The organism is Saccharopolyspora sp. NPDC003752, assembly GCF_053605825.1.
Map to the genome: position 1 here is coordinate 1 of NZ_JBSGJZ010000019.1, position 57,671 is coordinate 57,671.

General features: G+C 71.0%; 45 protein-coding genes and 1 pseudogene. 18 read left to right on the forward strand and 28 right to left on the reverse strand.

The window, feature by feature from the left end:
- Window positions 1–221: 221 nt before the first annotated feature.
- A complete protein-coding gene (locus ACWEV3_RS23845; protein ID WP_452616045.1) occupies window positions 222–2,045 on the forward strand; it encodes an alpha/beta fold hydrolase in 1,824 nt (607 codons plus the stop codon).
- An 86-nt stretch (window positions 2,046–2,131) separates the two neighbouring features.
- Here ACWEV3_RS23845 and ACWEV3_RS23850 read toward each other — a convergent pair whose 3' ends face one another.
- From ACWEV3_RS23850 to ACWEV3_RS23860, 3 genes are read right to left on the reverse strand one after another with little or no spacing between them, the layout of a single operon-like run.
- On the reverse strand, window positions 2,132–2,971 hold the full coding sequence (locus tag ACWEV3_RS23850) for a carbohydrate ABC transporter permease (RefSeq protein ID WP_452616046.1): 840 nt from the start codon (window positions 2,969–2,971) through the stop codon (window positions 2,132–2,134).
- Window positions 2,971–3,804: a carbohydrate ABC transporter permease gene (locus ACWEV3_RS23855; RefSeq protein WP_452616047.1), complete on the reverse strand. Its 834-nt coding sequence runs from the start codon at window positions 3,802–3,804 to the stop codon at window positions 2,971–2,973. The genes ACWEV3_RS23850 and ACWEV3_RS23855 overlap by 1 nt, the downstream gene beginning before the upstream one ends.
- A gap of 32 nt (window positions 3,805–3,836) precedes the next feature.
- Entirely contained in the window at window positions 3,837–5,177 is a 1,341-nt protein-coding gene (locus ACWEV3_RS23860; protein WP_452616048.1) for an extracellular solute-binding protein, read from the reverse strand.
- 119 nt (window positions 5,178–5,296) lie between these two features.
- Between ACWEV3_RS23860 and ACWEV3_RS23865 the strand changes: the two genes are divergently transcribed.
- On the forward strand, window positions 5,297–6,514 hold the full coding sequence (locus ACWEV3_RS23865; RefSeq protein WP_452616049.1) for an ROK family transcriptional regulator: 1,218 nt from the start codon (window positions 5,297–5,299) through the stop codon (window positions 6,512–6,514).
- 167 nt (window positions 6,515–6,681) lie between these two features.
- Here ACWEV3_RS23865 and ACWEV3_RS23870 read toward each other — a convergent pair whose 3' ends face one another.
- The 6 genes and pseudogenes from ACWEV3_RS23870 to ACWEV3_RS23895 all read right to left on the reverse strand — a co-directional run bounded on the left by ACWEV3_RS23870 (window position 6,682) and on the right by ACWEV3_RS23895 (window position 15,851).
- Entirely contained in the window at window positions 6,682–11,535 is a 4,854-nt protein-coding gene (locus tag ACWEV3_RS23870; RefSeq protein ID WP_452616050.1) for a DUF6531 domain-containing protein, read from the reverse strand.
- A gap of 45 nt (window positions 11,536–11,580) precedes the next feature.
- On the reverse strand, window positions 11,581–12,183 hold the full coding sequence (locus ACWEV3_RS23875) for a YbaB/EbfC family nucleoid-associated protein (protein WP_452616051.1): 603 nt from the start codon (window positions 12,181–12,183) through the stop codon (window positions 11,581–11,583).
- A gap of 538 nt (window positions 12,184–12,721) precedes the next feature.
- Window positions 12,722–13,006: pseudogene (locus tag ACWEV3_RS23880) on the reverse strand (type VII secretion target); the annotation flags it as partial.
- A gap of 19 nt (window positions 13,007–13,025) precedes the next feature.
- Window positions 13,026–13,787: an ESX secretion-associated protein EspG gene (locus tag ACWEV3_RS23885; RefSeq protein WP_452616052.1), complete on the reverse strand. Its 762-nt coding sequence runs from the start codon at window positions 13,785–13,787 to the stop codon at window positions 13,026–13,028.
- Window positions 13,787–15,394, reverse strand: a complete 1,608-nt coding sequence (locus ACWEV3_RS23890; RefSeq protein WP_452616053.1) for a PPE domain-containing protein — start codon at window positions 15,392–15,394, stop codon at window positions 13,787–13,789. The genes ACWEV3_RS23885 and ACWEV3_RS23890 overlap by 1 nt, the downstream gene beginning before the upstream one ends.
- Before the next feature lie 55 nt (window positions 15,395–15,449).
- Complete coding sequence (locus ACWEV3_RS23895) at window positions 15,450–15,851, reverse strand: hypothetical protein (RefSeq protein ID WP_452616054.1); 402 nt, start codon at window positions 15,849–15,851, stop codon at window positions 15,450–15,452.
- 172 nt (window positions 15,852–16,023) lie between these two features.
- On the opposite strand from ACWEV3_RS23895, the gene ACWEV3_RS23900 reads away from it, so the two are divergent.
- Window positions 16,024–18,099, forward strand: a complete 2,076-nt coding sequence (locus ACWEV3_RS23900; RefSeq protein WP_452616055.1) for a BTAD domain-containing putative transcriptional regulator — start codon at window positions 16,024–16,026, stop codon at window positions 18,097–18,099.
- A gap of 44 nt (window positions 18,100–18,143) precedes the next feature.
- On the opposite strand, the gene ACWEV3_RS23905 is transcribed toward ACWEV3_RS23900, so the two are convergent.
- The 5 genes from ACWEV3_RS23905 to ACWEV3_RS23925 all read right to left on the reverse strand — a co-directional run bounded on the left by ACWEV3_RS23905 (window position 18,144) and on the right by ACWEV3_RS23925 (window position 24,586).
- Window positions 18,144–19,001 (reverse strand): SGNH/GDSL hydrolase family protein, encoded by an 858-nt coding sequence (locus tag ACWEV3_RS23905; RefSeq protein ID WP_452616056.1) that lies wholly within the window; start codon window positions 18,999–19,001, stop codon window positions 18,144–18,146.
- Between the two features lie 375 nt (window positions 19,002–19,376).
- Window positions 19,377–21,701 carry an oxidoreductase gene (locus ACWEV3_RS23910; protein ID WP_452616057.1) on the reverse strand — a complete coding sequence of 775 codons (2,325 nt, stop codon included), beginning with the start codon at window positions 21,699–21,701 and terminating at the stop codon, window positions 19,377–19,379.
- A 188-nt stretch (window positions 21,702–21,889) separates the two neighbouring features.
- Window positions 21,890–22,654, reverse strand: a complete 765-nt coding sequence (locus tag ACWEV3_RS23915; protein ID WP_452616058.1) for an amino acid ABC transporter ATP-binding protein — start codon at window positions 22,652–22,654, stop codon at window positions 21,890–21,892.
- A complete protein-coding gene (locus ACWEV3_RS23920; RefSeq protein WP_452616059.1) occupies window positions 22,651–23,484 on the reverse strand; it encodes an amino acid ABC transporter permease in 834 nt (277 codons plus the stop codon). Before ACWEV3_RS23920 ends, ACWEV3_RS23915 begins: the two co-directional genes overlap by 4 nt.
- 313 nt (window positions 23,485–23,797) lie before the next feature.
- The gene (locus ACWEV3_RS23925; RefSeq protein ID WP_452616060.1) at window positions 23,798–24,586 is read right to left on the reverse strand and encodes an ABC transporter substrate-binding protein; all 789 of its coding nucleotides are present in this window, start codon (window positions 24,584–24,586) and stop codon (window positions 23,798–23,800) included.
- Between the two features lie 482 nt (window positions 24,587–25,068).
- On the opposite strand from ACWEV3_RS23925, the gene ACWEV3_RS23930 reads away from it, so the two are divergent.
- On the forward strand, window positions 25,069–25,848 hold the full coding sequence (locus ACWEV3_RS23930) for an endonuclease/exonuclease/phosphatase family protein (protein WP_452616061.1): 780 nt from the start codon (window positions 25,069–25,071) through the stop codon (window positions 25,846–25,848).
- 56 nt (window positions 25,849–25,904) lie between these two features.
- On the opposite strand, the gene ACWEV3_RS23935 is transcribed toward ACWEV3_RS23930, so the two are convergent.
- The 4 genes from ACWEV3_RS23935 to ACWEV3_RS23950 all read right to left on the reverse strand — a co-directional run bounded on the left by ACWEV3_RS23935 (window position 25,905) and on the right by ACWEV3_RS23950 (window position 30,965).
- A complete protein-coding gene (locus ACWEV3_RS23935; protein WP_452616062.1) occupies window positions 25,905–27,971 on the reverse strand; it encodes a VanW family protein in 2,067 nt (688 codons plus the stop codon).
- A gap of 81 nt (window positions 27,972–28,052) precedes the next feature.
- On the reverse strand, window positions 28,053–28,373 hold the full coding sequence (locus ACWEV3_RS23940) for a GroES family chaperonin (protein ID WP_093260968.1): 321 nt from the start codon (window positions 28,371–28,373) through the stop codon (window positions 28,053–28,055).
- A 238-nt stretch (window positions 28,374–28,611) separates the two neighbouring features.
- Window positions 28,612–30,465 (reverse strand): NHL domain-containing thioredoxin family protein, encoded by a 1,854-nt coding sequence (locus tag ACWEV3_RS23945; protein ID WP_452616063.1) that lies wholly within the window; start codon window positions 30,463–30,465, stop codon window positions 28,612–28,614.
- 80 nt (window positions 30,466–30,545) lie between these two features.
- The gene (locus tag ACWEV3_RS23950) at window positions 30,546–30,965 is read right to left on the reverse strand and encodes a hypothetical protein (RefSeq protein WP_452616064.1); all 420 of its coding nucleotides are present in this window, start codon (window positions 30,963–30,965) and stop codon (window positions 30,546–30,548) included.
- 624 nt (window positions 30,966–31,589) lie between these two features.
- On the opposite strand from ACWEV3_RS23950, the gene ACWEV3_RS23955 reads away from it, so the two are divergent.
- A complete protein-coding gene (locus ACWEV3_RS23955) occupies window positions 31,590–31,946 on the forward strand; it encodes a hypothetical protein (RefSeq protein WP_452616065.1) in 357 nt (118 codons plus the stop codon).
- Here the strand turns inward: ACWEV3_RS23955 and ACWEV3_RS23960 are convergent.
- A complete protein-coding gene (locus ACWEV3_RS23960) occupies window positions 31,933–33,123 on the reverse strand; it encodes an AAA family ATPase (protein ID WP_452616066.1) in 1,191 nt (396 codons plus the stop codon). The two genes, ACWEV3_RS23955 and ACWEV3_RS23960, sit on opposite strands and share 14 nt — an antisense overlap.
- A gap of 195 nt (window positions 33,124–33,318) precedes the next feature.
- Between ACWEV3_RS23960 and ACWEV3_RS23965 the strand changes: the two genes are divergently transcribed.
- The gene (locus tag ACWEV3_RS23965) at window positions 33,319–34,647 is read left to right on the forward strand and encodes a CoA transferase (protein WP_452616067.1); all 1,329 of its coding nucleotides are present in this window, start codon (window positions 33,319–33,321) and stop codon (window positions 34,645–34,647) included.
- Between the two features lie 76 nt (window positions 34,648–34,723).
- Here the strand turns inward: ACWEV3_RS23965 and ACWEV3_RS23970 are convergent, their stop codons facing one another.
- On the reverse strand, window positions 34,724–36,001 hold the full coding sequence (locus ACWEV3_RS23970) for an acetyl-CoA C-acetyltransferase (protein ID WP_452616068.1): 1,278 nt from the start codon (window positions 35,999–36,001) through the stop codon (window positions 34,724–34,726).
- 105 nt (window positions 36,002–36,106) lie between these two features.
- Between ACWEV3_RS23970 and ACWEV3_RS23975 the strand changes: the two genes are divergently transcribed.
- Together ACWEV3_RS23975 and ACWEV3_RS23980 are read left to right on the forward strand one after the other, a co-directional pair.
- Window positions 36,107–37,444 carry a 3-oxoacyl-ACP reductase gene (locus ACWEV3_RS23975; RefSeq protein ID WP_452616069.1) on the forward strand — a complete coding sequence of 446 codons (1,338 nt, stop codon included), beginning with the start codon at window positions 36,107–36,109 and terminating at the stop codon, window positions 37,442–37,444.
- A gap of 33 nt (window positions 37,445–37,477) precedes the next feature.
- On the forward strand, window positions 37,478–38,608 hold the full coding sequence (locus ACWEV3_RS23980; RefSeq protein WP_452616070.1) for a MaoC/PaaZ C-terminal domain-containing protein: 1,131 nt from the start codon (window positions 37,478–37,480) through the stop codon (window positions 38,606–38,608).
- 172 nt (window positions 38,609–38,780) lie between these two features.
- On the opposite strand, the gene ACWEV3_RS23985 is transcribed toward ACWEV3_RS23980, so the two are convergent.
- Window positions 38,781–39,434: a TetR/AcrR family transcriptional regulator gene (locus tag ACWEV3_RS23985; RefSeq protein WP_452616071.1), complete on the reverse strand. Its 654-nt coding sequence runs from the start codon at window positions 39,432–39,434 to the stop codon at window positions 38,781–38,783.
- Between the two features lie 121 nt (window positions 39,435–39,555).
- Here ACWEV3_RS23985 and ACWEV3_RS23990 point away from each other — a divergent pair, with 121 nt between their 5' ends.
- From ACWEV3_RS23990 to ACWEV3_RS24010, 5 genes are all read left to right on the forward strand, one after another.
- The gene (locus tag ACWEV3_RS23990; protein ID WP_452616072.1) at window positions 39,556–40,110 is read left to right on the forward strand and encodes an SCP2 sterol-binding domain-containing protein; all 555 of its coding nucleotides are present in this window, start codon (window positions 39,556–39,558) and stop codon (window positions 40,108–40,110) included.
- 245 nt (window positions 40,111–40,355) lie between these two features.
- Window positions 40,356–41,564 carry an acyl-CoA dehydrogenase family protein gene (locus ACWEV3_RS23995; protein WP_358391143.1) on the forward strand — a complete coding sequence of 403 codons (1,209 nt, stop codon included), beginning with the start codon at window positions 40,356–40,358 and terminating at the stop codon, window positions 41,562–41,564.
- Between the two features lie 85 nt (window positions 41,565–41,649).
- Complete coding sequence (locus ACWEV3_RS24000; protein WP_452616073.1) at window positions 41,650–42,219, forward strand: hypothetical protein; 570 nt, start codon at window positions 41,650–41,652, stop codon at window positions 42,217–42,219.
- A 359-nt stretch (window positions 42,220–42,578) separates the two neighbouring features.
- Window positions 42,579–42,818: a hypothetical protein gene (locus tag ACWEV3_RS24005; protein ID WP_452616074.1), complete on the forward strand. Its 240-nt coding sequence runs from the start codon at window positions 42,579–42,581 to the stop codon at window positions 42,816–42,818.
- A gap of 106 nt (window positions 42,819–42,924) precedes the next feature.
- Window positions 42,925–43,395 (forward strand): pyridoxamine 5'-phosphate oxidase family protein, encoded by a 471-nt coding sequence (locus ACWEV3_RS24010; protein ID WP_452616075.1) that lies wholly within the window; start codon window positions 42,925–42,927, stop codon window positions 43,393–43,395.
- Between the two features lie 51 nt (window positions 43,396–43,446).
- Here the strand turns inward: ACWEV3_RS24010 and ACWEV3_RS24015 are convergent, their stop codons facing one another.
- From ACWEV3_RS24015 to pdhA, 3 genes are all read right to left on the reverse strand, one after another.
- Window positions 43,447–44,769 carry a dihydrolipoamide acetyltransferase family protein gene (locus ACWEV3_RS24015; protein ID WP_452616076.1) on the reverse strand — a complete coding sequence of 441 codons (1,323 nt, stop codon included), beginning with the start codon at window positions 44,767–44,769 and terminating at the stop codon, window positions 43,447–43,449.
- A gap of 233 nt (window positions 44,770–45,002) precedes the next feature.
- Window positions 45,003–46,019, reverse strand: a complete 1,017-nt coding sequence (locus ACWEV3_RS24020) for an alpha-ketoacid dehydrogenase subunit beta (protein ID WP_452616077.1) — start codon at window positions 46,017–46,019, stop codon at window positions 45,003–45,005.
- Entirely contained in the window at window positions 46,019–47,236 is a 1,218-nt protein-coding gene (gene pdhA, locus ACWEV3_RS24025) for a pyruvate dehydrogenase (acetyl-transferring) E1 component subunit alpha (RefSeq protein WP_452616078.1), read from the reverse strand. Before pdhA ends, ACWEV3_RS24020 begins: the two co-directional genes overlap by 1 nt.
- Window positions 47,237–47,589: 353 nt before the next feature.
- On the opposite strand from pdhA, the gene ACWEV3_RS24030 reads away from it, so the two are divergent.
- The 5 genes from ACWEV3_RS24030 (at window position 47,590) to ACWEV3_RS24050 (ending at window position 52,219) form a co-directional block, all read left to right on the forward strand.
- Window positions 47,590–48,249, forward strand: a complete 660-nt coding sequence (locus tag ACWEV3_RS24030; RefSeq protein WP_452616079.1) for a GOLPH3/VPS74 family protein — start codon at window positions 47,590–47,592, stop codon at window positions 48,247–48,249.
- Window positions 48,250–48,350: 101 nt separating this feature from the next.
- The gene (locus tag ACWEV3_RS24035) at window positions 48,351–49,001 is read left to right on the forward strand and encodes a GOLPH3/VPS74 family protein (RefSeq protein WP_452616080.1); all 651 of its coding nucleotides are present in this window, start codon (window positions 48,351–48,353) and stop codon (window positions 48,999–49,001) included.
- 156 nt (window positions 49,002–49,157) lie between these two features.
- Complete coding sequence (locus ACWEV3_RS24040) at window positions 49,158–50,573, forward strand: M20/M25/M40 family metallo-hydrolase (protein WP_452616081.1); 1,416 nt, start codon at window positions 49,158–49,160, stop codon at window positions 50,571–50,573.
- A 204-nt stretch (window positions 50,574–50,777) separates the two neighbouring features.
- A complete protein-coding gene (locus ACWEV3_RS24045; protein WP_452616162.1) occupies window positions 50,778–51,575 on the forward strand; it encodes an ABC transporter ATP-binding protein in 798 nt (265 codons plus the stop codon).
- Window positions 51,572–52,219: a hypothetical protein gene (locus tag ACWEV3_RS24050; protein WP_452616082.1), complete on the forward strand. Its 648-nt coding sequence runs from the start codon at window positions 51,572–51,574 to the stop codon at window positions 52,217–52,219. The genes ACWEV3_RS24045 and ACWEV3_RS24050 overlap by 4 nt, the downstream gene beginning before the upstream one ends.
- Before the next feature lie 11 nt (window positions 52,220–52,230).
- Here ACWEV3_RS24050 and ACWEV3_RS24055 read toward each other — a convergent pair whose 3' ends face one another.
- The 4 genes from ACWEV3_RS24055 to ACWEV3_RS24070 form a co-directional block, all read right to left on the reverse strand.
- Entirely contained in the window at window positions 52,231–52,422 is a 192-nt protein-coding gene (locus ACWEV3_RS24055) for a PspC domain-containing protein (protein ID WP_358568375.1), read from the reverse strand.
- Between the two features lie 171 nt (window positions 52,423–52,593).
- Window positions 52,594–52,968, reverse strand: a complete 375-nt coding sequence (locus tag ACWEV3_RS24060) for a hypothetical protein (RefSeq protein WP_452616083.1) — start codon at window positions 52,966–52,968, stop codon at window positions 52,594–52,596.
- A 30-nt stretch (window positions 52,969–52,998) separates the two neighbouring features.
- Window positions 52,999–54,645, reverse strand: a complete 1,647-nt coding sequence (locus ACWEV3_RS24065; protein WP_452616084.1) for a glycosyltransferase family 87 protein — start codon at window positions 54,643–54,645, stop codon at window positions 52,999–53,001.
- A 77-nt stretch (window positions 54,646–54,722) separates the two neighbouring features.
- A complete protein-coding gene (locus tag ACWEV3_RS24070; RefSeq protein WP_452616085.1) occupies window positions 54,723–57,650 on the reverse strand; it encodes a transglycosylase domain-containing protein in 2,928 nt (975 codons plus the stop codon).
- Between the last annotated feature and the right edge of the window lie 21 nt (window positions 57,651–57,671).

Consider the following 57,671-nt stretch of genomic DNA (forward strand, 5'->3'; position numbering starts at 1 on the left):
GCTTTTTGTTTGGGGGGGGCTTTTTTGTGGGGGCCGGGGGGGGCCGGGGGGCGGGGGGGGGGGCCCCCCCCCGGGGGGGGGGGGGCCCCCCCCCCCCCCCCCGCCACCCCTCACGAGATTCGCCGGTTTCGCGCGAAAACGTCGCGGTGCCGCTTCCGACAGCAAGGGGGCTCGGCGTCGGACGCTGGACAAAATATGTAGACCGGTCTATTTTTCTCCCCATGGTGATCGAGAGCGGCAGGCCTATCGGGGCACCGGACGCGGTGGTGTTCGGCGCGACCGGATTCATCGGTCGGTGGACAGTGCTGCACCTGCTGGACCAGGGCCGCGCGGTCGCGGCAGTCCTCCGGGAGCGCGGCGGGACGGGCCGGGAGGCGGAGTTGCGCGGGTGGCTGCGCGATCGCGGCGCGGCCGACGACCGGCTCGTGGTCGTCGCCGGTGACCTCACCGGTGGTTCCGGACTGGGGCTCAGCCCGGCCGACGACGAGCAACTCGCCGACGTGCGGGATGTCTTCAACACCGCCGCCCTCTACCGGTTCGGGCTGCAGCGCGAGGAGGCGAGGGCGGTCAACGTCGACGGCGCCCTCAACGTGCTGCGCTGGGCCGCCACCCGCCGCGGCCTGCGCAGGCTGGTCCACGTGTCGGGCTACCGGGTTGGGCTGGACCGACAGGCGCGGTATCCCCTCCCCGAGGCCGAACTCGCGGCGCTCTATCGGGACAAGGGCGCGTACGAAGGATCCAAGTTCGAGGCGGATGCGGCCGTGCGGGTCGTCGCCGCCCGGCTGGCGGTCCCGCTGACGGTGGTGAACCCCAGCAGCGTGATCGGGCACTCGGCCACCGGCGAGGCCGGCCAGTACATCGGCCTGGCCGAACTGGTCCGCCAGTTGTGGACCGGACGGCTGGCCGCGCTGCCCGGAACCGCGCGCACGTTCGTCCCCGTCGTGACCGTGGACCACTTCGCGAAGTTCATGGCCGCCGTCCCCGAGCACGACCCGGAGCCCGGCGGCCGGCACTGGGTGCTCGACGCGGACACCCCGGACCTGCCCGACGTGGTCCGGATGCTCGCCGACCACCTGGGCGTGCGCGCGCCGCGGACCCGTGTGCCGGTGTCCCTGGTCCGCCGCCTCCCGGCCGCGCTGACCGGCGCCGACCCGGAAACCTTGGACTTCCTGATCGAGGACCGCTACGACACCGCTTCGGCGGAGCGGGTCGCCGACGCCGCCGGACTCCGGCAGCCGCCCGCCGAGACCGCGCTGCGCCGTTGGGCGGATCGGCTCGTGGCGGACCGGTTCGGCGCGACTTCCGCCGCGCTCTCCGGCGGCTTCCACGACGTCGCAGGCTCCCGGACCTACCTCGCCGGCGACCGGACCTCGCCCGATTTCGTGCTCCTGCACGGGCTTCCACTCGACGGCGAGTCCTGGCGGGGCGTGCTCGGCGAACTGGGGGACTCGCGCGCCCTGGTCGCCGACCTGCCGGGCCTCGGCCGCTCGGCCCCGACCAGGGCCACGCCGCTGGACTGGCTCGCGGACCTGCTGGCACCCGTGCGAACCCGGCCCGTGATCGTCGCCCACTCGGCGGCCACCGCGCCGGCGCTGCGCTTCGCCGCCGCGCATCCCGACCGCATCGCGGGCGTGCTCCTGGTTTCGCCCTACTTCCTCCAGGCCGAAGCCTCGAAGCTGCTCCGCGCGCTCGCCGCGCCGCTGCTCAAGCGCATCTCAGTCCCGCGCCTCACGGCTGCGCTCCTCGGCGACGCTCCGCCCGCCGAAGCCCGCCAGGCCGTCGCGAGCGCCGCGGCCCAGCTGCGTCGGCCCGCCGTCGCCAGCCGCACCGCCCGCTGGCTCAGAGCCGCGAGCCAACCTGCCGAACGCGCCGCCCTCCGCACGCTCCTCGGCGACGCCTCGGTCCACATCGTTGCCGGACAACAGGATCCGCTGCTCGACGCCCCGGGATCGGCCACCGTCACCACCATCCCCGGCGCCGGGCACAACCCGCAGCTCACCCACCCCTCCGCGGTCGCCGCCGCCATGCGGCGGATCAGTGCTTGATGGGCCCCTGCCAGGCATCGGCGCCGGCCCCTTCCCGCAATTTCCATTGAAATTGAACCTTCGATTTCAATGGAAATTGCGGCGGATCAGTGCTTGATGGCGCCGGCGAGGTTGAAGGCGCCACCGAGGGTGCGGCCGACGATCAGGTACAGGGCGATCACCGGGGCCGTGTAGAGGATCGAGTAGGCCGCCAGCTGGCCGTAGGCGATCAGCCCGCCCTGGCCGAAGAAGGTGAACACGCCCACCGACGCCGGCTGCTTCGCCGGGTCCAGCAGCAGGACGAACGGCACGAAGAAGTTGCCCCACGCGGTGATGAACGTGAAGATCGCAACCACCGCCAGGCCGGGCACGATCAGCGGCAGCACCACCGCGCGCAGCGCCTGCATCGCCGACGCGCCGTCCACCCACGCCGCCTCCTCCAGCGCGATCGGGACGCCGTCCATGAAGTTCTTCGTCATCCAGATCGCGACCGGCAGCGACGTCGCCGCCAGGAACAGGGTGGTGCCGAACATCGAGTCGATCAGCTCCAGCCGCACGAACATGCTGTACACCGGGACCATCACCGCGGTCATCGGCAGGCCGGAGGCGAACAGCACGACGTACAGGAAGGGCCGCCGGAACCGCAGCTGGTAGCGCGACAGCGGATAGGCGCACAGCACCGCGGCGACCACCGAGATCAGCGCCGCGCCGCCGCTCATCAGCAGCCCGTTCCACAATGGACGAACGCTGGTCTCCCAGTCGAGCACCTGGCCGAAGTTGTCGAGAGTGAGCGCGGCGGGCAGCTGCGCCGCCAGCGGCGCGTCGGCGTCGAACGCGGCCGTGACCAGCCAAAGCAGCGGGGCCAGGAACGCCAGGGCGATGGCCGCGAGCACCAGGTTGACCACAGTGGACACCGAGCGCCGCCGGGCGGAGGTCACCGAGGCCATCAGGCACCTTCCCGGAGGCTCTTGGCGTACACGACCGCGAAAATGCCGCCGATCAGCAGCAGCACCAGGGAGATCGCGGCGCCGTAACCGATCTCGTCGAACTCGAACGCCGAGTCGTACATCAGCAGCGGCAGCGTCTGCGTCGCGGCGCCCGGGCCGCCGGCGGTCAGCACGTAGATCATCGTGAACAGCCCGATCGTCTGCAGCGTGATGAGCATCAGGTTGGTCAGCACCGAACGCCGGATGATCGGCAGCGTGACGTGCCAGAACCGGCGGAACACCCCGGCGCCGTCGACCTCCGCGGCCTCCACCAGGTCGGTCGGCACCTCCGACAGCGACGCCTGGTACACCAGCATCGAAAACGCGGTGCCCCGCCAGACGTTGCCCAGGATTACCGCCACCATCGGCGCGCTGTAGAGCCAGTCCTGCGCACCGAGCCCGAGACCGGTGAGCAGCCGGTTCAGCGTGCCGTCGGCGTTCAGGAACGCGTACACGGCGAAGGCCGCGACGAGCTCCGGCAGCACCCACGCCGACACCACGACGGTGCCGACCGCGCTGCGCACCCAGCGGCGCCGGTGCTGCGTAAGCACGGCGATGAGCATGCCCAGGCAGTTCTGCCCGATGACCGCCGAGCCCACCGTGAAGACCACCGTCAGCCAGGACGAATGCCACAGCGCCGGATCGGTGAGCAGCCGCCGGAAGTTCTCCAGCCCGACGAACTCCGGCGCGGTCGCCGCGGCCCCGGTCAGCGCCGCGTTGGTGAGCGAGACGTAGCCGCTCCACAGGATCGGACCGGCGACGAACAGGCCGAGCAGCAGCAACGCGGGTGCCATCGGCACCAGCCAGCGCCCCACCCGCGCCCCCATCAGCCCGGTCGGGTGTTCGCCGGCTGCACGATCCGCGACACCTGCTCCGACCAGCGATCGGCGACCTCGGCGGGCGGCTTGCCCGCCACCACGTCGAGCACCGACTGCTGGATCGCCTCGGAGACCTTCGGGTACTCCGGCAGCGCGGGCCGGTAGTGCGTGTTGTCCAGCAGGCCGATCCAGAACGGGTTGAGCGGGTTGGCACCGACCACCCGTGGATCGGCGGCGGCGTCCGCGCGGGCCGGCAGGTTGCCGCTGGCCGCCGCGTAGGCCACGACGTTGTCCTTGGTCATCGCCTGCTTGATGAACTCGAACGCGTCGTCCTGCTTGCCGCTGGACGAGCTGATCGCCAGCGTCCAGCCGCCGGAGAGGGTGACCGTGCCCGGCGGCTGCCCGTGCCGGGTGGGCATCGGCGTCGCCGCCATCGTCCGGCTCCAGTCCTGCCAGCCGGAATCCGCCCAGTTCCCGGAGGCGAAGCTGCCGTCAAGCCGGATCGCGATCTTGCCCTCGCGGGTCAGGTCGTCGCGGAACACCTTGTCGTACTGGGCATCGGCGATCTGCGCCCCGCTCTGCGTCAGGCCCTCGGCCAACGCGGTGGACAGGAAGCCCATCGCGTCGGCGAAACCGCTGCTCGGCGCGATCCACTTCTGCTGCCGTTCGTCGTAGAGGGTGCCGGTTTCGGTGCCGTACAACAGCATTTCGACGGTCTGCATGCTCACCGACTCGCCCTCGGCCTTGCCCAGCGCGAGGTCCAGGGCGATGACGTCCGGGCGGTGCTGCTTGACCTGCCGGGCGGCGGCGAGCACGTCGTCCCAGGTCCGGGGCCGCCAGTCGGCGGGCAGGCCGACCGCGGCGAACAGCTCGCGGTTGTACCAGAGGCCGCGGGTGTCGGTGTCCAGCGGAACGCCGTAGGTCTTGCCGTCCTGCGCCCGGCCCGCCTGCTTGGTGGTGTCGATGTAGTTGTCCCAGTCGGGCCACTGCGCGAGCCGGTCGTCCAGCGGCGCCAGGTATCCGGCCGCGACGTCGGAGTTCACGTTGAAGCTGTCCTCGTAGAGCACGTCCGGCGCGGTGGACGGCGAACGCATCCGCAGCTGCAGCTTCGACAGGTACTCGCTCTCCGGCGCGACCACCGGATCCAGCTTCACGACCTTGCCCGGATGCGCCTGCTCGTACTGCTGCTTGACCCGCTGCATCCACTGGTCGACCTGCAACGTGTTGCCGTACCGGTGGTAGGCCACGCTGATCGTGTTCGGGTCGTCGGCCGCGCCGCCGCCGCACGCGGCCAGCACGACGACCAGGGTGGTGGTGATGAACGCGGACATCGCCTTGTTCCGACGCATCGCGGCCTCCCGCCGGCAGTGGTTGCGCCTGACCTGAGATCCGGATCACACTCTTGGGCAAGATAATTCCATTCGATGGAACAAGTCAACGATCTTGCTGCCCCAGACGAGGAGCGTCGATGGCGAAAGCGTCCTGGCAGGGCACGAATCTGCCGCGGGTGGGCGGGTTCAACCGGGCGGTCGTGCTCGACGCGATCCGGCAGCACGGTGAGGTCAGCCGCGTGGAGCTGGCGCGGCGCACCGGGCTGACCGCGCAGACGATGTCCAACATCGTGCGCGCGCTGATCGACGACGGACTGGTCACCGAGAACGGCCACGCGCCGTCCACCGGGGGAAAGCGCCGGGTGCTGCTGAAGGTCGTGCCGGACGCTTACTCGGCGGTCGGCCTGCACCTCGATCCGGAGCGGATCACCGGCGTCCTGCTGGACCTGGCGGGCGGCGTGCGGATGCGCAGCCGCCGCCGCGTGCCCGACGACGCCTCGCCCGAGGCGGTCGGGGCGGCGCTGGCCCGCACCTTCCACCAGTTGGTGCGGCGTTCCGGCATCGCAGACGGCCGGGTGCTCGGCGTCGGGCTGGCGGTGCCCGGTCCGCTGGACTCGGCGAACCGCCGGGTGCTCGGGCCGCCGAATCTGGCCGGGTGGGCGGATGTTCCGCTTGCCGACATCGTCGAGGACCGCGCCGGGCTGCCGGTGGTGATGGACAACGACGCTACGGCCGCGGCGATCGGCGAGCGGTGGGCCGGTCGTGCGGACCGCGCGGGCTCGTTCGTCTACGTCTACCTGGGTTCCGGGGTCGGCATCGGCGTGGTGCTGGGCGATCAGGTGCATCGCGGGGTCAGCAACAACGCCGGCGAGATCGGTCACGTGCACAGCGGCGGCGGGCGCGAATGCCATTGCGGCAGAAAGGGATGCCTGGAGGCGTACTGCTCGATGCGCGCGATCGTCGCCGACTGGCGGGCGGCGACCCGGGAGGAGCCGAACGGGGAACCGGTCGCGGCGGCCTACGAGCGCCTGTGCCGCTCGGCGGCCGACGGCGACGCCACTGCGACCCGGGTGCTGCGCGTGGCGGCAACCCGGTTGGGCCAGGCGTTGGCATCGGTGGTGAGCGTGCTGGACGTCGACCGCGTGGTGCTCGGCGGGCCCGCGCTCCGGCATGTGGCGGAGCTGGTGCGGGCTCGCGTGGCGAAGGTGGTCGACGCGCAGGTGTGGGCGCCGAAGGTGCGGCCGGTGCGCGTCGAGACGGCGCTGATCGGCGACGACGCCGGAGCGGTGGGCGCGGCGTCGCTGGTGCTCGACCACGCCTACTCGCCGCGCCTGACCACCCTCCTCGGCTCCTGACAGACCCCCGGACCCAGCGTCGGACCGCTTGACGCCCGCAATTTCAATGGAAATCGGACCTTCGATTTCAATGGAACTTGCGGACCGTCGGCGTGTCGCACCCCGACACGCCGACGCCTGTGGACAACTCCCGCAACTTCAATGGAAATCGGAGGTCTGGTTTCCAACTAGAACTTCTTGAACATGTCGCCGTACTGGTTGTCCCAGGTCGACTGCTTCTTGGTGCCCGGGTAGCAGTGGTAGCTCACGTCGTTGGAACCGCCGCTGAAGTCGCCCGACACCTGGTAGCGGACACCGTCGACGCTCTGCGCGGGATTGGCACCGTCGTAGATCGATCCGTCCGGGCGCCTGAAGCCGTCGTGGCTGATCTTGTCGAGATCCTTGCTCGCCTTGTCGTCCGCCTTCGCGGCATCCTGGTAGCGGTCGTTCGCAGCCTTGTAGTCGTCGTAGGACTTCTCGCCCCGCTGGTAGTCCTGCCAGGCCTGCTCCCGCTCCCGCTTCGCCTCGAAACGAGCGTCGGCGGTGCCCCCGTCCTTGTAGGCCTCCAACTTCTCCTGGCGCTTGAGGTCCGCGATCTCCGCGGCGTTCTTGCCGAAGTAGTCCTTGTGCGCCTGATCGCCGACGTTCTCCGGGAACTTGTTGGCGCCGGAATTGCTGACGTTCTTGTTGTCCATCCCGGTGATGTGGGTGGTCTGGTGCTTGTTCTGGTGGGCCTCGACCTCGACGTTGTACTTCTTGCCGTTCACGTCGTAGGTCCCCACGGGCTTCTGTTCGAGCGCCTTGGGCTCCGGCCGGTTCGTGTTGCTGCCGCCCTGGTTCGAAGGGCCTTGCCCGTTGTTCCCGGTCTCCGGCGTGTTCGGGGCCCCGTGCTTGCGCCCGGTCTTGTCCTTCGACCCCGCGGTGGACCCCTGGCCCTGCCCGCCGCCGCCCTTCTTCGGCATCAGCCCCAGCGGGTCCTTGGCGCTGTGCGGATTGCCGACGTAGGCGACGGGGTTCGGGGCCGGGGCGAGTCCCAGCGGGTCCTGGCTGAGGTAACGACCGGTGGCCGGGTTGTAGTAGCGGTAGACGTTGTAGTTCAGGCCGGTTTCGAGGTCGGCGTACTGGCCGGGGAACCGCAGCGGCGTGCCGGCGGCGGCCTGTGGGGCGGGCAATTCCCTGCCCCACAGGCTGTTCCGGCCGTGCCAGGTGAGCATTCCGCTGGGGTCGACCAGATCGGTCGCCGTCCCCACCTGGTCGGTGATGACCGAGTGGAACCGCTCCGGCGCACCCGCGCCGCGTTCGAGCTGGGCGACGGGCGCGTCGTCGTCCGGATGATGCGCCCAGGTCGTCACCGTGCGGCGGCCGCCTGCGTCGGTGTGCACCTGCTCGATCAGCGTCCCGCCGTCCCAGGCGAAGTCGGTCTGCTCGGCCACCGTGGACAGGTCGGGAGCGAGTCGCTGCTTGGCGATCCGCCGGCCGACCGGGTCGTACCGGTACCGCCAGACGACGCCCTCCGGGGTCGTCACCGCGACCAGCCGGTCGTAGGAATCCCACGCATAGCGCCAATTCCGGCCGGTGTTGTCGGCGCGGAGGACCAGCCTGCCCTGCGCGTCGTGCTGGAAGGTGACCGCCCCCGCGGCGATCAGGCTGTTGCCCGCATAGCGCCGCGGACCGGTCTCGGCATCGTTGAGGCCGTTGGACGCGACGACGTTCCCCGACCCGTCGTACCGGTAGCTCTCCCGCCGGTCCGGCGCGATGACCTCGACCACCCGGCCGGACGGGTCGATCTGGTAGCGAATGCTCCCGGAGAGCCCGTCCTCGGTGCCGATCAGCTTGCCGTCGGGCCGGTAGACGAACCGTCGCCGCAGCACGGGCTGACCCGAGCGTCCCGTGACCGCCTGCGAGGTGAGCCGCTGCTCGCCGTCGTACGACTGCACCAGGGTCACCGCGCCGTCGATCGAGCGGTTGATCTGCTGACCGGCGGCGTCGTAGCCGAAGTTCAGCGAATGCCCGGCGAAGGACAGGCCGGTCGCCCGGCCGGCGGCGTCGTAGTTCCAGGCGCTGGCCACCCCGGACGGCGTCTGCCGCCGGATCACGCCGTTCTCGCTGTCGTAGGCGAACGTGACCGACCGGCCGTTGATGGTCTCCGCGGTGATGCGTCCCTGGTCGTCCCGCTCGAACTCGAGGACGGCGTCGTCGTTGGTCGCCCGGTTCAGGTGGCCGACGGGTGAATAGGCGTACTTGGTGACGCCCGAGGGAGCCCGCCACTCGACCAGGTTGCCGAGCGCGTCGTAGACGTATTCGGTCTCCTCGCCCGCGCCGTTGACCGAGCGCACGAGCTGTCCCGCCGGGTCGTAGGCGTAGCGCAGCACCCGGCCGTCGAAATCGTGCTCCTCGACCACCCTGCCCGCGAGGTCGTAGACGTAGCGCCAGGTCTGGCCCTGCGGATTCGTGACGGAGGTCAGCCTCCGCTCGGTGTCGAACGTGCGGGTGGTGCGCGCCCCGGTCTGGTCGACGCTGGCCAGCTCGACCTCGAACGGGCCGTACTCGGTGGCGGTCACCCCGCCGATCTCGTCGACCTGCGCGATCTGGTTGCCCTCGGGGTCGTAGCGCCACTGCACCCTGTTGCCCAGCGAGTCGACGCGCCAGGAACGACGGCCTTCCACGGTCCAGCCGAGTTGGATCCGCCCGCCACCCGGCGTCGTCGTCTCCCGGGGGCGTCCGAACAGGTCCAGCAGCCGGGGGTCGGGCTCGGTGAGTTCCGGTTCGGTGGTCTCGGCGCGGCCGGATCGGATGCTCTCGACGCTGAGTCGCGGTGCTACGCCGACCTTTCCGCCGAACGGGTCCAACGCCTCGTCGTCGTAGACCCGGGCCCAGGCGCGTTCGCCGTCCTTCACCTCGATCGATTCGACGGTGCCGTCGTCGGCGAGGTTCAGCCGGACGGTGCTTCCGTCCGGGCGCGTGATCCACCGCGGCTTGCCCAGGCTGTCGTACTGGTAGTACGTGGTCCGGCCCAGCGGATCGGTCCGGTCGAGCAACCGGTCGTAGCGATCCCACGTCGACAGCGTGGTGTTGCCGAGCGCGTCGGACTCCCGCACGAGCTGCTTCGCGTCGTTGAACTCGAATTCCTTGACGCCGCCGAGGGAATCGGTGTACCGGGTGATCGACCCGTCGTAGGTGAAGGTGGAGTCGAAGAAGCCCTTGTCGCCCACCGTCCGGACGCAGCGGCCGTGCTCGTCGTAGATGTAGCGGAACCAGAACCCGTTGCGGTCCTGCCACTCCGTCAGCCTGCCCGCGCTGTCGTACTGGAACAGCAGCGCCTTGCCCGAGGAGTTGACCACCTCGGCCAGGCGGCCCTTCGCGTCGTAGCCGTACCGCATCACCAGCACGTCGAGGTCGCGTTCCGGGTCGACCACGCGGAGCGCGGTGACCCGCTCCTGCTCGCTGTCGATCTCCACCCGGTACCCGTCGGAATGCTGGATCGCCTTGGGCGGACCGAACCGGCGGTGCTCGACGTCGAGCCGGCGACCGTCCTCGTCCTCGACCGACAGCAACGGCAGCACCAGGTCGCGCCCGGCCGGCGGGCCGAATCGGAGGATCTGGTTCAGCTGCGTGTTCTCCAGGCTGTAGCCGCCGTCCTCGTCCAGGTGCAACGGCCACCGCGGGCCTTCGACCGGCAGCACCGGAGCTTCCGCCGACGGCAGCGGGTAGACCAGGATCATCCCGTCCGGGGAGAAGTAGCAGACGTTCTCCGCGTCGACCTCCAGCCGCTGGTCCAGCGTCGAGGCCCACGACTGGCCGAACCACCGCCCCGCCCGGTACGACGAGACGTACATCCGCTGCAGCACCAGGCTCAGCGGGCCCTGGATCTCCAGGTCCTTCTCGGTCATCACCATGTGACCGGTGGCGAGGTCGACCGGCTCGGAGCCCCCGGTGCAGATGTCCTCGCCCTTGACCGACCGGTCCCTGGGGTTGTCCGGCTTGTTGCTGGAACCGTCCGGCTTGTTGTTCGACCGCGTCGAAGCCGGGGAGTTGTTGCTAGGCGTCGGGCCCGTTTCCGGCCCCGACCTCGTCGGCGGGCCGTCGTTCGGCGACGACTTCGGCGGCGGGCCGTCGGGGCTGCTCTTCGTCGGCGGGCCGTCGCTGGACGTCGATGACGTCGAGGCCGGGCCGTCGTTCGGCGACGACTTGGGGGGCGGGCCGTCGGGGCTGCTCTTCGTCGGGGGGCCGTCGCTGGACGTCGACTTGGTCGACGCCGGGCCCTTCGGGGTCGGGGCCGACCCGTCGCCGGACTTGATCTTCTTCAGGGCGTCCTTGGCGTCGCCGAAGGAGGAGCCGAGCTTCTTCAGCATCGGGGCCAGGGCCTTGATCGCCTTGACCAGCTTCGTGGTGATGTCGGCGATGCGGGCGGCGACCTTGGCGACCTCCGCGACCACCTGCGGCACCACCCAGGCCATCGCGATGCCCAGCGTGGCCAGCACCTGCAACGCCCAGCTCACCAGGTGGCCGACGAGCTCGGCGATGATGTCGCGCACCAGCGTCCGCACCGCCGCGACGACCTCGCCCGCCGTGCCGATGCCGCTCGACGCGCCGTCGGCCGCCGCCTGCGCGGCCGCGATCAGGTTGGCGGTGTCCTCGCTGCGCTTCCGGTAGGCATCACCGGCCTCGCCGATCCAGCTCCCCGTGTCGTTGTTGACCAGGTTGGTCATCTCGGTGCCGATCTCGCCCAGCTCCGCCGAGATGTTCTTCCACGTCTCCGAGTGCGCCTTGATCTCGTCCGGATCGCCGGTCAGGGCGTCCAGCGCGTCCGAGACCGGGCCGACGTGCTCCATCAGCCAGCCCACGCCGGCGGCGAGGATCGAGCCGAACGGATCCATCGCCATGCCCAGCGCGTCCAGGCCGGTGCCCACCGCCCCCATGACGCCCGACGCCCAGTCCCCGGACTCGATCGCCTTCTTCGTGTCGTTGACCGACTCCAGGATCGGCACACCGCTGAACGACTGCGTCGAGTCCTCGCGCTGGGCAACCAACGGATTCGTCACGACATCACCCCAGGTAACAGGAAACGGGAAGGAAAGGGCGGGAGGTCAGTCCCGCAGCGGATCGAAGTCGGGGCCGAACTCGTCGTCGTCGTCCTCGAAGCGGGGCCGCTTCGGCGGAGCGGCGGGCGGCGTCGGCCCGGCCGCCGGCGGTGCGGGCGGCGCGGGCGGCGGCTTCGGGGCTTCCTCGTCGTCCGGGAGTGCCCACTTCGACGAGGCTTCCGACGGTTCGGGTTCCGGGTCCTCGGGCTGTTCGGGGAACCGTTCGCGCAGGTTGTCCAGCATCATCGAGCGCGTCTGCAGGTCCTCGTCGCCGAGGTGGGCGGCCATCGTCTCGCCGACCTTGCTCGCGATGTCGGACTGCGCCCGGTGCATCGTGGACAGGATCTGCGCGGCCAGCTCGGACGGCGCCATCGTGCGGACCTTGTCGGTGAACTCCAGGTCCGTCACGCTTCCGTCGGCGCGGACCGTCACCTTGATGCGGCCGTCCGGGCTGGCTGCGGTCAGCCGCAGCTGCTCGGTCTGCTGCTGCACTTCCTGGTAACGCCGCGCCTTGTCGGCGAAGCCCTGCGCCCACTGCTGGATCCGCTGCTCGGCCTCGTCGGGGTCGGACCCGATCGCGGCGAACCCGCCTCGGCTTTCGCCCGGCATCGCACTACCTCCAAAGAATTGCTACTCCGCGGTCTGCCTGCTGCGCTGAGCCGCCGACCACTGCGTCGGAGCGACCACCGTTTCGCCCTCAATCACGCTGAAAACGCGTCGGCACCTGCCGAGCCACGGTCTCGCCCTCGGCCACGTTGAAAGGCGCCGGCGCCTGCCGAGTCACCGTCTCGCCCTCCGGCGCGCTAAACCCTGTCGGTGCCTGCCGAGCCACCGTCTCGCCCGCAGCCACATTGAAAGGCGTCGGCGCCTGCCGAGCCACGGTCTCGCCCTCCGGCGCGCTAAACCCTGTCGGTGCCTGGTTGCCCGCAGCCACGTTGAAAGGCGCCGGCGCCTGGCGAGCCACCGTCTCGCCCTCCGGCGCGCTAAACCCCATCGGCGCCTGGCGAGCCACCGTCTCGCCCTCCGGCACGCTGAAACGCGTCGGCGCTTCCGTGCCGCGCTCGGACGCGCTGTACCCGGTCGGCGCTTCCGTGCCGCGCAACGCGACCGCCGACTCGCGCACCTTGACGCCTTCTTCCAACGGGGTGAAGGAGTCCGCGCTCGCCTGGTCGGTTTCCTCGTACTGCTTGGCCGTCGTGCGCACGTTGTCGGCGGTGGTGCTGACGCCTTCCTTCGCGGCCTTCAGGGCGTCGATTCCTTCCTCCTCCATCGGGTTGACGATCGGTGGCAGGAAGGAGCACAGGATCCCGTAAGCCTCGTCGGACATGCTCACGGTCTCGGCGGCCGAGATCGCGGTGTCCAGCCGGTCGGTCAGCCCGTCCAGGTGACTCGCGTGCGCGGTCAGCTCCTCGGCGACGACCTCAAAGGTCATGGTGCTTCCCCTCGGTTGTTCAGGCCGCTGCGGACACGACTTCGGCGAGGCGGCGCTCGATGCGACGGTTGTCGGCCGGGGAGATGCTGAGCCAGGCGCCCTGGCTGACCATCAGGTACCGACCCTGGTGCGTGTCGAACCAGGTGACCAGCGTCGACGCCCGTTCGGAGCCGCGGGAGACGCCGAACTGCCCGCCCGCGCGGCGGGTGTTCGCCAGCTCGGCCAGCGCCGCGGCGTCCTGGGCGGGCACCCCCGCCCTGGCCAGCGCCACCTCTTCGTCGAGATCGCCGCCGAAGGGATCGTCGTCGTCCTCGTCGAGCGCGCTGGCCAGCTGGTCCTGGCGAACCGAGATCGACCGCAGCGGCCCGGGTTCGTTGGGCGGCAGCACGCCGACGGCCGCCATCGCCAGCGCGGTCGGGCGGATCTCCGTCAGGTGCAGCTCGCCGGCCACCAGCTGCGCGAGCACGCCGGCGCGGCCGGTAACGGCGGCCAGGGCCTGCACCGGGCCCCCGATGTGGCCCACCACGTCGACCGAGGTGTCGTTCTCGTGGAGCAACCGCAGCAGGTCCGCCAGCCGCGGGTCGAGCTGGTCGCCCGTCGCGTACCCGCGGCCGGACAACGACCGGAACGCATCGGCGGCGAGCTCGGCGCGCTCCTCCATCGTCGCGCCGAGGCTCGGCACCTCCAGCGGGAACGGGACGCGGCCCAGTCCGAGCGCGCCGTGCACGAGGTCGAATTCGGCGGCGGAAAGCGCGAAATCCGGCGCTGTTGTCGTGGTCATCACTGGCCCTGCTGCTTCTTCCGCTTGCCCTCGCCGATCACCGGCGGCGGCAGGTCGGCGCCAGGCACCTCGACCACCGGGCCGCCCTCGACGTACTTGCTGGTGCGTTCCTTCTCCTGGCCTTCGCCCTGGCCGCGCTGAGCGCCGCCCATCGGCCCCATCCCGGGAGCGCCCGCCGCGCCGGACTGACCGGGCATGCCGGCGCCCCCGCGACCGGCGAACCCGCCGTCGGGTCCGCGGCCAGTGCCCGACACGCCGCCGGGGCCCACGCCCGACGTCCCGCCCGGGCCCACCCCGGAACCGCCGCCCGCGCTGGACAGGCCGACCGGTCCGCCGCGGAAGCCCGAGCCACCGCCGGGGCCGGAACCGGGCACGACGGGTCCGCCCGGGCCGCCACCGGTGCCGGGGATCGGCGGGATCGGCCCGCGCCATCCGCCGGGTCCGGTCTGGTTTCCGGGCCGGTTGGGCTGGTTGGGACGGTTCGCGCGCGGCCCGGTCATGTAGGGGCCGCCGTCCGGCCCCTGGAACGGCCGCGGCTGGTGCTGCCGGTCGTCGCCGAGCGGCGGCAGGTTGCCCGGCGGGTGGACACCGTTCGTGCCCTGGGAAGTCGTGGTCTTGGGCTGGTAATCCCCGAGGGGCGGCATCTCCGGTGGCCGGAACGATCGCGTCGGGCCATCCATCGGCGGGGTGCTGCCCAACGGCGGGGCGGAGAAGGACTTCGTCGGCGGATCCATCGTCGGGGTGTTGCCGAGCGGCGGAGCCGAGAACGTCTTCGTCGGCGCATCCATCGGCCCGGTACCGCCGGGGCCCGGCCCCTGGAACGGCGTCGGGGCGCCACCGGGCTGGCTGCCCTGCAGCGGCTCGACCTTCGCGGTCAGCCGCTGCGTTTCCATGACGTCGCCCGGCGCGGAGTTCGGCGAGGTCGAGCTCGGCGCTTCCGGATCCGTGCCCACGTTCTGGGGCTTGAGCTCGGCGCGCTCGGCCACGTGCTGCTTCTGCAGCGGCACCGGCTCGTCGTTCGTGACCGGGTTCGGCGGGGGAGTGAACTTCGGGGTGTCGCCGTCGATGTTGCGGGACTCGCCCTCCATCCAGGTCATCACCTGGACCGCCTGCTCGTGGGCGGAGGCGGACCGGTCCTGGTGGGCCTTCAGGTCGACGCAGGCCTGCCGGAAGCCCTCCATGTTGCCGGTGGCGAAGGTCACGGCCGCCACCGCGTTGATCATCTCACCGCCCCCGACCGGCTCGGGCATCTCGGCCTTGGCGGTCTCCATGATCCGCCCCTGCACCGCGACCCGCTCCGCCATCGCGCCCGCGGTCGTGCCCGCGTCGTGGTTCCAGTCGGCCAGCTGCTGGATCGCCGACCTCGCCGCTTCGGCGGCCTCGCCCTGCCAGCCCGCTTCGGTGGCCCGCAGCCGCTCGCCCATGCGCGTCGCGGATTCGGTCAGCTCGCTGCTCAACCGGTTCCACTCGTCGGCCAGCTGGCCGACGCGGCCGGGATCGTTGCCGGCGTGCACCGCCTCGTAGAGCTCGCGGTGGCTGCGCGAGGCCCAGTTCTGCGTCTCGGTCAACGCGATGTCGACGTCCGGCCCAGCGGTCTCCTGGGTCATGTCCGGTCTTTTCCCCTCGACTGCGGATCGGTGCGTCCGGCCGGAACCGGTCCCATCAAACGAGCTTCCGGAAGGAGTCCGACACGTGCTCCTCGATGTCCCGGTACTCGCGCATCGCGGCGACGATGGCGTCGCGGGCTTCTTCCAGGACCTCCCGGTAGCTCGTGAGCACTGCCGTGAAGGAGTTCTCGTCGCCTTCGGCGCGGTTCGCGAACTTCGCCGCCATGGCCTCGCCGACCGGGTTCTGCCCCAACGGCGCGTGCTGGGTGAGCGAAGCGGACCTGGCCAACCAGTCGTCCACTGTGGACATCTGATCCTCCAGGGCGGAGCGGATCTCCGCACCGGCTGCCGGGTCCAGGCGCAAGCCTTCCGATTCCACCGCCTTGCGCAAGTGCTTGACGCCGGACACGGACCGAACGAGCGCGACTTTTGCCCGTTCTTCCACGTCTTCGCTCATGAATCCCCCAGACAGAACATCACCTGGTTATGATCGCACTCGCCGCCAACGCCGGACCAACGCCGGACCAACGCGAGCGTTGGCGGGTGCACTCGCCGACGAACGACTCGATCGGGAGCGGATGTCTTCTCCGAGAACCCGACCACAACCGCGGATTCGCTTGCTGGGCCCGGTGGAATTGCTGCGATCGGACGGCCGAACGGCGGCCATCGGCGCCGCCAAACGGCGCAATGTCCTCGCGGCGCTGGCGATCGACCTCAACCGCGTCGTCTCCGTCGACCGGCTGATGGACATCGCCTGGAACGGCCATCCGCCGCCCACGGCCAGGGCCTCGCTGCAGGGCCACATCGCCCAGCTGCGCAAGGATCTCGGCGACGGCGTGGAACTCGTCACCCGTTCCCCCGGCTACCTGCTGCTCGCGCCCCGCTCGCTGCTCGACGTGACGCGGTTCGAGGACCTGATCGCGGACGCCAAGAACGCGTCCGACGAGGAGGCCGTCGACCTGCTGCGCGCCGCGCTCGCCCTGCGCCGCGGCCCGGCCCTGGCCGACGTCGAGTCGGAAAGCCTGCGCCGCGACGTCTCGGACCGGTTGGACGAGTCGGTGGTCACCGCGGTGCACGAGCTGGCCCGGCGGCTGAACCGGCTCGGTCGCACCGCCGAGGCGATCGACCAGCTCCGGGAGGCCGTCGCGCTGCGGCCGCTGCGCGAACCCCTGGTGGAGCTGCTCGTGCTGAGCCTGCACCAGGTCGGTCGGCAGGCCGAGGCTCTCGACGTCTTCCACGACACGCGGATCCGCCTCGCCGACGAGCTCGGCGTCGCCCCCGGAACCGGCCTGCAGGAGGCCTTCCACACCGTGCTCAGGGCCGACGACGGGCGGCCACCGGCGCCCGTTCCCTCGCAATTGCCCAGGGAGAACCGGGGTTTCGTGGGCCGCGGCGCCGAACTCGCGCAGCTGGACGCGGCGCTGGACGACGACGGCCCGATCCGGATCCTCACCGGCCCGGCGGGCGTCGGGAAGACCGCGCTCGCGCTGCGCTGGGCGCACCAGGTGGCCGCGGACTTCGAGGACGGCTGCCTGTTCGTCGACCTCCGCGGGTTCGACGACGCGGATCCGGTGGCGCCGGCGCAGGCGCTCAGCGGTTTCCTCCGCGCGCTCGGGGTGCCTGCCGCGCGGATCCCCGACGACCTCGACGAACGCGCCGCGCTGTACCGCTCGGTGCTGGCGGACCGGCGGCTGCTGGTGGTCCTCGACAACGCGCGTTCGGCCGCGCAGGTCCGCCCGCTGCTGCCCGGCAACTCGGGTTGCGTGGTGCTGGTGTCCAGCCGGAGCCGCCTGGACGACCTGGCGGCCACCGAGGGAGCGGTCCGGCTGTCGCTGCCGGCGTTGGACCGGCAGGCGGCGGTCGCCGTTCTGCGGCTGCTGCTCGGCTCCGAGCGGATCGCCGCCGAACCCGCCGCCGCTGCCGAGCTGGCGGAGCTGTGCGACCGGCTCCCGCTGGCGCTGCGGATCGCCGCCGCCCGCGGCGCCAGCCATCCGCACTTCACGATCCGCTCGCTGGCCGACATCTACTCCGACGAGCGCCACCGGCTGACCAGGCTGTCGCTGCCGGATTCCGGCGGGAGCATCCGCGCCGCCCTGACCACCAGCTACCGGCGGCTCGACGACGCGTCGGCGCGGCTGTTCCGGCTGCTGGGCGAGCACCCCGGCGCCGAGGTCGACTACTTCGCGGCCGCCGCGCTCGCGGGCACCAGGCTGCGGGACAACCAGGCCCGGCTGGAGAGCCTGGTGGCGGTCAACCTGCTGCACGTGACCGGCCCCGGCCGGTACGGGCGGCACGACCTGGTCCGGCTCCACTCGGCGACCCTCGCCGCGGCGGAGCCCGCGGCCGACCGGGAGGCCGCGATCACCCGGCTGCTCGACTACTACCTGCACGCCGCCGAAAGCGGCCTGCGCGCGGTCGAAGGTCCGGCGCGACGGCCCGGGCAGCAGGCCGCGCACCCGCTCGCCGAGCTGCCCGACCTGCCGACGGCGCAGGCGGCGCTGAACTGGTTCCGGACCGAAGAGGACAACATCCAGCACGCGCTCGTGCTGGCGACCGCGCGCGGCCGGCACGACCGGGCGTGCCAGCTCGGGCTGTACCTGGACCGCTTCCGCCGCCACCTCGGCGGGCCCGAGCCCCGCGAGCTGGGCGAAGCGCTGGCGCAGGCGTTCTTCCCGGGGCACATCTGCGGGAACTCGGTCTTGTAGCAGCAGAAAGCCCCCGCAACGGGGCGGGGGCCTTCGGCGTCGGGTCAGGACCGGATGTGTTGCACGGCTTCCGCGACGGTCCGGCCGAAGACCTGCATGCCCTTGGCGTTCGGGTGCAGCGGCGCCGCGACCGACGTCGGGAACACGCCCTCGTAATACTTCTCAGCCGGGGCCGCGCAGATGTCGTGGCCCTCGCTGACCGGGCCGAGGTCGACGAACTGCGCGCCGTGCGCCGCCGCCCGCTCGCCGAGCATCGCGCTCAACTTGTCCACACTGGACTGGATGTAGTCCGCGTCGCGCGCCCAGACCGGCTCCTTCGGGTAGCAGCCGCCCGGCCGGAGGTAGGTGCCGTAGCCGACCACCACGATCTCGGCGTTCGGCGCCCGGTGCCTGATCTGCGCGAGCGCGTCGTCGAAGCGCGGCACGAGCGCGTCGATCCGTGCCGCGAGCTCGTCCCCGCCGCCCGCGGTGAACTCGTCCGCGCAGGACGATCCGAGCGGATCCGGGAGCAGGTTCACGCACGAAACCGCCGCCTGCACCAGCGATACGTCGTTGCCGCCGATGGTGACCGTCACCAGGTCGGTCCGGTCGCTGAGCGCGGCGTACTGCGGGGCCATGATGCCGTGCTGCCTGCCGGAGAAGTCCTCGATCTTCGCGCCCGAGCAGGAGACGTCGGTCAGCTTGGCGCCGATGAGCCGGGCCGCCACCCGCGGGTAGTTCTCCCGGGAGCGGAAGCAGAGCAGGTTCGGGTCGGGGTTCGGCGTGAGCGGCCCGGCGGCCGCCGAATCGCCCATCGCCACGTATTCGAACTCGTCGGCCGCGTGCGCGGTGGGCGCGAGCAGCGCCCCCGCCACGGCGAGGGCAGAACCTAGTTGGGCGAGACGACCGAGCTGGGATCCCACGCGGGCCTCCTGCGAGAGCTGGGCACTGGCCAGCTTGATCTAGCACGGCAAGATCGTCACGGCGCGAGAATTCACCCGATCGTCGAGCGCCCCAACGTGTCCTGCCGCAATTTCAATGGAAATCGAAGGCCCAATTTCCATTGAAATTGCGGACCACTGGGGGCACGGCCACCCAGGGGCGGTCCTGGAACTGCCTGAGAGGTCGTTTCGGGAGGGGGTGCGGGCACGCGTGAGGCGTGGGCGTCCGGATCGCTGAGCGTCGGTTTCGCGCGAAAGCGCGCTCCGCGTGAGGATCTGGCGTCGGTTTCGCGCGAAAACGCACTCCGCGTGAGGATCTGGCGTCGGCTTCGCGCGAAAGCGGCGCTGAAACGGCAGCTAGAGCTCTCGGTGGAGGGCTCTGGTGATGCCCGCCGCGACCGTGGTCGCCAGGATCCAGCCCGAGGCGATCAGCACCACCGTGATCCACTGCGAATTGCCGTGCGCCTGCCACATCACGTCGTGACCGAGGTTGATGATCGGCACCAATTGGTCCACTGTGTACAGGAACGGGTTCCACACCGGGTGGTCTTCCTCGTTGATCGGGACCAGCGGGTGGTGGTCGAACCAGGTGGTGCCCGCCGCGGTCAGCAGCACCAGCCAGATCAGGGCGCGCAGCGGGCGGTAGCCGTAGCTGACCGTGATCAGCTGCAGCATGCTCCACAACCGCACCGGCCACCGGAACGCGGGCCGGGTCGCGGCCGCGATCGCCTGGTAGCGGCGACGCTGCTTCTCGATCAGCACCAGCACCGCGTGCTCTTCGTTGCCGTTGCCGCGGAAAACGCGCGCCAGCTGGTCGTACGGCCCGGGCTGGTAGCGGCCGCCCGAGTTGTCGCGCAGCCAGCCGAGCCGCTCCCGCACCGCGGCCTGATCCGTCGGCTCGATGGTGGTGGTGAAGTTGTCGTACCCGAAGTCCTCGACGTCGACGCCGCCGGACGCCGCCCACAGCGACGCGCTGTCCGCGAGCAGCTCGCACTGCGCCTGCCGCAGCATGATCCGGCCCTGCGGCGCGGTCTCCGGAACCAGCGTGAGCTCCTGCGCCACCAGGCCGAAGGCGTTGATCGCGTTGCGGCTGGTGCCGTCGCCGAGCCGGCAGCCCCAGAAGTTCGCCTGCCGCCCGATCTCGGCGCGCCGCAGCTGCACCTCGCCCTCGGCGAGGAACGGCCGGCTGCCCGCCGCGCACACCAGGTCGCGCGCGATGCGGGCAGCCCGAAGGTCCAGGGAGGACTTGTAGGACATCCGGTGGCGGTGCCACGCGGGTTTGGTCAGGTGCGCCGAGCGCAGGTCGACGTTGGCGCCGATCTGGGCGCCCTGCAGCTGGATCGAGCCGACGACGTCGGTCTCCCGGCAGTCCAGGTTGCTGCCGACCACGAGCCGGCTGGCCTGCAGCACGTCGGTGCGCGGGCCGTGCAGGCAGGCCTTGTTCAGCTGGAAGCTGCCGTGCACCCGGACGTCGATCATCCGCACCTGGCCGTGCAGCTCGACCCGCGACGCCTCCAGGTTGCCGAGGATCTCGGTGCCGTCGATGTGCACCGAGCGCAGCGGCTGCTCGACCGACGCCTTCTTGGAGCGCGACCAGCTCAGGTCGATGTGCGCGCCGGACATCCGCAGGTCGCCGCCGACCTTCGCGCTCACCATCCGGATGGTGCCGCCGCTGCGAAAGCCCTGGTCGATCTGCACGTCGCCGCGGATGTCGCCGCGGTCGATGACGAGCGTGCTGGTCGGGTCGTCGTACTGGGATTCGCCGCGCTGCGAGGGCGCGACGCCCGGTTCCAGCACCGCGTCGCGCAGCCGCAGGTCGCCGAAGATGTGCGCGCTGGGCAGGAACATCAGCCCGGCGACGGTGAACGGCCGGCGCGTGAGCGGGTCGACGTCGCAGCGCAGGCTGCCGCCGATCTGGATCCCGTTGGCGTTCAACGCGTACCGGCCCCGGTTGCGCAGCGCCCCGCCGGAGAGCGTGAGGTTGCCGCCGACCTTCGCGCCGGGGATGCGGATCTCGCCCGCCACCTGCAGCCGCAACCCGAGCAGCGCACCGGAGACGGACAGCCGGTCGCCGTAGATGGCGCGGCCGCCGGGATTGCGCAGCTCGCTGTCGTTGAGCAGCAGCGAACCGCCCAGCTGGGCGTCGGCGAGGTCGACGATGCCGCCGATGCTCGTGCAGTTGCGCAGCACGGTGTCGTTGCTGGTGTTGAGGTTTCGGGCGTCGATGCCGGGGAACCGGCAGTGCCAGAGCACCAGACCGGCGATGTTCGCCTGCCGCAGGTCGGGCGCGTGCTCGAACCGGCAGCGGACGAATTCCAGCAGGTACGGCAGGTCGGTGGCGCGCAGGTCCAGGTGCCCGGTGATCACCGCGTCCTCGATGGCGATGACCTGCTGCTGGCCGCCGCTGCGCCGGGAGAACGGCCGCCAGCCGGGTTCCTCCAGCGACTCGACCAGGCGGCGGGCGAGGTACTCACCGCGGATCTCGCGGTCCTGGGAGTGCCGCACTGCGTGCACGTCCAGCGGCGGGATGGCGCCCGGGGTCACGCGGTCGGCTCTGCCCTGCCGGAGCAGTTCCTCGAACCGCTGCTCCGCAGCGGTGAGCGGACCGTTGCTGTCCCACGGCTTGACGACCGGCACCCTCGCCCCCGACCTAGTCCCCGACCAGCTGATCAACTTGATCACCCGAAAGGTAGTCGATCAACTACCTATAGAACTCCGACGTGTGATCACAAGGCTTGGTTGCGATGCGCTGCTGAGTGCAGCCGGATGGCGTATTGGTTCCACGTGAAACCTCGGCCCGGAACGAGCGAACGGCCCGTTCACCTCGCGGTACGAGGTGAACGGGCCGTTCGCGCGGTCCTGCCGTCAGATCACTCCGGGGCGGGGTGGGTGTGGGTCGGGTCGAGGACGCGGGCGAGGAAGGTGCGGGTGCGCTCCTCCTTCGGCGCGCCGATCACCTCGGCCGGCGGTCCCTGCTCGATGATCCCGCCGCCGTCCATGAACAGCACCCGGTCGGCCACCTCGCGGGCGAACTGCATCTCGTGGGTGACCACGAGCATCGTCATGCCCTCGTCGGCGAGCTGCCGCATCACGCCGAGCACGTCGCCGACCAGCTCCGGGTCCAGCGCCGATGTCGGCTCGTCGAACAGCATGACCTGCGGGTTCATCGACAGCGCCCGCGCGATCGCGACCCGCTGCTGCTGGCCGCCGGAGAGCTGCGCGGGCATGGCGTCGGCCTTGTCCGACAGCCCGACCCGCTCCAGGTTCTCCCGCGCGACCTTCTCCGCCGTCGCCTTGTCCCGGCCCAGCACCTTGCGCTGCGCCACGGTCAGGTTGTCCAGCACGTGCAGGTGCGCGAACAGGTTGAACTGCTGGAACACCATGCCGATGTGCCGGCGGGCACCGTCCAGGTCGGTGTCCGGGTCGGTAAGGTCGGTGCCGTCCACCACGACCTTGCCCGCGGTCGGCTCCTCCAGGAGGTTCACGCAGCGCAGCAGGGTGGACTTGCCGGAGCCGGACGGGCCGATGACGCAGACGACCTCGCCGCGCGCCACCTCCAGGTCGATGCCGCGCAGCACTTCCAGGGAGCCGAACGACTTGCTCAGCCCGTTGATCTCGATCATCACGTCGCTCATGCCTTGGCCCCCTTGGTCCGCGCCCCGCCGCCGTACTTGCGCTCCAGCAGGTCCGAAACCCGGGACAGCGGAATGGTGATGATCAGGTAGCACAGCCCGGCCACCAGCAGCGGCGTGAGCGATGCGTACTCGTTCAGCGCGGCACGGCCGAACTTCGCCAGCTCGTACTCGTTGGCGGCCAGGCCGAGCAGGTAGACCAGCGACGAGTCCTTGGTCAGCAGGATCAGCTCGTTGGTCAGCGGCGGCAGGATGATCCGGAGCGCCTGCGGCATCACCACGGTGATCATGGTCCGCATCGGCGACATGCCCAGCGATCGGGCCGCCTCGATCTGCCCCTTCGGCACCGCCTGGACGCCGGCGCGGATGGTCTCGGCCATGTAGGCCGCGCCGACCAAGCCGAGCGCCAGCATCACCGTGGAGTAGATGTCGAACCGCAGCTGGAAGGCGATCGGCACGCCGAAGCCCAGCGCGATGAACACCAGCAGCGCGGGCAGGCCGCGGAACAGCTCGATGTAGCCGGTGGCGATCCACCGGTACGGGCCGACCGGCGACATCTTCATCAACGCCAGCACGATGCCCAGCCCGAGGCCGAACCCGAAGCCGAGCGCGGTGTAGATGATGGTGTTGACCAGCGCCGTGGTGATCACGGCGGGGAACTGCGCCATCGCCACGTCGACGTTGAAGAACGCCCGCGCGATGGAGTTCCAGTCCGCGACCACGGCCACCACGATGATGACCACGATCAGCACGGCGTACTGGATGCCGCGGTTGAGCCGGGCCTTCTGCCGTCGGCCCAGCCCCGACTTGGGCCGCTCGGTGTCGGTTGTCATGAAGTCTCCTGATCAGTGTTCGGGGCCGGCGGTGGAGCACCCGCCGACCCCGTCCGTTGGCATTGGAGCGCGTTGCTCGCCATCCGATCGCACAGATCGGCAGTTCGACGTACTCGGCTGTGGTTGCCGTCAGGCAGCGGCGAAGCCGCTTCCGACCACCTGCGCAGGTCGACCACCCGCGGGTTCTCAGAGGTCGTCTCGCGAGGACAGCCCCGATGCCGCGTATTGGTCATACACAAGTCGGGGATCCCGCAGTCGAGACGGCGTCTGAGGTTCCGCTAGGTGACCACCTGCGCAAACCAGCCACCAACCGTCATTGCGGCTTCTTGCCGAACCACTTTTCGTAGATCTTGTCGTACTCGCCGTTTTCCTTGAGCTTCTTCAGCGCGGCGTTGACCCGGTCCTTCAGCGCCGTGTTGCCGGTGGCCATGCCGATGCCGTACTGGTCGCCGGTGCTGAACTCGTTGGTGATCTCGACGTTCGGGTTGTTCTTGACGAAGTCGCCGAAGACGCTGTTGTCGTTGATCGCCGCATCGACCTGGCCGGTCTCCACCGCGGTCACCGACAGCGGCAGGTCCTCGAACTGGACGACCTCGTAGCCGTTGGCGTCCTTGTTCTCGTTCGCGTACTTCTCACCGGTGGTGGCCAGCTGGACACCCAGCTTCTTGCCGCGCAGGTCAGCCAGGCTGCGGATGCCCGAGCCCTTCTTCGTCATCAGGGCCTGGGTGGAGTCGAAGTACGGGTCGGAGAAGTCGAAGTTCTCCTCGCGGGCCGGCGTGATGCTCATGGCCGCGGCGGCCACGTCGCAGCGCCGCGTGTTGAGGTCCTCACCGGACTGGATGCCCTCGAACGGGGTGTCCAGGATTTCCTGCTTCAGGCCCATGTCCGCGGCGATCGCGTCGACGAGGTCGACGTCGAAGCCGACGATCTTCCCCTGGTCGTGGAACTGGAAGGGCTTGTAGTCCATGTGCGTGCAGGTCGTGAGGATGCCCGGCTTGATCACCTCCACGCCGCCGTCCGCCGTGCCCCCACCGCCGGTGGTGGACTCGGCACAGCCCGCCGCGACGGCGGTGGCCAGGGCCAGAGCGGGCAGCAGAGCCATCGCTCGTAGTGTTCTGCGACGCGCCACGATGTCACTCCTAGTAGGTGAGAACGCGAGTGTTCGAATGGTGCCACTCGTTCGGGCGTAATCCCAATGCTGAGTGTTGCGAAGCCATCAAGTTTTCGGTCCGCGCCCGGTCGCGGGCCGGCCGGTGATCGGAAACCTGCCAGCGGACCGGGGCGAAGACGAAAGATATTCCGCCGAACCTCCCCTGTTCGTGCGGGTTGTCGCCCGCGACTGCCGAATGGCACTCAGTCTCATGTGGTGTGTGCCACTGGTCAACAGGGAGTGCTCGACGGGCTCCGGGACGCGCTCGCGAGACCCCTGCGGACGATCACTGCTCGTACACGCAACGTGTCCGGACGGGTGCACTTGACGAGAAGTCGCCACTACCCCATCCGGCGGTCGAGCGGATATTCGCTGGTGAGCAGACTTTCGACGGGTGCCGAGCCCGCGGCGCCGAGAGCCCTGAGGAGGTCCCGATGAAGCGTGCCGGCCTGCGCCGATCGGCCGCGCTGTGGATCGCAGCGGCATTGGCCGCGCTCGCCGCCGTCGCCGTCCCGGTCGCCCAGGCGCAGACCACGGCGGCCCAGCCCTTCACCGTGCTCCAGCTCAACATCTGCAACAGCGGCTTCGCCGACTGCTATTCGGAGGGCAAGTCGGTCGACTCGGCGATCGCCGCGATCCAGCAGCGCCGGCCGGACGTGGTGACGATCAACGAGGTCTGCGCCCCGGACATCACCCGCATGACGCACGAAACGGGCTACCGCTGGGCGTTCGCCCCGGTCGGCGACAAGGCGACCGGCAGCCCGTTCGCCTGCAAGGACGGGCGCGGCGACTACGGCGTCGCCATCCTGACCCACCCCGATCTCGGGGCCGCGGGCGAGGCCGTCGAGCGGCAGTACGCGGCGCAGGACGGCGGCAACGAGCAGCGGGTGCTGCTGTGCGTGCCGTACTCCAAGGTCGCCGCGTGCACCACGCACCTGTCCGCGAGCGACGGCCAGGTCGCGGCCGAGCAGTGCCGGGAGCTCTCCGGCGTCGCGACCGCGCTCGGCGCCGACTCGGTGATCGGCGGAGACCTGAACCTGGTCGCCGGTGGCAACCCCGACGTGCAGGGCTGCGTGCCCGACGGCTGGTACCGCACGGACGACGGCAGCGTGCAGCACGTGCTGGCGATGGACGTGTTCCGGTTGGAGCACGCCGAGACGATCCCGATCGACGGCACCGACCACCCCGGCCTGCTCGTCGCGACCACCCGCTGAAACGCGAGAGCGGTCGCCCCGGGGAACCGGGACGACCGCTCGTCGGCGACTCGCCGTCAGCGCGGCGGGGCGGGCGCTCCGCCCGGCGGCGCGCCGCAGTGGATGATCGGCTGCGGGTTGTAGACGGTGTGCTGGGTCTCGGTCCGCACCTGGCCGGTGGTCACGTCCTTGATGGTCCGGGTGTCGTTCACCGAGAAGCCCGGCGAGCCCTTGCTCGGGCTGCACGGCTCGCCCGGCGGCACGACCTTCTCCTGCGGCTGCGTGGGGTTGGTCCGCTCGCCGGTCTGCGAGGACACGTCGAACTGCTTGGTGCCCCAGAGCTGCACCGTGATCGACGACGGCGTCCAGCGGGTGGTGATCATGATCCCGCTCTTGGCGACGTTCTTGAACTTGACGTCGATGATGCTCGCGCCGCTGGGGCTCTGGAACACGGTGGCCTCGCGGCCCGCCGGGTAGCGGCTGATGTAGTAGCTGTGCGCCTTGTGCTCGACGTTCTGCATGCCGGCGAAGTACGAGGCGTTGTACAGCGTCGTGGCGAACTGCGAGATGCCGCCGCCGACGGCCCTGCCCGGGCGGCCGTTCTCGATGATCCCGGACTCGACGTAGCCCTGCGGGATCCCGCGCGGCCCGGTGTGCCCGTTGAGGCTGAAGACCTCGCCCGGCTTGATGATCGCGCCGTTGACCTGCTCGGCGGTCCGCCGGATGTTCACCCCGGACGCGGCCTCGAACCCGCCGGTGGTGAACTCGCCGACCACCTCGCGGATGCCCATCTGGTTGGCCTGCTCGGTGGTGAACTTGGCGGGTTGGTGCACGTAGATGGCCTGCACGGCGCGGTCCTGCGGCCTGCGGAGCACCTCGTCGATCCGCTCGAAGCTCTTGTTCCAGTCGACGCCGATGCCGTCGGTGGACGGCCGGACCACCGGCGCGCCGCCTTCCAGGACGATCTCGGCGTCCTTGCCGGGCTTGATCGTGTCGGCCAGCTGCGGTTCGACACTGCCGATCGCGGCCGGCAGGTCCACGTGGGACTTCAGCCCGCCGGCGCCGTCCGGCTCGAACCGCAGCGCCGCGGCGATCGCCGCGGGCGCCAGGGTCGCGTCCTTGCCCTGGCCGAGCACCGTCACCGGCGCGGACACCGCGGGCTGCGCCACCTCGCGCAGCGCCCGCTGGACGCCCTCGCTGGTCGTGCTGACCGGCTGCTCGGTGAAGGGCACCTGCACGGCGACGTCGTCCGCCCAGTGGGTGAGCACCTCGTCGGTGGCCCGCTGCACGTCGATGGTCTGCCCGGTGATCGGGTCGACGGCGACCGGCTTGGTGCCCTCGAACCGGATGGCGCCCTCGGCCGGGGCCCGGTCCAGCTGCGGCCGGACCTGCTCCAGCGCCTGGACCAGCTGCTCGCGGTCGCCGTGGCTGACCGGGGCGACCTCGGTCGTGGAGAACAGCGAGGCGATCCGGGTGAACGGGTTCAGCGGCTGGCTGCCCGCCTGCTGGACGGTCGCCGTCCAGTCCATCTGCAGCCCGGCCTGCTCCGGGTTGATCGTGGCGGTGCGGTCGCCGACCCGCAGCTCGACGGGCTCGTTGAGGCCCGGGCCGAGCTTCTCGCGGAGCTCCGTCTCGGCGGCGGTCTCGTCCAGGCCGCCGATGTCGACGCCGGCCACCACCGTGCCGCGCGGCACCTGGCCGCTGGTGAAGACCAGATCACCGACGTAGAGCAGCGCCAGCACCCCGACCACGGCGCCGGCGGCGATGCCGGCGCGGATCAGGCCGCGGCGCTTCTTGTCGGCGTCGGACGGCGGCGGGGTCGCGGCGGTCCAGCCACCGGGCTGGGCGCCGGCCTGCGGGATCGCCTGGGTCTCGATGCGGAACGTGGAGAAGTCGGCGGGCACCGCGGCGATCTGGGCGGTCCGCTCTGCGTCGGACTCCGGTGCCGGCTGCTGGGCTCCCGGCTTCGCGGCGCCCGGCAGGTTGGGGCGGGTGCGTTCGTCGAAGTCGGCCTTTACCGGTGGGATCCGGGTGGTCTGCTCGACGCTGGTCTCCGGCTGGGCCCCGCCGGAACGTTCCGGGTCGGTGCGCATCCGTTCGGTCGACGGCTCGGCACCGCTTCGATGATCGTGGTTTTCCGGCACCGCTTCCCCTTCTCGTGTCGGTCGTGCGGTGGGGCGCGTGACGATATCGGCGGCCGGCTCCGCGAGGGAAGGCCGCGTCGACTACAGGTACAGCCCGGTGCCTTGTTCGGTGCGTTCGCTGGCAACGGCGTGCAGGTCCCGCTCCCGCATCACGAGGTAGGCCTGGCCCTGGACCTCGACCTCGAACTGCTCGTCGGGGTTGAACAACACCTGGTCGCCGACCTTCACCGTGCGCACGTGACTGCCCACGCCGAAGACCTCGCCCCACAGCAGCCGCTTGGCCACCTGGGCGGTCGCCGGAATCACGATGCCGCCGCTGCTGCGGCGTTCGCCGGACTCCGGGGAGATGCGCACCATGACCCGGTCGTGCAGCATCTGGATTTCGAGCTTGGCATCGGTCACCCGAAAAGTTTACTTGCCGCCGTCGGGCGACCAACCGGCCAGGGCAGGGCTTTCCGGGCCCGCCACGCGGATCCACCGGTGCCACCAACGGTTTCCGCTGGTCAAGTACTCGTGAGCGGTTTGGAGTGCCATAGCGCTCCCAACCGCGCACGAGCATCTACCTGCGAAAACGCGAGCACGCGGCGTGCCCGGCGGCCCCTGTCAACACCCGGTGCGGTGGTCCACCGGGGCCGTGAGATCACGCCTCGGCGTCAAGGCCGCCCATCACCAGCGGCAACCGCCTCGGCCCGGCGGCCGCGATCTTGATCGGCACGCCCCAGTCCTGCCTGGTCAGGCGGCAGGCCGGGTGCTCGACCGACGGGTCGTCGTCGCAGCTGGCGGCCTGCGCCACGACGTGCAGCACGCCCTGCTCGATGCCCTCGGCCAGCACCAGGCGCCGCGTCAGATCGGTGCCCACGCCGGCGCCTTCGACCAGCAGTTCCGCCGGCGACGAGGTGATCTCCAGCCGGGTCGACGGCCCGTAGCGCTCGTCCAGCTTGGTGCCCGGCGGCGGCGTGAACACCACGGCGAGCTCGACCGCGCCGCTGCCGATCTCCGTGGCCGGCCGCTTGACCTGCTGCGACGCCCCCTCGACGAGGCGCGCCGCGACGCCGGGCGGGACCGGCCGCTCAAGCCGGTGCGCGGCGGAGGCGACCACGACGAGTTCCCCGTCCACCACGGCCGCGCCGGAGGGCTCCGCGACATCCGTGGCCAGCGTCGACACCTCGCCGGTCGCCGGCTCGTAGCGCCGGACGGCGCCGTTGTAGGTGTCGCAGACCGCGACCGAACCATCGGGCAGGACCGCGACGCCGAGCGGGTGCTGGAACAGCGCTTTCTCGGCGGGGCCGTCGGCGTGGCCGAAGTCGAACAGCCCGGTGCCGACGGCCGTGCGGACCTCGAAGCCATCGCCCGCGGCCTCGATCCAGCGCAGCGCGGAGGTCTCGGAGTCGGCCAGCCAGAGCCGGTCGCCGCCGTCGGCCAGTCCGGACGGCTGTGCGAAGAACGCCTCGTCGGCGGCGCCGTCGCGCAGGCCCTCGACCGTCGTCCCGGCGTACCGCCGGACCTCGCCCGCGACCGGGTCGAACAGGCCGAGCGTGTGGTTGCCCGCCATCGCGATCACGACGCCGCCGGCCGGTTCCCACCAGGCGACGTCCCAGGGACTGGTCAGCGGCGTCTCCAGCGCGGGTCCGCCGTCGGCGCCGTCGCGCCACTGCTCGCCGGTCCCGGCCAGGGTGGTGACCTCGCCGTCCGCGAGCCGGACGCCGCGCAGCAGGTGGTTGACGGTGTCGGCGACCACGACGTCGTAGCCGACCTGCTCGGCGACGTGCTGCGGCAGCAGCGCGAGACCGGCGGGCTCGGAGAACTCAGCGGCAGCGCCGTCCGCGCGACCGCGCCGACCGGCGCCGATGCGGCGCACCACGGTCTCGCCGTCGGCGGCGAACTCGACCAGCGAGTGGTTCGCGGAGTCCGACACCAGCAGGTTCCCGCTCGGCAGGGCGATGACCTTGCCGGGGAAGCGGAGCGCGGTCTCGGGCGCCTCCGGCGGCACGTAAGGGCCGTTCCCCCGGTGCAGCGTGCCCTTGGCCTCGTGCTCGGCGATGATCTCGGTGATCACGCTGCGCAGGGCCTCGACGTGCCCCTCACCAGCGGCGACGTGCACGACGTAGCCCTCGGGGTCGACGACGACCAGCGTCGGCCAGGCCTTGACCGCGTAGTTCTGCCAGGTGGTCAGCTCCGGGTCGTCGAGCACCGGGTGGTGCACGGCGTAGCGCTCGACGGCGGCGACCAGCGCATCCGGATCGGCCTCGTGCTCGAACTTCGGCGAGTGCACGCCGACGGTGACGACCTCCTCGGCGAACTCGGCCTCCAAGGGCCGCAGCTCGTCGAGCACGTGCAAGCAGTTGATGCAGCAGAACGTCCAGAAGTCCAGGACGAGGACCTTGCCGCGGAAGTCGGCAAGCTTGAGGTCCTCGCCGCCGGTGTTCAGCCACTGGCGGCCGATCAGCTCGGGGGCGCGGACACGGGCACGGCGTTTCTGCTGCTCAGCACTCACGCCCGCAGTCAACAACACGCCGCCGCGCGGTGTTCCGACGGGGTGCGGCGTGCCTAGTCGCGTCTCACTCCTCGGACCGGTCAGCCCCGGGTCCAGGAGGGCCACCACGGCGGGACGTGGTCGGCGCACTCGCCGAGCTGGGCCGGCTCGGCCCAGTAGGCGTACACCGCCCCGACCTCCGCGTAGAACGCCACCGCGACGACCAGCGCGATGCCGGCGACGGCCGCCGTCCGCGGGTGCCGGAGCCGGCGCGCGGCGGAGCAGATCAGCGGGAAGGTCACCCCGAACACGATGACGTTGAGCACGAACAGCACCGGCACCGACAGCATCAGCGCGAACCCGTAGCGCTCGGTGTCGGTGAGGCAGGCGACCCACGCCGCACTGACGACGAAGTACTCGACCGCCGTCAGGAGCGGCGTGATCACCGCGGCCGCGAGCAGGCCTGCGCCCACGCCTTTCCCGGACCTGCGCTCGGGAGCGCGCTGCTGCTCAACACTCACGCCCGCAGTCAACCGCACGCGGTCGCGCGGAGTCGGCGGATTGGGCCGACCCGCCCGGCCGCGGGTCAGAGGCGGTTGCGATCGCGGACGTAGAAGGCGGTGGCCGCCAAGGTGGGGACCAGGGCGCCGACCAGGACGATGACGGCTTCCATTCGCGACTCCCTTCGCACACGACGGTTCACCGGGGGACCCGGGAATAACGCCGGGTTCGGCTGGTTTCAGGTGATACGTGGGCGAGATGCCCGATACCGGCGGAGTGCCGGAATTGGAAAGCCCCGCGATGCTGCCAGGTCGGGGGTCCGACAGCACCGCGGGGTCATCCTGCATATCGACGCCCGACGGCTTCCCGTTACACACATGTCGACATGTGTCTCAGGTCACCCATGATTCGACCCGGACCAGCGAAGTCATCGGTCTTTATACAGCTCTCTAGCAGCTGATCTAGATAAGCCTAGAAAGATGTAGCGACAGCCCGGCCCGCTAGGGGACATCTCCGGGAGAACGCCCGATGAGCTGCGGCGATCCGCGCAGCACACTCCGAGGTGATCACCTCTCGGAAGGGGCCGACCGTGCGCGAACAACCCGCCGCCGTGCGGAACTCGATCCCTGCTCTGGCTGATCGCCGTGGGCGCCGGCGTCGTCGAAACGCTGATCCACGTCGTCCAGGCGCCGACCGGCCCGCTGCTGCTGCAGGCCGCAGTCCGGATGCTCATCTACGCCGCCCTGGTGCTCCGGCTCCGCAGCGGCCAGAACTGGGTGCGCTTCGTGCTGGCCGTGCTGCTCGGCGGCATCGGGATGCTGAGCATGGTCGGGCCGCCGCTCGTCTCGGCGCTGACCGGCGGCGGGATCGCCGCACCCGCGGACGCCTGGCAGCTCGCCTTCCTCCTGGTCCGCGCGCTGCACGTGATCGCCGTGGCCGGCGCGCTGGTGGCGATGTTCCGGCCGAGCGCCAACCGGTTCTTCCGGGCTATTCCTGCGTGAGCAGGTAGCGGCCGAAGTGCGGGACGGTGAACGCGATCAGGCCGCGTTCGCCCGAGTACACCAGGCCCTTCTTGATCAGGCTGTCGCGCGCCGGGGACAGCGAGGACGGGCGGCGCTCCAGGTACTCCGCGATGGACGCCGTCGGCGCCGGCTCGTCACGGCCCTCGACGAGCTCCGCCATCGCCCGCAGGTACTCGCGCTCGGCGGGCGTGGCCCGCTCGTAGCGGGAGCCGAAGAAGCCGACCGCGAGCTCGGTCTCCGCTTCCGGCGCCGCCAGCCGCACGTCCTCGTCGCTGATCTCCGCGCGCACCGCCGCGTCCCAGGTCGCCTTGCCGTAGGACTGCACGAAGTACGGGTAGCCACCGGAGATCGTGAACAGGGCGTCCAGGGCGGCCGGGGTGATCTCGGCGTCCTCGCGCTCGATGGGGGCGACGACGGCGCGGTCGGCGTCCGAGCGGTCCAGCCGGTCGATCCGCACGTAGCGGAACAGCCGCTCGGAGTAGGACTTGCTGGCCGACAGCACGGCGGGCAGGTGCGGCAGCCCCGCGCCGACGACCACCAGCGGCGCACCGGATTGGGACAGCTCGTGGCAGGCGGCGCACAGCGCCGAGACGTCGGCGGGCTGCACGTCCTGCATCTCGTCGATCAGCAGCGCGATGCCGGTGCCGACGTCCGCGGCCAGCTCGGCGACCTCGGTGAACAGCTCGACGAGGTCGATCTCGATGTCCCCGGAGTCGGCCCGGCCCTGGGCGGCGGGCACGTCGATGCCCGGCTGCCAGCGGTCCCGCAGCTTCGCGCCTTCCGGATTCGCCTTCAGCGCGAACGCCTTCAGGACGGCGAGCACTTCCTCGACGCGGTCCGGGGCGCGGTGCCGGACGGCGAGATCGCGGATCGCGCGGTGCAGCGCGGCGGACAGCGGGCGCCGCAGCCCGGCCTCCGGGCGGGCTTCCACCTTGCCCGCGCCCCAACCGCGCTTGACCGCCATCGAACGCAGCTCGCCGAGCAGCACCGTCTTGCCGACGCCGCGCAGGCCGGTGAGCACGAGGCTGCGCTCCGGGCGACCGCGCGCGACTCGTTCGAGCACGACGTCGAAGGCGTCGACCTCGCGATCCCGGCCGGCCAGTTCGGGCGGCCGCTGTCCGGCGCCAGGGGCGAAGGGGTTGCGGACCGGGTCCATTCCTCGGACTTTATCCAGTCGTCTAGCGCTGATTCGATATTCGGCGAGAAACCGCGATGGGTGTGTTGGCGCCGGCTCGACGGATATCCACTCGTCTAGGGAAATCGCTAGACCGAGCGATACTCCGGAATCCGGGGCCTGTGATCTTCGGCCGGACCTGCTGCGGTGGCCGCTTCGAGCACCGAGGATCTGGCCATGGAGCCCTGGCTGAACCCGTTGTCGGAAGCGCTGGGAACACTCGGGGTCGATCGCGATCCCGCCGAGCTGGCGGTGGTCGGCGGCCTCGGGCACCTCGCATCACGACTGCCGGTGGAGGACACCGCGATCGCCTGCGTCGGCGCGGCGCTGCTCACGTCGACCCGGCGGCCCGTCGAGCTCGCGACCGGGCACATCGCCGCCGCGATGCGCAGCGAGGCCCACCTCCGGCTCGACGGCGAGCCACCGCTGGACGGCTTCGCGCCGATGTCGCGGTTCTGGCGAACCGCGGACGGCTGGGTCCGCACGCACGGCAACTACCCGTGGCACCGCGAAGCGCTGGGGCGCGCGCTCGGCACGCCCGATGACGTCGCGGCCGTGGCGTCGGCGATCGGGGAACTCCCGGCGCGCGAGGTGGAATCACGCGTGGTCGAGGCCGGTGGGATCGCCGCCGCCGTGCGCACTCCGCAGGAATGGCTGGCCGAGCCGCCGGGGCGGGCCGTCGCGGCGCAGCCGCTCGTCAGGACGGACCGGATCGGCGACGCCGCGCCGCGGAGCGGGGGAGACCGGCTCCGGGTGCTCGACCTGACGCGGGTGATCGCCGGGCCGGTGTGCACCCGCTTCCTCGCGGCGCTCGGCGCGGACGTGCTGCGCATCGACCCGCCGCACCGCCCGGAACGCCCCGGCAGCTACGACACGCTGCTCGGCAAGCGGACCGCCGTGCTCGACGCGGACGAGCCGGAAGGCCTTGCGCTGCTTCACGAACTGCTGGCCGGGGCCGATGTGCTCGTGCACGGCTACCGGCCGGGCGCGCTCCGCCGCTTCGGGCTCGGCGCCGAGGAGCTCGCCGAACGGCATCCGGGCCTGGTGGTGGTCTCGCTGTCGGCTTGGGGAACGGCCGGGCCGTGGGGCGAGCGGCGCGGCTTCGACAGCATCGTGCAGGCCGCCTCCGGAATCGCCACCGTCGAGTCCACATCGGACGAACCGGGCGCGCTGCCCTGCCAATTGCTCGACCACGGCACCGGCTACCTCTGCGCGGCGGCGGTGCTCGACGGCCTGCGGCGGCAATCCGAGTCCGGTGGCACCTGGCTGCGCGAACTCTCCCTGGCCCGGACCGCGCACTGGCTCCTCGGCCTACCCCGCGCGGAACGCCCGCCGGTCCCGGCGGACGCCGAACGCTGGCTGACCGGACTCGACTCCCCGGACGGCCGGATCACCGCGGTCGCCCCGCCCGGCCGGATCGACGGAAAACCCCTGACCTGGCCCTTCGTCCACGCCTACGGCACCGACGAACCCCGCTGGAGCCCGCCGAGCATTACGAACCCGTGAGTGCTTTGTGCCGCTGTAGCAGCACAAAGCACTCACGGGTTCTGAGCAGCCAAGACGGAGCTCCCCGGGTGCCGGGTCAGCGTTCGAGGATCGCCGTCATGCCCTGGCCGCCCGCCGCGCAGATGGAGATCAGGCCCCGGCCCGAGCCCTTCTCCGCGAGCAGCTTCGCCAGGGTCGCCACGATCCGGCCGCCCGTTGCCGCGAACGGGTGGCCCGCCGCCAGGGACGAGCCGTTGACGTTGAGCTTCGCCGGGTCGATCTCGCCCAGCGGCTCGGCCCGGCCGAGCCGGTCCTTGCAGAACTCCGGGTCCTGCCAGGCCTTCAGGGTCGCCAGCACCTGCGAGGCGAACGCCTCGTGCACCTCGTAGAAGTCGAAGTCGCCCAGCTCCAGGCCCGTCCGGTCGAGCAGCTTCGGAACCGCGTAGGCCGGGGCCATCAGCAGGCCGTCGTCGCCGCTGACGTGGTCGACCGCGCCGGACACCACCTCGCCGAGGTAGGCCAGCACCGGCAGCCGCCGCTGCTCGGCCCACTCCTCGCTGGCCAGCAGCACGGTGGACGCGCCGTCGGTCAGCGGCGTCGAGTTGCCCGCGGTCATGGTCGCGCCCTCGCCGCGGCCGAACACCGGCTTGAGCTTGGCGAGCTTCTCCGCCGAGCTGTCCGGCCGCAGGTTCTGGTCGCGGGCCTGGCCCTGGAACGACGTGATCAGGTCGTCGAAGAAGCCGCGGTCGTAAGCGGCGGCGAGCCGCTGGTGGCTGCGCGCGGCCAGCTCGTCCTGCTCCTCGCGGCCGATCCCCCAGGCCAGCGCGGTCTTCGCGGCGTGCTCGCCCATCGAAAGCCCGGTGCGGGGCTCGGCGTTGCGCGGGATCTCCGGCACGACGTGCTGCGGCCGGACGCCGGCCAGCGCCTTCAGCCGGCCGGCCGCGGTCTTGGCGTGGTTGGCCCGCAGCAGAACGCGGCGCAGGTCCTCGTTGACCGCGATCGGCGCGTCGCTGGCCGAGTCGACGCCGCCGGCGATGCCGACGTCGAGCTGGCCGAGGGCGATCTTGTTCGCCACCGACACCACGCTCTCCAGCCCGGTCGCGCAGGCCATCTGCACGTCGTGGGCGGGGGTGCGCGGGTCGAGCCGGGAGCCCAGCACGGTCTCGCGCGCCAGGTTGAAGTCGCGGCTGTGCTTCAGCACCGCCCCGGCGACGAACTCGCCGAGCCGCTCGCCCTGCAGCCCGAACCGCGCGATCAGCCCGTCCAGGGCCGCGGTGAGCATGTCCTGGTTGGAGGCGCGGGCGTAGGGGCCACCGGACCGGGCGAACGGAATCCGGTTGCCGCCGATGATCGCTACTCGCCGAACGGTGGCCATGGCCTGACTCCCTAGTTGATGCGATGCTCTCTGGCAACCTAACCTACCCGTGGGTAGGTTTGTCGTCGAGCGAACTTCGCGCCCCCAACCCGCGGGAGTGTCCACATGGCCGACCGGTACCAGCAGTTCACCCTGTCCCCGATCGGGCGGCAGGTCGTCAAGCGGCTCGGCCTGCCCGCGCCGACGCCGCTGCGCCGCTACCGCCCCGGCGATCCCGTGGTCAGCGGCCCGGTGCTGGTCGGCGCCGCGCCCGGCGGCCGGCTCGGCGACGCGATCGCGGCGACCCTCGACGACGTTCACACCAAGGTCCACCAGACCCCGGCCGAAGGCGAGCGCTACTCAGCGCTGATCTTCGACGCGACCGGCATCGAAAGCAGTGAACAACTGCGCGAGCTGCGCGAGTTCTTCGGCCCGACGATCCGCCAGACCGACCGCTGCGGCCGGGTGATCGTGCTCGGCGCACCGCCCGAAGAGCAGCAGGACCCACGCGCGCACACCGCGCAGCGCGCTCTCGAAGGCTTCGTCCGCACGGCGGGCAAGGAGCTCAAGCGCGGCGCGACCGCGCAGCTGGTCTACGTCGCCAGGGGAGCCGAGGGCGCGCTCGACTCGACGCTGCGGTTCCTGCTCTCGTCGAAGTCCGCGTACGTCTCCGGGCAGGTGGTCCGGGTCGGCCCGGCGGAGGTGCCGGAGGTCGACCGGGAAAGCCCGCTGCGCGACAAGATCGCCCTGGTCACCGGCGCATCGCGGGGCATCGGCGAGGCGATCGCGGAGACCCTCGCGCGCGACGGCGCGCACGTGGTGTGCCTGGACGTGCCCGCGCAGGGCGGCGACCTCGCCAAGGTCGCCAACCGCATCGGCGGCTCGACGCTGCAGCTGGACATCACCGCCGACGACGCGCCCAACCGGATCGCGGAGCACTTCGCGCAGCGCCACGGCGGGCTCGACGTCGTGGTGCACAACGCCGGCATCACGCGGGACAAGACGATCGGCCGGATGACGTCGCAGCAGTGGGACGCGGTGCTCGCGGTGAACCTGACCGCGCAGGAGCGGATCAACGAACTGCTGCTCGCCGCCGGCTCCCCGCTGCGGCCCGGCGGGCGGATCATCGGCGTCGCCTCGATCAGCGGCATCGCGGGCAACGTCGGGCAGGGCAACTACGCGGCCTCCAAGGCCGGCGTGATCGGGCACGTGCGATCCATCGCCGGGATCGCGGCGAGCCGCGGGGCCACCATCAACGCGGTCGCGCCGGGCTTCATCGAGACCAAGATGACCGCGGCCGTCCCGCTGTTCGTGCGCGAGGCGGGCCGCCGGATGAACAGCATGTCCCAGGGCGGGCTGCCGGTGGACGTCGCGGAGACCATCGCCTGGTTCGCCGACCCGGCGTCGGCCGGGGTGAACGGCAACGTGGTCCGGGTCTGCGGCCAGAGCCTCCTCGGCGCCTGATCCCCGAACCAGTCGACGGAACGGAAACCCGCGATGCCGGAACTGAGCACTGCACCGAAGCTTTCCGCGCTGTACCTCAAGGCGGTCGCGACCGGGCCGACCCGGCGCGGCGACGGCCTGCCGGACACCGAGTACCTGCGGCGCGACATCGAGATCGACCGCGATCAGCTCGCCGAGTACAACCGGGTGTGCGGGTTCGGGCTGCGCGACGAGCTCCCGATCACCTACCCGCACGTGCTGTCGTTCCCGCTGTCGGTGCGGCTGATGACCGATCCGGGGTTCCCGTTCCCGCTGGTCGGGTTGGTGCACGTGACCAACACGATCCGCCAGGAGCGCCCGCTGCTGGTCACCGACGTGCTGACGCAGCGGGTCCGGGTGGCCGGCCTGCGCCCGCACCCGAAGGGGCGGCAGTTCGACGTCATCACCGAGACCAGCGCGGGCGGCGAGGTGGTGTGGCGGGAGGTCAGCACCTACCTCCGGCGCGGCGGAGCGCCCGAGCAGGCGGAGCGCGGCGAGGCGCGGCCACGGGACGCAGCCGGGGAGCCGGCGAGACAGCCAGGCGAAGCGACGCCAGAGCACGACGAGGCATCAGGGCAGCCAGGCAAGCCGACGCCAGACCACGACGAGGCGACGAGGCAGCCAGGCAAGCCGACGCCAGACCACGACGAGGCGACGAGGCAGCCAGGCAAGCCGACGCCAGACCACGACGAGGCGACGAGGCAGCTGGCAGCGGCATCGGAGCTGGGCGAGGCGTCAGGGCAGCCAGGCGAAGCGACGCCAGACCGCGAGGCGACGAGGCAGCCGGCAGCGGCATCGGAGCTGGGCACGACGGGGGAGCCGACGGCGACCTGGCGGGTGCCGGGCGACACCGGGCGGCGGTACGCGGCGGTTTCCGGAGACCGCAACCCGATCCACCTGCATCCCCTGACGGCCAAGGCTTTCGGGTTCCCGCGGGCGATCGCGCACGGCATGTGGTCGAAGGCCCGCTGCCTGGCGGCGTTCGCGGAGCGGCTGCCGGACGCGTACTCGGTGGACGTCGAGTTCCGCAAGCCGCTGCTGCTGCCATCCACAGTGGACTTCACGATGAGCAGGCAGGACACCGGCTGGAACTTCGCCCTCCACGCCCGCTCCGGCAAACCCCACCTGTTCGGCGAGATCCGCTGAGGCAAGCCGACCCCAGCTCCAGACGTGACCCCAGTTTCAATTGAAACTGCACCCCTTCGGCGTGTCGGGACCACGACACACCGAACCCTGTGGAGAACTCCCCGTGGCTGTGGAGAACTTCCGCAATTTCAATGGAAATCGGACCTTCGATTTCCATTGAAATTGCGGTCCACTAGGGGCTCGGGGTCCAGGAGCGGCCTTCGACGAGGTCGCCGAAGCCCATCCAGACCATGTTCATCAGGCGCATCGCCATCCCCTCGGCGGCGTGCTCGGGATGCTGGAACCACCACTCCACCAGCGACTCGCCGGCCCCGACCAGGGCCACCGCGAACGGCTCGGTCTGCTCCGCCTGCATCGGCTGCGCCGATGCCGCGGTCGCCTGCGCCAGCAGCGCCGCGATCAGGCTGGTCGCCCGCTCCCGCCACTCCACCAGCTCCGAGACGAACGGCTCGCCCTGCAGGTTCGCCTGCCGGTGCAGCACGGTCCAGCCCGCCTGGTTCTGGTGCACGTACTCGAAGAACACCTGCAGGCCGCGCCACAGCTGCTCGTCCGGGCTGAGCCCGGCTTCGACGGCCGTGCTGATCGCCTCGATCAGCCGGGCCGCCTCCCGCCGGATGCAGGCCACGAACAACTCGTCCTTGGCACCGAGGTAGGCGTAGAGCATCGGCTTGGAGATGCCCGCGACCTCGGAGATCTCGTCCATCGACGCGGTGTGGAAGCCGTGCGTGGCGAACACCTCGACCGCGGCGTCCAGGATCTGCCGCTCGCGAACCGCCCGCGGCAGGCGCCGCGACCGGGGGCGGCCGTTGTCCTGACGATCGACCATCTCACCTCTTACGCTGGTCTTTTCCGGTCAGGCTAGATCAGATCAGATCCGCCGCGCCCGCTTGCCTTCGAACCTACTCGAACGTAGTCTTACTCACGAGTAGGTAATGGAGGTGGCACCGATGCCCCAACCCGAGACCGACCCGATCGCGGCCCTCGGCGAGGTCGACCCCAAGAAGGTCGGCAAGGAAGAGTTCGTCGCACTGCTCGAAGCCGCCTCCGAGATCGCCGGCAGCGGCACCCCGGTCGACCTGAGCGCGCTGCGACCGGAGCAGTTCGCGCGGCTGATCTCGCGCGCCTCCGACGCCCAGGTCGAAGCCGTGATGGAACGTCCCGAGCTGCGCGAACGCATCCTCGACGAGGTGTTCCGGCGGATGGGCGAGCACTACAAGACCGAGAAGGCCGGCTCGATCGAGGCCGTGGTGCGGTGGCGGATCGGCACTGATGACGACCTGCTGCGCTACGAATGCGTGCTGGCCGACGGCCAGTGCACCGTCAGCAAGGACCCGCAGCACGAGCCGCGGGTGACGATCACGACGCCTCCGGCGGATTTCCTGAAACTGGCCTCCGGCAACGCCTCGGCGCCCATGCTGTTCATGAAGGGCAAGCTCAAGGTCGCCGGCGACCTCGGCTTCGCCGCCGGTCTGACGAAGCTCTTCCAGATCCCCAAGGCCTGAAAGAATGCACGGCTCATTTTCGCGGCGGTGCGGGTGGCGGCCCCCTGCGGGAATTACGGCCGTCGCCTGGACTGCCCCGACTTGAGTATGTCCGGCCCTCGCCCAGGCGACGTCTGAGAACCCGCGGCGGTGCAAGTTGCGAGGATGGGCTTAGCGGCTTCGCCGCTTCAAAAACGAAGAATAGAGCCGAGTTCAAGAACAGGCAGGCGCCACGGCTGCGGCCGGACTACACCGACAGGACGGCGATGACTTTCTCCCTGGAACTGAGCGAGGAACAGCAGGAGCTGCGCGACTGGGTGCACGGCTTCGCCGAGCAGACCATCCGGCCGGCCGCGCGGGAATGGGACGAGCGCGAGGAAACCCCCTGGCCGATCATCCAGGAGGCCGCCAAGATCGGGCTCTACGGCTTCGAAACGCTGGCCACGTTCTGGGCCGACGACACCGGCCTGTCGCTGCCGATCGCCAACGAGGAGCTGTTCTGGGGCGACGGCGGCATCGGCATGGCGATCTTCGGCACCACCCTCGCGGTAGCCGGGATCTTCGCCGCGGGCACGCCCGACCAGCTCGCCGAGTGGGTGCCGCAGTGCTACGGCGACGCGGACGACCCGAAGGTCGCGGCGTTCTGCTCGTCGGAGCCCGGGGCCGGTTCCGACGTCGCGGCGATGCGCACCCGCGCGGTCTACGACGAGGCCACCGACGAGTGGGTGCTCAACGGCCAGAAGGCGTGGGCCACCAACGGCGGAATCGCGAACGTGCACGTCGTGCAGGCGGTCGTGGACCCGGAGCTGGGCTCCCGCGGCCAGGCCGCGTTCGTGGTGCCGCCGGGCACCAAGGGCCTGGAGGCGCCGAGCAAGATCCGCAAGCACGGGCTGCGCGCCTCGCACACCGCCGACGTGTTCCTGGACGACGTGCGGGTGCCCGGCAGCTGCCTGCTGGGCGGCAAGGAGAAGCTGGACGAGCGGCTGGCCCGCGCCCGCGAGGGCGGCAAGGCCAGCTCGCAGGCGGCGATGAAGACCTTCGAGCTGTCCCGCCCGACCGTCGGCGCGCAGGCCATCGGCATCGCGCGGGCGGCCTACGAGACCGCCCTGGAGTACGCGCAGCAGCGGGAGACCTTCGGGCGGCCCATCATCGAGAACCAGTCGATCGCGTTCACGCTGGCCGACATGCGGATGGAGATCGACGCGGCGCGGCTGCTGGTGTGGCGGGCGGCGTGGCTGGGCCGCAACGGCGGGTTCACCGCGGGCGAGGGCTCGATGTCGAAGCTCAAGGCGGGTCGGGTGGCCACCTGGGCGACGGAGCGGGCGATCCAGATCCTCGGCGGCAACGGCTACACCCGGGAATTCCCGGTGGAGCGGATGCACCGCGACGCCAAGATCTACGACATCTTCGAAGGCACCGAGCAGATCCAGCAGCTGGTGGTGGCCAGGGCCATCTCCGGCAAGCACATCGCTTGAGCCCGCCGGGCCGTCGCGCGTTCCCGCGGCGGCCCGATCTTCGAAAGCCGCTCCGCCGGCCGTTCGGCGGTGCCAGCATCGCGGCATGTTCGAACAGTTCCTCGACGCCTACCGGCTCACCGCCTCCGGCGGCGGGCAGGAGGTTCCCGGCTCCGTCCACCCCGTCCTCGCGCCGCTGTTCTCGCAGCTCGGCGGCAGCACCTTCGACGACGGGCTGTACCGGGTGCACACCCCGGCGAGCGCGGCGGTGATCGACGGCTACGTCGTGGACGCGTTCCCCGAGCTGGACGGGCGGGTGGCCTGCTTCGGCTTCGACTGGCTCGGGCAGCAGTGGGCCATCGACACCGGGTCCGGGACGCCCGACGATCCGCACATCCTGCTGCTCAACCCCAACACCGGCGAGGTGAGCCCGTTCCCCGTCGCCTTCTCCCGGTTCCACGACGACGTGCTCGTCGACATCAAGGACCTCGGCGAGCGGCATCTCGGCGAGTGGGCGGCGGAGTACCCGGGGCAGCTCCCGCTGGCCTTCGACGAGTGCGTCGGGAACAAGATCCCGATCTTCATCGGCGGGGACGACTCGTTCGAGAACATGCGGAAGCAGAACATCCAGGTGCTCTGGGGCACCCACAGCCAGATCCTCGGCCAGCTCCGCTAGTGGCCCGGAAAGCTCGGTTGGCCATGGTTTGCCCGGGTTCGCGGAGTGGCGCTCGCCACGGTGCGGAATTGCACAAAGTGAGCGCGGGTTGAACTGCAGCGGTGCACCATTTCGTGGGCCCGTGCATCGGCGCTACACGGCAAGTGCACCATGGGACTGGTCCGAATGGATGAATGTCGTCGGCGGTGGAGTCATCATCCGCCTCGGCGCGCGTCACACCGACGTGGGACGGGCACCTTGCGGTGTCCGGCTGCGCCGGGCGAGCTCCTCGGGGAGGGCTCGGAACGGGACGCGGTGGGCGACGACGTCGCGCGCGGCGGCCCGGCCACAGCTTCGAGAGTGAACGGGAGGGCGAAGCGGTGAAGAAGACCACCCCTGACCTGGAGACACCGATCTTCCGGGAACTGAACAACGAGCTCGGCGAGCTGCCCGAGATCGACATCCACGACTTCGACAAGCACTCGTTCGACTTCCTCCGCGAGTACGACGAGCAGAAGTCGTCGGCGGACGAGCCCGCGGAGGCGGCCGAGCCGGTGGCGGCGTCGGCATCGGCGGGCGGCGGATCCCGGCGCGGCGGACGGCGCCGCAAGGGCGACTGACCCGATTCCGGTTTTGCGCGAACGGCCTGTTCGCCTCACAAGACGAGGTGAACAGGCCGTTCGCCGCGTCCCGCGAGTGTCGGTGCGGCCTGCCAACATGGCGCGCATGACGTCGTGGCAGGAATTCGCCGAACAAGCGCCCGAACTGGCGGAAAGCGTCCGGGCGCGGTTGGAGGCGGCCAAGCACCACGTGCTGGCCACGCTGCGCCGGGACGGTTCGCCGCGGGTCAGCGGCACGGAGGTCGGCTGGCGCGGACCGGAACTCACGCTGGGCTCGATGCCCGGCGCCAAGAAGGCCCTGGACCTGCGTCGGGATCAGCGGTTCGCGCTGCACGCCAACCCCGGCGACGGTTCGATGGCGACCCCGGACGTGAAGATCGCCGGCCGGGCGGTCGAGGTCACCGGCGACGAGCTGCGGGCCTGGATCGAGGAGGCCAAGCCGCCGAGCGAGGACTCGCACCTCTTCCGCCTGGACCTCACCGAGGTGACCACCACCGGCCTCTCCGACGACCAGACCCACCTGGTCATCCGGCACTGGACGCCGGCCGAAGGCGTCCGCACCTTCAAGCGCGCGTGAGGAGGCGCCTTCCACCGGTGCTGCCGGTGGGAGGCGCCTCCTCGGTGCGGATCAGTACGTGATGGCCATGCTCGGGTCGGCCAGGAGCGCTCCGACGTCCGCGAGGAACTGGGAGCCCTGCTGGCCGTCGACCACCCGGTGGTCGAAGCTCAGCGCGAGCTGGCAGACCTTCCGGGGCACCACCCGGCCGTCCACCACCCACGGCATGTCGCGGATCGCGCCGAGCGCGAGGATCGCGGACTCGCCCGGGTTGAGGATCGGCGTCCCGGTGTCGACGCCGAACACGCCGACGTTGGTGATCGTGATCGTGCCGCCCACCATCTCCGCCGGGGTCGTCTTGCCCTCCCGCGCGGTCGTGGCGAGCCGCTCCAGCGCCTCCGCCAGCTCCTTCAGGGACATCCGGTCGGCGTCGCGGACCTTGGGCACCACCAGGCCGCGCGGCGTGGCCGCCGCGATGCCCAGGTGCACGTAGTCCTTGTAGACGATCTCGCCGGCCGCCCCGTCCCAGGTGGCGTTGACGTCCGGGGTCCGGCGGGCCGCGAGGCACACGGCCTTCGCCGCGAACGCCAGCGGCGTGACCTTGACGCCGCGGAACTCCGGGTGCGATTTCAGGCGTTCCCTCAGCTCCATCATCGGCGTGACGTCGATGGTGAGGAACTCGGTGACGTGCGGGGCGGTGAACGCGCTGTCCACCATCGCCTGCGCGGTCGCCTTGCGGACACCCTTGATCGGCACCCGCCGCTCCCGCCCGGCCGGCGCTTCGGCCGCCGCGGGCAGCCCGGCGGTCGCGGCGGACTGCACGTCCTCGCGGGTGATCACGCCACCGGCGCCGGACCCGCTGAGCGCGGTCAGGTCCACGCCGAGGTCCTTGGCCAGCTTGCGCACCGGCGGCTTCGCCAGCGGCACGTAGCCGCCCTGCTCCACCACGACAGGTTCGGGCACCGGCTCCACCGCGACCGGTTCGGGCGCCGGAACCTCCACGACCTGCGCGGCGGCGGGCACCCGGCCCTTGCGCGGGCGGCGCTTGGCGCTCGCCGTCCGCGGGCCGTAGCCGACCAGCGTGGCGATGCGGCCGTTGGACTCCTCGCCGATCTTGCCGGACCCCTCGGCGGGGGCGGCTCCACCGGCCGAGCCTTCGAGGTCGATCGCGATGATCGGCGACCCGACCTCGACGGTCTGCCCCGGGTCGACGAGCAGCTCGCGGACCGTGCCGGCCCACGGGCAGGGCAGCTCGACGGACGCCTTGGCCGTCTCGATCTCGACGATCACCTGGTTGACGGTGACGGCGTCACCGGGCTGGACGCGCCAGCCGAGGATTTCCGCTTCGGTCAGCCCCTCGCCGACGTCGGGCAGCGGGAAGTGCTTCAGTGCCATCGAACGACTCCTTCAGAGCCTGTTGGCGAACTCGGTCTTGATTTTGTCTTTGAAGCGGCGAAGCCGCTTGGCCCGCCCTCGCAACTCGCGCCGCCGCGGAGCCGCAGCCTGTGCTTGGCGCCGGAGTCCGCAATTTCCATTGAAATCGAACCTTCGATTTCAATGGAACTTGCGGAGAACCGCGTCCGGACGGCACGGCAGTGCAGCACGAGTTCGGAGAAGACGGGCCGTTTTCAGTACGCCAACGAGCGGTCGACCGCGTCGAGCACCCGATCCAGGTCGGGCAGGTAGCCCTCCTCCAGCTTGCTGGGCGGGTAGGGCGTGTCGAAGCCCGTCGCGCGCAGCACCGGGGCCTCCAGCGAGTAGAAGCACTCCTGCTGCACCCTCGTGGCGATCTCCGAGGTGACCGATGCCTCCGCCGGGGCCTCGCTGACCAGCACCAGCCGGCCGGTGCGGCGCACCGACTCGAACACCGGGTCCAGGTCCAGCGGCGACAGCGTGCGCAGGTCGATGACCTCCAGCTCCAGCCCGTCCTCGGCCGCCGCGGCCGCCGCGTCGAGGCAGGTGCGGACCATCGGCCCGTACGCCGCCACGGTCACCGCCGAACCGGCGCGCGCCACGCGCGAGCTGAACAGCGGGATCGGCGGCGTGCTCGGGTCGAGCTCGGCCTTCTCGTAGTAGCGGCGCTTCGGCTCGAAGAACAGCACCGGGTCGTCGCACTCGATGGCCTGCTGCAGCATCCAGTAGGCGTCCACCGGGTTCGAGCAGGACACCACCTTCAGGCCGCCGATGTGCGCGAACAGCGATTCCGGCGACTCCGAGTGGTGCTCGACGGCGCCGATGCCGCCGCCGAAGGGCACCCGCACCACGACCGGCATCTTCAGCTTGCCCTGGCTGCGGAAGTGCAGCTTGGCCAGCTGGGAGACGATCTGGTCGAAGCCGGGGAAGATGAAGCCGTCGAACTGGATCTCGCACACCGGGCGGTAGCCGCGGATGGCCAGCCCGATGGCGGCGCCGATGATGCCGGACTCGGCCAGCGGGGTGTCCAGCACGCGGTGCTCGCCGAAGTCCTTCTGCAGGCCGTCGGTGATCCGGAAGACGCCGCCGAGCTTGCCGACGTCCTCGCCCATCACCAGGACCTTCGGGTCGCGTTCCAGCGACGCGCGCAGGCCCATGTTCAGCGCCTTGGCGATCGTGACGGTCTGGGTCCCCGCCGTGGCGGTCGGGCGTTCCAACGCGGGCGCGGCCATCAGCGCACACCTCCTGCCATCGCCTCGTCGGCGAATCCGGCCAGGTACTGCAGGTAGTCCTCGCGCTGGGCGGCCAGCTGCGGGGTTTCCTCGGCGTAGACCTCGGAGAACATCCGTTCGGGCGGTGGTTCGGGCATGTTGAAGCAGAAGTCGCGCAGCCGGGCGGCGAGCTCGTCGGCCTCGGCGTCGACGCCGTCGAAGAAGCCCTGGTCGGCGATCTGCTCGCGGACCAGGTGCACGCGCAGCCGTTCGATCGGGTCCTTGAGCTTCCAGGCCTCGTGCTCGTCGGCCAGCCGGTACCGGGTCGGGTCGTCGGAGGTGGTGTGCGCGTCCATCCGGTAGGTGAACGCCTCGATCAGCACCGGGCCGTTGCCCTGGCGGCACTCGTCCAGCGCCCACTTGCTGACCGCGAGGCTGGCCAGCACGTCGTTGCCGTCCACCCGGATGCCGGGGAAGCCGTACCCGCTGGCGCGCCGGTAGAGCGGCACGCGGGTCTGGCGCTCCAGCGGCTCGGAGATCGCCCACTGGTTGTTCTGGCAGAAGAAGACCACCGGCGCGTCGTAGACGGCCGACCACACCATCGCCTCGTGCACGTCGCCCTGGCTGGTGGCGCCGTCGCCGAAGAAGACCATGGTGGCCTCGCCGTCGGGCTCGCCGACCTTGCCGTCGAAGCGCTGGCCCATCGCGTAGCCGGTGGCGTTCAGGCACTGGTTGCCGATGACGATCGTGTACAGGTGGAACCGGGTGTCGACCGGGTCCCAGCTGCCGTGGTCGGTGCCGCGGAAGATGCCCAGCAGGTCGGTCGGATCGATGCCGCGGCACCAGGCGACGCCGTGCTCGCGGTAGCTGGGGAAGGCCATGTCCTGCGGCTTCAGCGCCCGGCCGGCCCCGATCTGGGCGGCTTCCTGGCCGAGCAACGGCACCCAGATGCCCAGTTGGCCCTGGCGCTGCAGGGCGTTGCCCTCCCGGTCGGCGCGGCGCACCAGCACCATGTCCCGGTACAGGTCGCGCAGCTGCGCGTCGGAGACGTCGATGTCGAAGTCCGGGTGTTCGACCCGCTGACCTTCTGGGGTGAGTAGCTGAACCAGGTCAGCTCCACCTTCGCTCGTGGCGCGCAAACCGGCGATCACCTGCTCCCGTGTGGGTTTCGCTGCGACAGCGGCAGGGGGGCCGGTGGTGCCTTCGGTCTCGGGTCGCGTCCATTGCTCGGGGGACATGCGTGATCTCCTCGTGTCGCGCCGGCCCACCCGCTTGTGGCGGTGTGGCCCGACTGCCCCGGCGAAACCGCAGGTGATCTGGTGGATCGCCTGGCGTTCCGGCCGGAGCGGTTGGATCGCTCCCCGTCATCCTGGCACGAAACCGGTCGTTTTCGTGAGCCCTGCCACAGGGATTCGGCCCGACCGCGGCCCGGTCGGCGTCCTCCCGTGTGATCACCGTAGTTCGCCGCCGGAAAAGGCAAAACCGCAGGTCATCGAAGTAATGGAGGTCCGACTAATGCTTTGTGGACCATCGCGGTACCGATATTGCGAAGCCGGTGTCTCCGGCGGAGAAAATAGGACAAACTGGACCCATGGCCGAGTTCCCCAACCCGCTCGCGCTGCCCGACGAGTTCGTCCTGCTGCTGCACAAGGACAACGGCACCTACTTCGTCAGCGCGAACCCGAACACGGCGACCGCCGCAGCCGAGATCGGCGAGCTGGTCCTGCGGGGCCGCGTCGAGCTGACCGGCACGGCGGTGCGCCTGGTCGACTCCGGTTCGAGCGGACTGCCGTGGATGGACCGGCTGTTCGAGGACTTCCGGCAACGGGCCGGGCGGCCGAACCGGCCGATCGACCTGAGCTGGTGGCTGGCGGGGCGCACCGGCACGTTCGCGACGCATCGCCAGGTGCTGGTCGAGCACGGGCTCCTGCGCCGCGAACGGCGGAAGTTCCTGGGCGTGCTGCCGGACGACCGCTACCACCCGGATCGCGGTGTCCGCGGCGCGCTGGTCGCCGAGCTGCACGAACTGGCCGCCGACCGGCGGCCGGTCGACGAGCGGTTGGCCCTGCTCAGCGCGGTGACCTACCGCAGCGGGCTGGTGTACCTGCTCGACTTCGACCGCGCGCAGCGGAACCGGCTGAAGTCGATCGCCGAGACCGAGGACCTGGGCAACGCCGTCGGCGCGGCGGTCTCGGCGGCGCTGGCGGCGATCACGGCGGTCCCGGCGATCATCGTCGCGGCGGGCGGCTGAACCCCGCCGCCGCTGGCTGTGCGCTGCCGGGCGGCGATGGGCCGCGTCCAGCCGGTCCGATTCGGCCGCGTCGGCCGCGATTCGCTGCGAGACTGGGCGGCATGACCACGCTGACCCTGCCCGAAGAGTTCGCGCTGCTGCTCCAGAAGGACAACGGCTCGCACTACTCGATGTCCGACTACACCGGCGCAGCGGAACTCGGCGAGCTCGTGCTGCAGCACCGGATCGACTTCGTCCGGAAGAAGATCCAGGTGCTCGACGCGAGCCCGAGCGGCATCGGCTGGCTCGACGACTGCATGGCATACCTGGTCAAGAAGGCGGGGCCGGCGAACAAGCCGGTGGCCGCGCAGAGCTTCATCCAGCACCGCAAGAGCGCGCGCAAGGTGCACTGCGCCGCCCTCGCCGAACGGGGCCTGATGCGCCGCGAGGAGAAGTCGGTGCTGTTCATCCCGTACGACAAGTACTTCCCCGACCCCGCGGCGCGGCAGGCGCTGATCGCCGAACTGCGCGCGGTCGCCCGCGACGAGATCGCGCTGGACAACCGCCGGGCGCTGCTCGCGGCGATGGTGCACGCGACCAACCTGGTCCGGTCGCTCGGGCTGGAGCGAGCAGAGCGCAAGCGGCTGAAGGAGATCAGCAAGGGCGAGCAGCTCGGCAAGGCAGTGGAGGCCGCGGTCGCGGCCGCGACCGCGGCGATCAGCGCCGGCGCCATCGCGGCCACCACCTCCGCGGCCGTGGGAAGCGGCAGCTGACCGCAGCGGGGTGCGCTTCGGCCGTGTGCACTTTGTGTCGCTGTAGCAGCGCGAAACGGACACGGCCCCGGAGCTGCGGAACGTCGCTCCGGGCGGCTGTTTGAGCAGTTCCGGCCATTGGCGACGGCCCGGTCGGTGCGGGCATAGGATCGCGGCGTGGATCGTGCAGCCGTAGCGAAGACCGTTGACCAGGCGTGGGACGAATCCGTCCTGCCGAGCCTCTCCGAGCTGGTGAAGATCCCGGCGATCTCGCCCTCCTTCGACTCCGAGTGGGTCGCCTCCGGGCATCTCGACGCCGCCATCGAGCACCTGCGCGCGTGGGTCGCGGCGCGGGACATCGCCGGCGCGAACATCGAGGTCGTGCGGCTGCCGGAACGCACCCCGCTGCTCCTGGTGGACATCCCGGCCAGCGAGGGCGCGCCGGACGAGACGGTGCTGCTCTACGGCCACCTCGACAAGCAGCCGCCGGTCGGCGGCTGGTCCGAGGGCCTCGGGCCGTGGACGCCGGTGGTCCGCGACGGCCGGCTGTACGGCCGCGGCTCCGCCGACGACGGCTACGCCGGGTACGCGGCGATCACCGCCATCGAGGCGGTCCGCGCGCACGGCGGCGCGCACGCGCGCTGCGTGGTGCTGCTGGAGACCGGCGAGGAGTCCGGCAGCCCCGACCTGCCCGCCTACCTGGAGCACCTGTCCGACCGGCTCGGCGCCGTGTCGCTGGTGGTGTGCCTGGACTCCGGCGCGGGCGACTACGAGCGGCTGTGGCTGACGAACTCGCTGCGCGGCATGGTGCAGCTCGAAGTCAAGGTTCAGGTGCTCGACAGCGGCCTGCACTCCGGCATCGCCAGCGGCATCGCGCCCAGCTCGTTCCGCGTGCTGCGGGAGCTGCTGGACCGGCTGGAGGACTCCGCGACCGGCGAGGTCCTGGTGCCCGAGCTGACCGTGCAGATCCCGGAGAACCGCGTCGCCGAGGTGCGCGCCGCGATCGAGGCCGTGCCCGGCCTGGTGCGCAACGTCGTGCCGTGGCCGGAGGGGTTGCGGCCGGTCGACGAGGACGAGGTCGAGCTCGCCCTGAACAGCACCTGGCGGCCGACGCTCTCGGTGATCGGCGCCGACGGGCTGCCGAAGCCCGCGGACGCGGGCAACGTGCTGCGGCCCTACACGACGCTGCTGCTGAGCTTCCGGTTGCCGCCGACCGCCGACCCCGAGGCCGCGATCCGCGCGGTCCAGGAGCGGCTGACCACCGACGTGCCCTACGGCGCGAAGGTGACCTTCGGGCACGCCGAGACCGGGCTGGGTTGGAACGCGCCCGACCTCGCGCCGTGGCTGGCCGCGGCGCTGGACCAGGCGAGCGACGAGGTGTTCGGCGCGGGCTGGCGGACGATGGGCCTCGGCGGCTCGATCCCGTTCATGGGCCTGCTGCACAACGCCTACCCGGACGCGCAGTTCGTGGTGACCGGCGCGCTCGGCCCGGACAGCAACGCGCACGTGCCGGACGAGTCGCTGCACCTGGCATTCGCGGCCAAGGTCACCTCGGCCATCGCCTACGTCCTCGACGCCCACGCCCGCCGCTGACCACCGCAATTTCAATGAGGTTTTCCAGCCTCGTTTTGCGTGGCGGTGCGGGTGGCGGAACCTCAGCGCCCGCCTGGACTGTGGGTGCCCAACCTGATGTATGTCCAGCTCGATGGAAATCGAACCTCTGATTTCCATTGAAATTGCGTCCCTCCGGGGTGTCGGCGCACCGGAGGACGACTTGCGAGGGGATCTGACGTGGTGGTGCGGGAACTTTCGGGCGTCACCAAGCGCCATGGCGCCCGGTCGGTGCTCCGGGGCGTTGACCTCGACGTGCCGACCGGTGCGGCCGTCGGGATCTTGGGCGCCAACGGGTCCGGGAAGTCGACGCTGCTGCGGATCCTCGCCGGGGTCTCCCGGCCGTCCGGCGGCACCGTCACCGGGCGGCCGCGCATCGGGTACGTGCCGGACCGGTTTCCCGCTCGGCAGCGGATGAGCGCCCGCGCCTACCTCCGCCACCTGGGCCGGATCGGCGGACTGTCCACTATGGAGGCCACTGCCCGGGCCGACGGCTGGCTCGACCGCTTCGCGCTCGCCGGCGGCCCGGACACCTCGCTGCGCGAGCTGTCGAAGGGCAACGCGCAGAAGGTCGGGATCGCGCAGGCGCTGCTGTGCGATCCCGAGCTCCTGGTGCTGGACGAACCGTGGTCGGGCCTGGATCCCGACGCACGCGGCATGCTCACCGAGGTGATCGGCGAGGTCTCGGCGGCGGGCACGGCCATCGTGTTCACCGACCACCGGCCGGAAGCGGTGCGGGCGCTGGCCACCCGCTCGCACCGGCTCGCCGACGGGCGCCTCGAACCGCTCGAAGCCGAGGTCGAGACTTGCCGGATCGTGTTGCGAGACGGCGAATCCGTCGACTGGGCGGCGCAGCCCGGCGTGCAGGCGGTGCGCCCGGGCCACTCGGACGTGACGCTGGTGGTGACCGTGGAAGCTCGGGAATCCTTGCTGCTCAAGGCGATCCAGCAGGGTTGCGCGGTGCTCTCGGTGGCCGCGCGGTGATCCCGCTGATCCGCTACCAGCTGGCCATCCTCGGCCACTCGCAGCGCTACCTGCCGCCGGCGCTGCTCTACATCGGGCTGCTGGCCATCTTCTACAGCAACAACGACGGCCCGGCGCTGCCCGGCTTCGCGGTGACCGCGGCGGGATTGCTGGTCGTGGCCGGCTGGTTGACGATCGCGCTGGTCGACGTGGAGGACGTCGTGCAGCGCACGGTCACCCGCGCGCACGCCGGATCGATGGCCCGGATGCTGGCCGGTGTCGTGCTCGCGGTGCTGTGCTGCTCGATCGGGCTCGCGGTGCTTTCCGTTGCCTGGGCGGAGATCTCGCACGGGCTCGACTACCCGCCGGGCGATCTCGGCATCGGCCTGCTGGCGCACGTCGCGTGCGCCGCGTTCGGCATCGCCGTCGCCCTGCCTTGCTCCGGGCTGGTCGTCCGCCGCATCGGGTACACGGTGATCGCGGCGGCGGCGCTGTTCGCGATCACCTTGCTGGCGAAGTGGATTCCGCTGGCGTTCCCGCTGCTGCTGGCGCTGAGCGCGGACGCGACGAGCGCCGCGCTGCTCGTGCGGTCCGCGCTCGTCGCCGTCCTCAGCCTGGTCGCCAGCACGCTGCTGGTCACGGCCTGGTGCGTCCGCCGCGCCTAGCCCGCGGCCGGTCAGCGCTTCGGGATCAGGATCCAGAGCACGATGTAGATCACGAACTGCGGGCCGGGCAGCAGGCAGGACAGCAGGAACAGCAGGCGGACGGTGAACGGCTTCATCCCGAACCGGTCGGCCAGACCGGCGCACACCCCCGCGATCATCGCCTTGTCGCTCGGCCGGGACAGTGCCATGCGGTACGTCGTCATGCCTCAATGCTCGCCGAGCCGGCGCCGCGGTGCGTCAGGGGACGACCCCGAGATCCCCCTGAACCGGATCCGACCGCGGGCTGACGCCCCGTCCGACCGCGGGCCTACCCCGGACGCGCCGGTGCCCGCCCGGCGGGGGACCCTGGCGGGCACCTCGCTTCGGCGGGTCGATCAGCAGCGGGCGTGGTAGGTGCGGTTCGCCAGGACCTGCCCGCCGGAGGTCACCACGACCTCGGTCGCCTTCTCGTCGGTCAGCGGGACCTGCGCCGAAACCAGGCCCCCGCGGCCGACCGTGCCGATGGCCCGCCGCTCGCCGTCGACGGTCACCGCGAACGGCGCGAGCCCGTCCGCCGCGCGGCGGATCTCGTAGCGGACCAGCGGCGACGCGCTCAGGTCACCGGGGAAGAACGGGCTCAACCACGGGAACGTCGCGGTGAGCGGCGACAGGTCGTGGCAGGTCGCCTCGCCCAGGCGGACTTCCAGCACGCCCGGCGGCGTCTCGGCCAGCGCGGTGAGCACCTGGGTGAGGGATCGTCGGCCGACCATCAGCGAAGCACCTCCATCGGTGGCGGAAGATCACCGCCTCGACGCTGAGGTGCGCATCCCCTGCCCGGACCGTTCCTTACCCCAACGGGCGACACCGGGTAACACGAATCGGTCTCGCGTGCCGTCCAGGAAGCCGCCGCACGGGTCGTCGACCGCGCCCGGCTCCCGCCCGCCCCGCATCGCGAGCGCCGCGCGGATCTTGTCCCGCTCCGGCCGCACGATCTCCCGGACGACCAGCACGCACAGCGCGACGACCATCGCGTCTCGGATCACCACCGCGCCCAGGAACCAGCCCTCCGGCAGGCCCTTGTTGCCGGTGCCGAGGTAGTAGTACATCCGCGGCGCCCACACCGCGGCGTCGACGATCATCCAGGTCAGCAGCAGCCGCCAGCGCGGAATCGCCAGCACCGCCAGCGGCACCAGCCAGAGCGAGTACTGCGGGCTCCACACCTTGTTGGTCAGCAGGAACGCCGCGACCACCAGGAAGCACAGCTGCGCCAGCCGCGGCCGGGTCGGCGCGGCCAGCGCCAGCCACCCGATGCCGAGGCAGGCGACCAGGAACAGGCCGAGGCTGACCGCGTTCAGCACCGTCGGCGTGGCGCCGTCCCGCAGCGGGCCGTCGAAACCCGCCCAGCCGGTGAAGTACATCAGCACGTTGTACAGCGAGTCCGGGTCGGCCGGGCGTTCGTTGTTGAGCCGGAAGAACTCCCGCCAGCCCTCCGGGTAGAGCACGAGCACCGGCACGTTGACCACCAGCCAGGCCAGCGCGGCGGCCAGCACCGTGCGCAGCGCGTCCGCCATCTTCCCGGCGCGCCAGGCCAGCACCAGCAGCGGGCCGAGGAAGAACAGCGGGTAGAGCTTCGTCGCGCCGCCGAGCCCGATCAACACCCCGGCCAGCACGGGCCTGCGCCGCGCCCACGCGAGCAGGCCGGCGGTGCCGAAAGCCGTGGCCAGGGCGTCGAAATTGGTGAAGGCGTGCACGAAGACCAGCGGCGACACGGCGGCCAGCGCGGCGTCCCAGACCCGCCGGCGGCACAGCAGCACCAGCGCCCAGATCGTCACCAACCAGGCCGCGGCCAGCCAGAACGCCGAGATGTTGAAGTACAGCACGCTGGTCAGGCCGCCCGGCAGCCAGCCGTGGCCCGCCAAGGTCGCCCAACCGTCCGCGGCCCGCGCGTTGATCCACTGGAACACCCCGGTCAGCACCGGGTACTCCATGTACCGGACCTTCTCCTGCGACGTGCCGGCGTTCTCCAGCCAGGCCGTCTTGTACGGGAACGCGTCGTCCGGCGCGAGGTCGCCCATGCCGTAGCGCGGGATGATGTCGGTGTAGCACATGGCGGTGTACTGCTTGCTGTTCCGCCAGTCCAGCTGCGGCCCGTTGCCGGTGTCGTAGGTGACCTGGCAGGGCGCCTTGAACAGCCAGGCCGCGGCCAGCACCAGCACCGCGAAGAACAAGATCACCCGCAGCGGCGTCCAGAACCACTGGCGCCCGACCTGCGCGTGCCGCCCGAGCCGGCCGCCGAAGGGCCGGCTGAGCTTCTGCGCCAGCGGCTCGGTCCAGGTCGGCGCGACGCGGTCGGCGGGGTCGAGGGAATCGCTGTCCACCGCCGAGCTCGCGCGCTCGCCGGGGGTCGGCGCCGGTTCGGTGCTGGCGGGCTCGTTCGAGGTGGACACGCCCGGATGCTACTTGGGGCCGAACAACGCGGAGGGGCACCCGCCGCTCGCGGGTGCCCCTCCGGGTGTGCTGCGTCCTAGCCGTACGACCTCGTTCTGGTCGGTGCGACGTTCGGCGGTCCGTCTCCGGAATCACCGCCACCGCCACCGTTGTCGTCGCAGTTCGGGTCGAGCCAACCGCAGTGGCCCGGCCGCTCCTTGCTGGTGGTCGGCTCGTCCGGCTCGCTGGTCTGGGTCTGCGGCGCGGTCGGCAGCTGCGACGTCGGCGGCGGCGGCTCCGACGTCGGCGGCGGAGGCGGCGGGACGTCCTCGAACTGCCCGATCTTGTCGCCCTTCGGGAATTCCTCGACCTTCTTGCCCTGCAGGTAGGAATCCATGAACTTCTTCCACACCTTGGCGGGCCAGTTACCGCCGTAGAAGCTTTCGCCGCTCGAGTCGGCCAGCGGCTTCGGGCCACCGTCGTCGTTCTGCATCGCCACCGCGGTGGAGATCTGCGGCACCGCGCCGATCATCCACGCGTTCTTGTTCTTCGTGGTGCTGAGCCACTGGTGGGTACCGGTCTTGGACACCACCGGCCGGTTGCCCGCCAGCGGGACCTTCGAGTGCTCGGCGACCTCCAGCATCGACTGCGAGACGTTGTAGGCGATGTCCTTGCTCTCCGTCGCGCTGCCGAAGGCGGGCTTCGGCTCCGGGATCTGGAGATCGAACGTACCGGTCTCGGGGCTGATGGCCTCCTTCACGAAGTGCGCCGGAACCTTGTTGCCGCCATTGACGAACGAGCCGTACGAGGCCGCCATGTCCTTCGGGAGCACCTGGTACATGCCCAGCGCGATACCGGCCTCGACGGCCCCACCGGGGCTTTGCAGCTTCGTCGAGTCCGGAATGCCTGCCTGGTGGGCCGCATCGGCCACCTTCGTCGGCCCGAAGTCGGCCGCCATGTTGACGAACACGGTGTTGACGGATTTGGTCATCGCCTCGCGGACACCGCAGTGCATCGGATCATCGCAGCGCACGCCGGGCGAGTTGTCGAACTTGTGGCCGGCGATCACCTGATCCCCGCTGCCGTTGTAGTACTCGCCGATGCCCTTGCCCTCCTCCAGGCCGGCGATCACCGCGAACGGCTTGAACGACGAACCCGGTTCCTGCGGCGTGCTGGCCCAGTCCAGGTCACCGTTCTGCTGCTTGGATCCGTAGTACGCCTGGACCTCACCGTTCTGCGGGTCGACCGCGACCAGGGACGTGCGGAGCGTCTTCGGCTGGGAACCCATCACGTCCTGCACGGCCTGTTCGGCCTTCTGCTGCGCGACCGGGTCGATGGTCGTCTTGATCGTGTAGCCGCCGCGGGACAGCTCGCTCTCGCTCAGACCCTTGGGCTCCAGCTCTGCCAGGATGGCCTTGTAGATGGCGTCCTGCTCCGGCGTCAACCTGCTGTTGGTCTTCCACTCCAACCGCGGCAGGGTCTGCGGCATCGTCATGGACGCCTTCTCCGCCGGGGTGATGAAGCCGTTCTCCGCCATCTGCCCGACGACGTAGTCCCAGCGCTTCTCGGCCTTCTCCGGGTTCAGGCCCGGGTCGTTGCTGTTCTTGCCGTAAGGCGTCTGCACCACACCGGCGAGCACGGCGGCCTCGGCCGCGTTGAGCTCGCTCGGCTTCTTGCCGTAGTAGGCCCGCGCCGCGGCGGTGATGCCGTTCGCACCGCGCCCGTAGTCGGCCGTGTTCATGTAGGCGAGCATGATGTTGTCTTTGCTCTGGTTGTTCGTCAGCTTGAACGCCAGGACGACCTCTTTGATCTTGCGAACGTAGGTCGGGTCCTTCTTGAGGTCCTGGTCCAGCTTGAGGAACTGCTGGGTGATCGTGGAGCCACCACCGACGCCGGAACCGGTCGCCAGGTAGTAGACCGACCGCATGATGCCGTTGAAGTCGAAGCCGGGGTTAGTGCGGAAGCTGGCGTCCTCGGCCGCCATGGTGGCGTTCTGCATCGCCACCGAGACCTCGCTGATGTCGTGCACGACCTCCGCCGAGCCGTCCGGCTCGATGCGCCCCATCGGCGAACCGTCCGCGTACTTCAGCTCGATCGGCCGGGTCTTGCTCATCACCGCAGCCTCGCTCGGCGGCTCCCAGACGATGTAGCCGTAGATGAACACGGCGGTCGGCACCAGGACGGCCAAGGCCGCGGCGACGTAGCAGGACCGGCGGACGCGCTGCCAGAGACGACTGCGCTTCGCTTGGCGGGCGCTCATCTCGTCGTCCGGGTCCGGGATGTCGTCCGGGCCGGCGTCGAGGTCGTCGTCGCGGTACCGGTCATCGCGATCGCCGGAATCGCGATCGTCGAAGTCGTCACCATTCCGATCATTCCCGTCGTACCCGCCGTACGGGTCGTCGTAGTCGTCGTCCGCGTAGTAGTTGTAGTTGCCCTGCTCCTGGTGCGTGAGCAGCTGCGGCTCGGGGGCTACGCCCCCGCCGCCACCAGCACCGCCCTTCGGGCCACCGGCGGCTCCCGCCGCCGCGCCTGCGGCGCCCATGGCTCCACCGGCCGCGCCTCCGGCTCCGGCCGCGCCCGCCATCCCGGCGCCTGCGGCTGCCCCGGCGATCCCGCCTGCGGCGGCTCCCGCCGCGGCAGCACCACCGGTCCGGCGTCGATCGCTGTCGCGATCGCCCGCCGGGGTCTGCGGGATGTTCTGCGTCGGCTGCTCACCGGGCGACTGCGGCGGCCGTCCTGGCGGCGGCCCCGGCGGGGGCGGCGGTGGGCCTTGCCGACCTTGCTGCGCGCCTGGCGGCGGCGGTGGCGGCCCCTGCCGTCCGGCGTTCGGCGGCGTGGGGGTGTACGTGGTCGGCAGGTCGAGCTTGCGCCCGCCGCCGTTGTCGGGTTCGCGGGAGTCCCCGCTGAGCCGCTTGCCCAGCGGCGAGTCGTCCTCGTCGTCGTCGAACGACGGTGTCCACGCGCCGGTCTGCTCCTGCGGCGGCTCCTCGCCCGGCCACTTCATGGGCTGGCCGGGCGGTGGCACCGGGGCGTTCTGCTGCGTTTC

Bases quoted from the DNA above. Each gene is read 5' to 3' on its own strand.
- ACWEV3_RS23845 (WP_452616045.1), top strand. From the start codon at position 222: ATGGTGATCGAGAGCGGCAGGCCTATCGGGGCACCGGACGCGGTGGTG.
- ACWEV3_RS23850 (WP_452616046.1), bottom strand. From the start codon at position 2,971: ATGGCCTCGGTGACCTCCGCCCGGCGGCGCTCGGTGTCCACTGTGGTC.
- ACWEV3_RS23855 (WP_452616047.1), bottom strand. From the start codon at position 3,804: ATGGCACCCGCGTTGCTGCTGCTCGGCCTGTTCGTCGCCGGTCCGATC.
- ACWEV3_RS23860 (WP_452616048.1), bottom strand. From the start codon at position 5,177: ATGCGTCGGAACAAGGCGATGTCCGCGTTCATCACCACCACCCTGGTC.
- ACWEV3_RS23865 (WP_452616049.1), top strand. From the start codon at position 5,297: ATGGCGAAAGCGTCCTGGCAGGGCACGAATCTGCCGCGGGTGGGCGGG.
- ACWEV3_RS23875 (WP_452616051.1), bottom strand. From the start codon at position 12,183: ATGCCGGGCGAAAGCCGAGGCGGGTTCGCCGCGATCGGGTCCGACCCC.
- ACWEV3_RS23885 (WP_452616052.1), bottom strand. From the start codon at position 13,787: ATGACCACGACAACAGCGCCGGATTTCGCGCTTTCCGCCGCCGAATTC.
- ACWEV3_RS23890 (WP_452616053.1), bottom strand. From the start codon at position 15,394: ATGACCCAGGAGACCGCTGGGCCGGACGTCGACATCGCGTTGACCGAG.
- ACWEV3_RS23895 (WP_452616054.1), bottom strand. From the start codon at position 15,851: ATGAGCGAAGACGTGGAAGAACGGGCAAAAGTCGCGCTCGTTCGGTCC.
- ACWEV3_RS23915 (WP_452616058.1), bottom strand. From the start codon at position 22,654: ATGAGCGACGTGATGATCGAGATCAACGGGCTGAGCAAGTCGTTCGGC.
- ACWEV3_RS23920 (WP_452616059.1), bottom strand. From the start codon at position 23,484: ATGACAACCGACACCGAGCGGCCCAAGTCGGGGCTGGGCCGACGGCAG.
- ACWEV3_RS23925 (WP_452616060.1), bottom strand. From the start codon at position 24,586: ATGGCTCTGCTGCCCGCTCTGGCCCTGGCCACCGCCGTCGCGGCGGGC.
- ACWEV3_RS23930 (WP_452616061.1), top strand. From the start codon at position 25,069: ATGAAGCGTGCCGGCCTGCGCCGATCGGCCGCGCTGTGGATCGCAGCG.
- ACWEV3_RS23960 (WP_452616066.1), bottom strand. From the start codon at position 33,123: ATGGACCCGGTCCGCAACCCCTTCGCCCCTGGCGCCGGACAGCGGCCG.
- ACWEV3_RS23965 (WP_452616067.1), top strand. From the start codon at position 33,319: ATGGAGCCCTGGCTGAACCCGTTGTCGGAAGCGCTGGGAACACTCGGG.
- ACWEV3_RS23970 (WP_452616068.1), bottom strand. From the start codon at position 36,001: ATGGCCACCGTTCGGCGAGTAGCGATCATCGGCGGCAACCGGATTCCG.
- ACWEV3_RS23975 (WP_452616069.1), top strand. From the start codon at position 36,107: ATGGCCGACCGGTACCAGCAGTTCACCCTGTCCCCGATCGGGCGGCAG.
- ACWEV3_RS23980 (WP_452616070.1), top strand. From the start codon at position 37,478: ATGCCGGAACTGAGCACTGCACCGAAGCTTTCCGCGCTGTACCTCAAG.
- ACWEV3_RS23985 (WP_452616071.1), bottom strand. From the start codon at position 39,434: ATGGTCGATCGTCAGGACAACGGCCGCCCCCGGTCGCGGCGCCTGCCG.
- ACWEV3_RS23990 (WP_452616072.1), top strand. From the start codon at position 39,556: ATGCCCCAACCCGAGACCGACCCGATCGCGGCCCTCGGCGAGGTCGAC.
- ACWEV3_RS23995 (WP_358391143.1), top strand. From the start codon at position 40,356: ATGACTTTCTCCCTGGAACTGAGCGAGGAACAGCAGGAGCTGCGCGAC.
- ACWEV3_RS24000 (WP_452616073.1), top strand. From the start codon at position 41,650: ATGTTCGAACAGTTCCTCGACGCCTACCGGCTCACCGCCTCCGGCGGC.
- ACWEV3_RS24010 (WP_452616075.1), top strand. From the start codon at position 42,925: ATGACGTCGTGGCAGGAATTCGCCGAACAAGCGCCCGAACTGGCGGAA.
- ACWEV3_RS24015 (WP_452616076.1), bottom strand. From the start codon at position 44,769: ATGGCACTGAAGCACTTCCCGCTGCCCGACGTCGGCGAGGGGCTGACC.
- ACWEV3_RS24020 (WP_452616077.1), bottom strand. From the start codon at position 46,019: ATGGCCGCGCCCGCGTTGGAACGCCCGACCGCCACGGCGGGGACCCAG.
- pdhA (WP_452616078.1), bottom strand. From the start codon at position 47,236: ATGTCCCCCGAGCAATGGACGCGACCCGAGACCGAAGGCACCACCGGC.
- ACWEV3_RS24030 (WP_452616079.1), top strand. From the start codon at position 47,590: ATGGCCGAGTTCCCCAACCCGCTCGCGCTGCCCGACGAGTTCGTCCTG.
- ACWEV3_RS24035 (WP_452616080.1), top strand. From the start codon at position 48,351: ATGACCACGCTGACCCTGCCCGAAGAGTTCGCGCTGCTGCTCCAGAAG.
- ACWEV3_RS24055 (WP_358568375.1), bottom strand. From the start codon at position 52,422: ATGACGACGTACCGCATGGCACTGTCCCGGCCGAGCGACAAGGCGATG.
- ACWEV3_RS24060 (WP_452616083.1), bottom strand. From the start codon at position 52,968: ATGGTCGGCCGACGATCCCTCACCCAGGTGCTCACCGCGCTGGCCGAG.